This is a genomic window from Micromonospora sp. FIMYZ51 (assembly GCF_038246755.1).
Classification (GTDB): domain Bacteria; phylum Actinomycetota; class Actinomycetes; order Mycobacteriales; family Micromonosporaceae; genus Micromonospora.
Genome location: NZ_CP134706.1, coordinates 1,598,620 through 1,656,290 on the forward strand (window position 1 = coordinate 1,598,620; position 57,671 = coordinate 1,656,290).

At 71.0% G+C, this 57,671-nt stretch carries 42 protein-coding genes (1 of these 42 running past the window's edge); 24 read left to right on the forward strand and 18 right to left on the reverse strand.

Features of this window, described 5'->3' with window-relative positions:
- Positions 1-53 precede the first annotated feature (53 nt).
- Together QQG74_RS07545 and QQG74_RS07550 are read right to left on the reverse strand one after the other, a co-directional pair.
- The gene (locus QQG74_RS07545; RefSeq protein WP_341719568.1) at positions 54-539 is read right to left on the reverse strand and encodes an aromatic ring-opening dioxygenase LigA; all 486 of its coding nucleotides are present in this window, start codon (positions 537-539) and stop codon (positions 54-56) included.
- A 152-nt stretch (positions 540-691) separates the two neighbouring features.
- Positions 692-1,543 (reverse strand): YhjD/YihY/BrkB family envelope integrity protein, encoded by an 852-nt coding sequence (locus QQG74_RS07550; protein ID WP_341719569.1) that lies wholly within the window; start codon positions 1,541-1,543, stop codon positions 692-694.
- A 224-nt stretch (positions 1,544-1,767) separates the two neighbouring features.
- Here QQG74_RS07550 and QQG74_RS07555 point away from each other — a divergent pair, with 224 nt between their 5' ends.
- Positions 1,768-4,329: a M14 family metallopeptidase gene (locus tag QQG74_RS07555; RefSeq protein WP_341719570.1), complete on the forward strand. Its 2,562-nt coding sequence runs from the start codon at positions 1,768-1,770 to the stop codon at positions 4,327-4,329.
- 88 nt (positions 4,330-4,417) lie between these two features.
- Here QQG74_RS07555 and QQG74_RS07560 read toward each other — a convergent pair whose 3' ends face one another.
- Complete coding sequence (locus QQG74_RS07560; protein ID WP_341719571.1) at positions 4,418-7,579, reverse strand: DNRLRE domain-containing protein; 3,162 nt, start codon at positions 7,577-7,579, stop codon at positions 4,418-4,420.
- Between the two features lie 448 nt (positions 7,580-8,027).
- Here QQG74_RS07560 and QQG74_RS07565 point away from each other — a divergent pair, with 448 nt between their 5' ends.
- The 8 genes from QQG74_RS07565 (at position 8,028) to ispG (ending at position 21,949) form a co-directional block, all read left to right on the forward strand.
- Positions 8,028-15,794 carry a ricin-type beta-trefoil lectin domain protein gene (locus QQG74_RS07565; RefSeq protein WP_341719572.1) on the forward strand — a complete coding sequence of 2,589 codons (7,767 nt, stop codon included), beginning with the start codon at positions 8,028-8,030 and terminating at the stop codon, positions 15,792-15,794.
- A 90-nt stretch (positions 15,795-15,884) separates the two neighbouring features.
- Positions 15,885-16,313, forward strand: a complete 429-nt coding sequence (locus QQG74_RS07570; protein ID WP_341719573.1) for a hypothetical protein — start codon at positions 15,885-15,887, stop codon at positions 16,311-16,313.
- 2 nt (positions 16,314-16,315) lie between these two features.
- Positions 16,316-16,525, forward strand: a complete 210-nt coding sequence (locus QQG74_RS07575) for a hypothetical protein (RefSeq protein ID WP_341719574.1) — start codon at positions 16,316-16,318, stop codon at positions 16,523-16,525.
- 29 nt (positions 16,526-16,554) lie between these two features.
- Positions 16,555-17,133, forward strand: a complete 579-nt coding sequence (locus tag QQG74_RS07580) for a GNAT family N-acetyltransferase (protein WP_341719575.1) — start codon at positions 16,555-16,557, stop codon at positions 17,131-17,133.
- Between the two features lie 80 nt (positions 17,134-17,213).
- Complete coding sequence (locus QQG74_RS07585; RefSeq protein ID WP_341719576.1) at positions 17,214-18,179, forward strand: hypothetical protein; 966 nt, start codon at positions 17,214-17,216, stop codon at positions 18,177-18,179.
- Between the two features lie 126 nt (positions 18,180-18,305).
- A complete protein-coding gene (gene dxr / locus QQG74_RS07590; RefSeq protein WP_341719577.1) occupies positions 18,306-19,517 on the forward strand; it encodes a 1-deoxy-D-xylulose-5-phosphate reductoisomerase in 1,212 nt (403 codons plus the stop codon).
- Positions 19,517-20,767, forward strand: a complete 1,251-nt coding sequence (locus QQG74_RS07595) for a site-2 protease family protein (RefSeq protein WP_341719578.1) — start codon at positions 19,517-19,519, stop codon at positions 20,765-20,767. Before dxr ends, QQG74_RS07595 begins: the two co-directional genes overlap by 1 nt.
- 9 nt (positions 20,768-20,776) lie before the next feature.
- The gene (gene ispG / locus QQG74_RS07600) at positions 20,777-21,949 is read left to right on the forward strand and encodes a flavodoxin-dependent (E)-4-hydroxy-3-methylbut-2-enyl-diphosphate synthase (RefSeq protein ID WP_341719579.1); all 1,173 of its coding nucleotides are present in this window, start codon (positions 20,777-20,779) and stop codon (positions 21,947-21,949) included.
- Between the two features lie 61 nt (positions 21,950-22,010).
- Here ispG and QQG74_RS07605 read toward each other — a convergent pair whose 3' ends face one another.
- The gene (locus tag QQG74_RS07605; RefSeq protein WP_341719580.1) at positions 22,011-22,589 is read right to left on the reverse strand and encodes a PadR family transcriptional regulator; all 579 of its coding nucleotides are present in this window, start codon (positions 22,587-22,589) and stop codon (positions 22,011-22,013) included.
- A gap of 182 nt (positions 22,590-22,771) precedes the next feature.
- Between QQG74_RS07605 and QQG74_RS07610 the strand changes: the two genes are divergently transcribed.
- Complete coding sequence (locus QQG74_RS07610) at positions 22,772-23,611, forward strand: GNAT family N-acetyltransferase (protein ID WP_341719581.1); 840 nt, start codon at positions 22,772-22,774, stop codon at positions 23,609-23,611.
- A 208-nt stretch (positions 23,612-23,819) separates the two neighbouring features.
- Positions 23,820-27,737, forward strand: coding sequence for an ABC transporter ATP-binding protein (locus tag QQG74_RS07615; RefSeq protein ID WP_341719582.1), 3,918 nt, complete (start codon positions 23,820-23,822; stop codon positions 27,735-27,737).
- Positions 27,738-27,754: 17 nt separating this feature from the next.
- On the opposite strand, the gene QQG74_RS07620 is transcribed toward QQG74_RS07615, so the two are convergent.
- The 3 genes from QQG74_RS07620 to QQG74_RS07630 form a co-directional block, all read right to left on the reverse strand.
- Positions 27,755-28,822, reverse strand: coding sequence for an NADH:flavin oxidoreductase/NADH oxidase (locus QQG74_RS07620; RefSeq protein WP_341719583.1), 1,068 nt, complete (start codon positions 28,820-28,822; stop codon positions 27,755-27,757).
- Between the two features lie 114 nt (positions 28,823-28,936).
- Entirely contained in the window at positions 28,937-29,680 is a 744-nt protein-coding gene (locus tag QQG74_RS07625; RefSeq protein ID WP_341719584.1) for a DUF998 domain-containing protein, read from the reverse strand.
- Complete coding sequence (locus tag QQG74_RS07630) at positions 29,673-30,638, reverse strand: glutathione S-transferase C-terminal domain-containing protein (protein ID WP_341719585.1); 966 nt, start codon at positions 30,636-30,638, stop codon at positions 29,673-29,675. Before QQG74_RS07630 ends, QQG74_RS07625 begins: the two co-directional genes overlap by 8 nt.
- Positions 30,639-30,750: 112 nt before the next feature.
- Between QQG74_RS07630 and pcaF the strand changes: the two genes are divergently transcribed.
- From pcaF to QQG74_RS07650, 4 genes are all read left to right on the forward strand, one after another.
- Positions 30,751-31,953 (forward strand): 3-oxoadipyl-CoA thiolase, encoded by a 1,203-nt coding sequence (gene pcaF / locus QQG74_RS07635; RefSeq protein ID WP_341719586.1) that lies wholly within the window; start codon positions 30,751-30,753, stop codon positions 31,951-31,953.
- Between the two features lie 115 nt (positions 31,954-32,068).
- On the forward strand, positions 32,069-32,887 hold the full coding sequence (locus tag QQG74_RS07640; RefSeq protein WP_341719587.1) for an SAM-dependent methyltransferase: 819 nt from the start codon (positions 32,069-32,071) through the stop codon (positions 32,885-32,887).
- A gap of 3 nt (positions 32,888-32,890) precedes the next feature.
- On the forward strand, positions 32,891-35,125 hold the full coding sequence (locus QQG74_RS07645) for an EAL domain-containing protein (RefSeq protein WP_341719588.1): 2,235 nt from the start codon (positions 32,891-32,893) through the stop codon (positions 35,123-35,125).
- A 78-nt stretch (positions 35,126-35,203) separates the two neighbouring features.
- Positions 35,204-35,704 (forward strand): DUF456 domain-containing protein, encoded by a 501-nt coding sequence (locus QQG74_RS07650; RefSeq protein ID WP_341719589.1) that lies wholly within the window; start codon positions 35,204-35,206, stop codon positions 35,702-35,704.
- A 339-nt stretch (positions 35,705-36,043) separates the two neighbouring features.
- Here the strand turns inward: QQG74_RS07650 and QQG74_RS07655 are convergent, their stop codons facing one another.
- Complete coding sequence (locus QQG74_RS07655; RefSeq protein ID WP_341719590.1) at positions 36,044-36,952, reverse strand: oxidoreductase; 909 nt, start codon at positions 36,950-36,952, stop codon at positions 36,044-36,046.
- A gap of 63 nt (positions 36,953-37,015) precedes the next feature.
- Here QQG74_RS07655 and QQG74_RS07660 point away from each other — a divergent pair, with 63 nt between their 5' ends.
- Positions 37,016-37,600 carry a TetR/AcrR family transcriptional regulator gene (locus QQG74_RS07660; RefSeq protein ID WP_341719591.1) on the forward strand — a complete coding sequence of 195 codons (585 nt, stop codon included), beginning with the start codon at positions 37,016-37,018 and terminating at the stop codon, positions 37,598-37,600.
- On the opposite strand, the gene rox is transcribed toward QQG74_RS07660, so the two are convergent.
- The 3 genes from rox to QQG74_RS07675 all read right to left on the reverse strand — a co-directional run bounded on the left by rox (position 37,597) and on the right by QQG74_RS07675 (position 40,329).
- Positions 37,597-39,021: a rifampin monooxygenase gene (gene rox, locus QQG74_RS07665; protein WP_341719592.1), complete on the reverse strand. Its 1,425-nt coding sequence runs from the start codon at positions 39,019-39,021 to the stop codon at positions 37,597-37,599. The genes QQG74_RS07660 and rox overlap by 4 nt on opposite strands.
- 349 nt (positions 39,022-39,370) lie before the next feature.
- A complete protein-coding gene (locus QQG74_RS07670) occupies positions 39,371-39,571 on the reverse strand; it encodes a DUF397 domain-containing protein (protein ID WP_341719593.1) in 201 nt (66 codons plus the stop codon).
- Positions 39,562-40,329, reverse strand: a complete 768-nt coding sequence (locus tag QQG74_RS07675) for a DUF5753 domain-containing protein (RefSeq protein ID WP_341719594.1) — start codon at positions 40,327-40,329, stop codon at positions 39,562-39,564. Before QQG74_RS07675 ends, QQG74_RS07670 begins: the two co-directional genes overlap by 10 nt.
- A gap of 258 nt (positions 40,330-40,587) precedes the next feature.
- Between QQG74_RS07675 and QQG74_RS07680 the strand changes: the two genes are divergently transcribed.
- From QQG74_RS07680 to QQG74_RS07705, 6 genes are all read left to right on the forward strand, one after another.
- Positions 40,588-40,857 carry a flavin reductase gene (locus QQG74_RS07680; protein WP_341719595.1) on the forward strand — a complete coding sequence of 90 codons (270 nt, stop codon included), beginning with the start codon at positions 40,588-40,590 and terminating at the stop codon, positions 40,855-40,857.
- Between the two features lie 85 nt (positions 40,858-40,942).
- The gene (locus tag QQG74_RS07685) at positions 40,943-42,295 is read left to right on the forward strand and encodes a hypothetical protein (protein ID WP_341719596.1); all 1,353 of its coding nucleotides are present in this window, start codon (positions 40,943-40,945) and stop codon (positions 42,293-42,295) included.
- 171 nt (positions 42,296-42,466) lie between these two features.
- Positions 42,467-43,831: a glutamine synthetase family protein gene (locus QQG74_RS07690; RefSeq protein ID WP_341719598.1), complete on the forward strand. Its 1,365-nt coding sequence runs from the start codon at positions 42,467-42,469 to the stop codon at positions 43,829-43,831.
- A gap of 147 nt (positions 43,832-43,978) precedes the next feature.
- Positions 43,979-45,424, forward strand: coding sequence for an aldehyde dehydrogenase family protein (locus QQG74_RS07695; protein ID WP_341719599.1), 1,446 nt, complete (start codon positions 43,979-43,981; stop codon positions 45,422-45,424).
- 2 nt (positions 45,425-45,426) lie between these two features.
- Entirely contained in the window at positions 45,427-46,194 is a 768-nt protein-coding gene (locus tag QQG74_RS07700) for a 3-oxoacyl-ACP reductase (protein WP_341719600.1), read from the forward strand.
- Between the two features lie 209 nt (positions 46,195-46,403).
- Positions 46,404-50,030 (forward strand): SpoIIE family protein phosphatase, encoded by a 3,627-nt coding sequence (locus QQG74_RS07705; RefSeq protein WP_341719601.1) that lies wholly within the window; start codon positions 46,404-46,406, stop codon positions 50,028-50,030.
- 12 nt (positions 50,031-50,042) lie between these two features.
- On the opposite strand, the gene QQG74_RS07710 is transcribed toward QQG74_RS07705, so the two are convergent.
- Positions 50,043-50,357, reverse strand: coding sequence for an STAS domain-containing protein (locus tag QQG74_RS07710; RefSeq protein WP_341719602.1), 315 nt, complete (start codon positions 50,355-50,357; stop codon positions 50,043-50,045).
- 94 nt (positions 50,358-50,451) lie between these two features.
- On the opposite strand from QQG74_RS07710, the gene map reads away from it, so the two are divergent.
- Both map and QQG74_RS07720 read left to right on the forward strand, forming a co-directional pair.
- Entirely contained in the window at positions 50,452-51,309 is an 858-nt protein-coding gene (gene map / locus QQG74_RS07715) for a type I methionyl aminopeptidase (protein WP_341719603.1), read from the forward strand.
- Positions 51,306-52,019 carry a VIT1/CCC1 transporter family protein gene (locus QQG74_RS07720; protein WP_341719604.1) on the forward strand — a complete coding sequence of 238 codons (714 nt, stop codon included), beginning with the start codon at positions 51,306-51,308 and terminating at the stop codon, positions 52,017-52,019. Before map ends, QQG74_RS07720 begins: the two co-directional genes overlap by 4 nt.
- On the opposite strand, the gene QQG74_RS07725 is transcribed toward QQG74_RS07720, so the two are convergent.
- The 6 genes from QQG74_RS07725 to QQG74_RS07750 all read right to left on the reverse strand — a co-directional run.
- Positions 52,016-52,738, reverse strand: coding sequence for a nucleotidyltransferase domain-containing protein (locus QQG74_RS07725; protein WP_341719605.1), 723 nt, complete (start codon positions 52,736-52,738; stop codon positions 52,016-52,018). The genes QQG74_RS07720 and QQG74_RS07725 overlap by 4 nt on opposite strands.
- A 175-nt stretch (positions 52,739-52,913) precedes the next feature.
- Positions 52,914-53,405 carry a nitroreductase/quinone reductase family protein gene (locus QQG74_RS07730; RefSeq protein ID WP_341719606.1) on the reverse strand — a complete coding sequence of 164 codons (492 nt, stop codon included), beginning with the start codon at positions 53,403-53,405 and terminating at the stop codon, positions 52,914-52,916.
- A 42-nt stretch (positions 53,406-53,447) separates the two neighbouring features.
- The gene (locus tag QQG74_RS07735) at positions 53,448-56,171 is read right to left on the reverse strand and encodes an FtsX-like permease family protein (RefSeq protein ID WP_341719607.1); all 2,724 of its coding nucleotides are present in this window, start codon (positions 56,169-56,171) and stop codon (positions 53,448-53,450) included.
- Entirely contained in the window at positions 56,168-56,881 is a 714-nt protein-coding gene (locus tag QQG74_RS07740) for an ABC transporter ATP-binding protein (RefSeq protein WP_341721163.1), read from the reverse strand. The genes QQG74_RS07735 and QQG74_RS07740 overlap by 4 nt, the downstream gene beginning before the upstream one ends.
- Before the next feature lie 86 nt (positions 56,882-56,967).
- Positions 56,968-57,591, reverse strand: a complete 624-nt coding sequence (locus QQG74_RS07745) for a PadR family transcriptional regulator (protein ID WP_341719608.1) — start codon at positions 57,589-57,591, stop codon at positions 56,968-56,970.
- 57 nt (positions 57,592-57,648) lie between these two features.
- Positions 57,649-57,671, reverse strand: the 3' end of a protein-coding gene (locus QQG74_RS07750; protein WP_341719609.1) for a ferritin-like domain-containing protein. Its footprint extends 421 nt past the window's final position; only the last 23 of its 444 coding nucleotides appear in the window; its start codon lies beyond the right edge, outside the window — the gene reads right to left on this strand; the stop codon is at positions 57,649-57,651.

Genomic DNA, 57,671 nt, shown 5'->3' on the forward strand with positions numbered 1-57,671 from the left:
GTTCGAGGCGGCCGGCCACAAACGCCGGGGCGTCGTGGCCGGCCGCTTGTCGGTCAGGCGTTGCCCGAGGATGCCGGCGGGCCGGCGTCGAGCTGACGGGAGACGGCCAGCAGGGCGTAGCCGACCAACGCGAGGATCACCCCGAGGCCCATCGCCATGGCGGCGACGCCGAAGGACACCACCGAGGTGAACAGGGACGCGCGCAGGAACGAGCCGGTCATCACGACCTGCCGGGTGGGGTCCTCGCGGTCGAGTTCGGCGTAGGTCTTGCCGCCGCTGGCCTCCAGCGAGTGCTTCTCGATGACCTCTGCCTCCGCGTACGCGGTGAACGGGCCCTTGATCGGCTTGCCGGCGAACCGGTCGGCGTCTTCGGAGACGGTGATTCGTTCGTCGGCGAGCTGGCTCTGCACGACGAACCAGGTGGTCGCACCGGCGGCCAGCATGACCAGGCCAGCGACGATCACCAGGATCGACAGCAGTCGTACGGTGGAGCCGAGGGGCTTACGCGCAGGCACGGCGGGTGCGGAAGTGTCCGTCATCCAACTACTCCTCTTGGGGTGCGTCGTCGACATGTGTGCAGCCGCACGGAGGGGTTCCGTGCGCAAGGGACCAGTATCGACGGGCCGGGGCGGTGGCGCAGTACCGAGGCGGACGGCCGCGCGAGCGACCACACCGGCTCCGGCGGTGCCGGCTAGGCGGTGACCGGGTCGGTGCGGCGCGCACGACGGTCACGCCAACCGGCGAGCGCGAGGGTGGCCGAGTAGCCGGCCAACACGATCACGTGGAAGAGGTAGAGCCAGAGGAGGACGGCCACCGCACCACCCACCTCGGTCAGGCCACCGAAGGGCACCCCGAGGTCGAGCGGGAGCGAGGCGAACAGGACGAAGCCGTGCAGGAATCCGGAGAGGTTCGCCGCGGTGAACGAGCCGACGCCGAGTGCCGAGAGCCAGTCCGGCGAGGCCGGGCCCACCACCCGGAACACCCAGAGCAGCACCGGGGTGAGCACCAGCCACACCGCCAGGAAGGAGAGCACCACCCCGAGCACGCCCACCCAGCCGCCGCGGCTGACCAGCCCGGTGGTGGTCGGTAGGGCCAGCAGGATCGCCAGCAGCAGGGCCGGGGCGGGGGCGAGCAGCGGCAGCAGCAGCAACCGCCCCCGCCAGCCGACCAGGTGCTCGTCGCTGCGGGGTGCCGCAACCGACACGAACGCCCGACGCAGCCCTTCGCCGTACAGCGACGCCGGCAGCACGGCGGCCAGCGCCAGCCACGGCGTCAGGTCGACCCCGGCCTCGACCAGGGCGGCCACCGCCGCGGGCGCGCCGATCGCGTCCGGCAGGGCGGTGATGGCGTACCCGGCGAGCCGGTGGACCCGCTCCGCGCCGGCCACCAGGGTGGTCAGCCAGATCGCCAGCAGGGCCACCGGCACCACGGCGATCGCCCCGTAGAACGTGATCGCGGCGGCGTGCAGCGACAGATCCCGACCGCGTACCGGCCGAAAGGCGGCTCGGATGATCCGCCTCGTTCGTTGCCACGCACCACTCATCCAGCTTCTGTTCCCCGTCGTCCGCCCTGGCAACCGTGCCCCGGCTCACCGGGCCCGACCGGGCCACCGGGCGAGTGGCCGCCTGGTCGGCACAGTACGCAGGCTATCGACTTGCACTGTCCTGGCTGGTAGAACAGCCAATCATCGTCGCCTTGGCGATCAAGAGTCGCCACCTGGCGCCCTGTCCCTCGAAGCGAGGTACCTGCGTGACCCTACGACGATCAGTGTTAGCCCTACTTGCCGGCGTACTCCTGTTCGGACCGGCACCCGCCGCCGTCGCGGCGCCGGCCGACCCGGACAGCGCCGATTCGGCCGCCGCGTCGCCGCGAGGGCCATCCGACACCGACCTACCCTTCGGCGTCGGGCCCGGCCAGCGAGGCCGCTCCGCCGATGCCCCCGGCCGGCAGCCCAGCCAGCCGGTGCCGTCGGCGAAGCTGCCGGGCAAGCCACGGAACGATGTCATCGCCGACGCGCCGGTGGAGCTGACCGACGCGTCGATCGCGTACAACCTCATTCCGTACCACGACATCCCGCCCGCCCTGCGCGACCTTCAGCGCAGCGACCGGATCAGCGTCGAGGTCATCGGGCAATCCGTGCTCGGCCGCGACCTGCACCTGGTGGTGGCGACCGCGCCGATGAGCGACGCCAAGTGGAAGAGCTGGCAGCAGCTGTCGGACCTGCGGTTCAGCGATCCGCACGCGGCCCGGGCCACGCTCGCTGCCGGCGGGTACGCCGACTGGCGCACCCCGCTGTTCATCAACAACAACATCCACGGCAACGAGTGGGAAGGCACCGACGCCAGCCTCCAGGTGTTGCAGGAGCTGGCCTTCTCCACCGATCCGGCGGTCGTGGACATGCTCAACAAGCACGTGATCGCCTTCGTGATCACCAACAACCCGGACGGTCGGGTGGCGGCGACCCGGGCCAACGCCAACGGCTTCGACATGAACCGGGACTACATCACGGCGTCCCAGCCCGAGGTCCGTGCCGTGCGTGCGCAGCTGGTCCGCTACAGCCCACTTACCATGTTGGACATCCACGGGTACGTGTCCTGCACGCTTATCGAGCCGACCACCGGCCCGCACGGTGACAACTACGAGTACGACCTCTACATCAAGCACGCGCTGCGCAACGCGCTGGCCATGGAGCAGGCCGTTCTCGCCACCGGCGAGAACCGCGCCAGCTGCCAGAACCAGGACGGCACCCGGCGCAACGACATCCCGTTCCGGGACCGGACCCAGGGCTGGGACGACTGGCCGCCGATCTTCACGCCGATGTACTCGATGTACCACGGCACCATCGGTCACACCGTCGAGGTGCCGCTCAACCCGCGCGGCAACCTGACCGTGACGGAACGGCACGAGCGGACCCGGATCAACACCGCAGTCGCGGTGGCGTCGATCAAGGGGAACCTCGGCTACGCCACCGAGAACCGGGCGGAGTTGCTCGCCAACCAGCTCGAATGGTTCCGGCGGGGCGTCGACGGCGAGTCGACCCGACCGATCGGCGACCCGCTGGCGATCTCGCTGGCCCGTGGGGACAACGCCAAGACGCACCTTCAGGACTTCGCCCGGGCGTACGTCATCCCAGCCGGCACGGACCAGCGCAGCACCACCTCGGCGGCCCGGCTGGTGCAGTTCATGCTCGACAACGACCTGAAGGTCCACCGTGCCTGGCGGCCGGTCAAGCTGGGCGGCACGCATTACGAGGCCGGCACCTACGTCGTGGACATGCGGCAGCCCAAGCGGGGCCTGGCCAGCGCCCTGCTCGAAGTAGGGCGGGACGTGACAAACGACTTCGACGCGATGTACGACATCTCGGCCTGGAGCCACGGTCACCTCTGGGGCGCGACGGTGCAGCGGGTCAGCGCGGACGTCAGCCTGGACAGCCAGGCGCTGCGGCCGGTGACCGAGGCCCGGGCCACCGGTGTCGTGGCGCCGGGCAGGCAGGCGAACTACGGCCTGGTCGCCGACTCGGTGGCGGGCATCCAGGCCGTCAACCGGTTGCTCGCCGACGGGGTGCCGGTGTCCCGCACGGCCGACGGCATCTTCGTGGTGCCGGGCGACGTGCCCGTCGTGCGGCCCATCGCCGAGGCGTACGGGGTCGAGTTCACCAAGCTCACCCCGCCGCAGGTACGCACCGCCACGCCGGTGTCGAGGACCCGGCTCGGTGTCGCGGCCAACGCGGGTGAGATCTTCGCGCTGCGGCAGATGGGCTTCGACCCGATCTCCGTGACGCACACCGCGTTCAACAACCGCACCCTGTCCTTCGCCGATTTCGACGCCTTCTTCGTCTCGACGACGGCGTTCAACCCGCTGAGTCTGGACGCCACGCAGCGCGCCGCGTTCGACCGGTGGCTGGCGGACGGGGGCACCGTGGTGGGACGCGGTGCGAGCGGGAAGCAGTTCAACGACCGGGCCGGGCTGCTCGACGTGACGATCGCGGCGGGTCGTGCCGACGCGAACGGCATCGTCAAGGTGGTGAACACGCCAGGCTCGCCGATCACCGCTGACGCGCTGCCCACCGCGTTCGTCGACGCGCCGCAGTACTTCACCCGAGTCGGTGACGGCGTACGCGTCGACCAGCGCCTGGCCGGCGAGGACTTCTTCCTCGCGGGCCACTGGGGTGGCCAGGAGGCCGCCGCCGGACACGCGGTGGTGGTCAGCGGCGAGGCGAAGGGCGCGAAGGTGACCCTGTTCGGCACCGAGCCGCTCTTCCGCGCCCACCCCGAGGGCCTGTACCCGCAGGTCGCCGCCGCGCTGTGGTGGACCGGGTCGGGAGCCTGAGCGCCGGGTAGCACCTGGCGACGGGCCTGGGCAGGGAAGCACTGCTCAGGCCCGTCGCCGGGTCAGCCCGTCGTCGGGGCGGGGTGGTTCAGCCGAAGGCGTGGTAGAGCCGCCAGTTGGCGGAGAGGACGACCTTCTTCGACTGTCCGGTGTTGGTCTTGGTCGGGTGGTAGATGTGCATGTTCCCGTTCGACTCGTAACGGACCCACATGTCGGGGATCCCGTCGCGGTTGACGTCGGGGATGCTGACGACGACGCCGATACTCGCCTCGGTCCAGTTCGTGCCGTAGGAGACGTCGCCGTCGCGACTGTTGGCGGCGAGTTTCAGCGAGTTCAGGTCGACGCTGCCGGCGACCGCGCCCGGCCGGCCGTGCCGGATGTACATGGTGCCGGCGTCCAGGTTGCGCCAGAGCAGGTCGGGCGTGCCGTCCAGATCGATGTCGATGATGTTGATCACGTCGCGGCGGGCCCAGGCGTCGTGGTTCATCAGGGTCGCCTCCGTGAAGGCGGCCCCGGTGTAGCCGGACAGTACCCAGAACTCCGCGCCGGAGCGCAGCGCCAGGTCGGGCCGCTTGTCGCCGGTGATGTCGCCGAGCGCCTTGATCTGCGTCCAGGTCGACGGGTTCGGCGCGTTGGCCGGCAGCATGATGCGTAGCCGCTTGTCGACGTTGAAGCTGCCGTACCCGTCGCCGGGGTAGAGCCAGAATCCGCCGTCGGGCGTACGGGCGAACAGGTCGGTGATGCCGTCGCCCGGGTACGCGTCGGAGTGCTTGGTGATCAACGCGGCCTTGCCGGTGGTCGGGTTCCACCAGTGACCGGGCGGGTTCAGGGTGCCGGCGTTGTCGTACGAGGCGTACACCCAGCCGTACAGCTCACCGTTGTCGGGCCCGGTCCCTTCCGCCGGGCGGTCGCCCGCGTAGCTGCGCAGATTCCCGTTGTTGTCCACGAGGATCAGGTCCGGAACTCCGTCACCGGTGACGTCGCCGGGGCCGTCGCCGGAGGCGCGGGGCGGCACGTAGAACGAGTAGTCGGTCCGGGCGCTGCGGTTGCCGACCGCGTCGTAGGCGTACACCTGAAGGGTGGTGGGGCCGGCGTGCCGCGGCCTCAGGTTGGGCACCGTGGCCACGCCGTTGGTGGCATTCACGGACTCGGTGGCGATGCTCTCGAAGGAGTAGGTGAACCGGACCGCCCCGGTGGCGCTGAACCGGATGGCCCCGGTCCCGCCGAAGTCCACGGTCGCCCAGGTGGCGCCATCCTCGGTGGCCTCCAGCCAGACATCGCTGCTCACGTCCGGAGCCGGTGGCGCCGTGGCGTCGATCTTGACCCGGCACGGTTCGCTACCCGGCGGGAAGTAGCTCGACACGGCGCCGACCTCGTCCTCGGCCCGTACGTCCCACGAGTAGGTGGCCTGGTCCTCCAGCTCCGCGGCGGGGATGGTCAGGCTGGCCAGGCCGGTGCTGTCGGGGGTGCGCAGGGTGCCCGACGGCACGGTGGCACCGGTCTTCCAGAAGCGGAACCGCAGCGACTTCAGGTTGCCGTCCTTGTCGACCGCCTTGGCGGAGATGACCAGGTTGGTCCGGGCCACCGTGACGCTGCCGGGTGCGGCCACGCAGTTCCCACCGGGGGAGGTCTTGCCGTTCGTCGGCTCCCCCGGCGGCTGGTTGTAGGTGACCGACAGCTCTGACTTGCTGATCTGGAACTTGCGCCAGGTGAGGGTGTCGGATTCGCTTGTGGCCCGCATGCCCAGGGTGACGTTCGAGGCACCGGCGTTGGCGGCGGCCTGGGCTGCCTTCTGGACGTTGAAGGAGGCGTAGTCCTCGTTGCAGTTGGTGTTGTAGCCGTACGCGAAGGACTTCTTGTCCTGCGAGACCTGCCACGTCGGCTGCTTGTTCCAGGTGGTGCCGGAGGAGATGGCGGCGGTCTGCCACAGCTCCATCTGGCGGGCCGTGCAGTTCCAGGAGTGGTTGTTGTACACCTTGAAACTGGCCGAGCTGACGTCGGCGCCCTTCATGGTGGTGCTGAACCCCATCCGCCAGAAGGAGCGGGCGGTCAGCGGCGTCTGCTGCTCGTAGCCCACCCGGGCGTCGGTGGTGCCCGAGTTGAAGTTGGTGCCGTTCCAGGTGTTCGTGTTCGGGTGCTGCTTGTAGACGGTGGCCCAGGCCTGGCGGCCACTCTTCAGCGTCGGATCGAGGAAGACCGGGAAGAGGGTCTCGTCGTCGGTGAGCAGGCCGGTCGCGGCGGCGTCCAGGTGCAGCCGCGCGTTGCCGGTGCCCGTGCCGTCGAGCCGGGTCGGGATCTGCGCGTGCCGCGCGCCCGGTTCGCTGCCGGCGAGGCCGGAGAGCCGCAGCACGTCGGCGGGGGTGTCCACGGCGGTACGCGGCCCGGCCTCGGGAGCCTCCGGGTCGCGGCCGGCGGAGTCCCAGGCGAACGGGGTGGGAATCGTGCCGACCTCGGTGCCGCTGGCCGGGTCCAGCGCCTGTACGCCACCGGTGGTCGCGTCGCGACGGAAGTGCAGCGTCTCGGAGCGCAGCCCGTACTCCAGGGCCTGGACGGCCGGCGCGGCGGCGGCGGCCCGGTTCTTGACGATCAGGAGCTGGGCGACGGCGCCGTCGTCACGGACCACCACCAGCAGGTCCACGCCGGCCAGCACCTCGGGGTAGAGCGCGCGGGGGCCGTCCAGCACCGGCTGCGGCAGCGGACCGGGCCAGGTGTACGCGATGGTGTGGCCGTCGAGTTCCAGCTCGGCGAGCACGGTCTCGCCGGCACCCCCGCTACCGCCGGTGCCGCCGCTGCCGCCGCTGCCGCCGCTGTCTCCGGTATCGCCGGGGGTGCCGCCGAAGAGGCGCACCGGTGCCGGCGGATTGACCGGGCGGATGTGGAGTCCGTCGTGGCCGTCGGTGACGTGGGTAAGCGTGTTGTCGACAGGTACCCAGCGGCCCGCGTCGTCCCGTACCCGCTGTGGGGTGGCGTGGATCGTGGTGCGCAGCTGGCCGGTGGGCAGGGCCCAGGTCATCGTGGTGGCCGTGGTGGCGGTCTCCACGAGCACCTCGTTGCCGGTGCGGCGGGCTTCGTCGCGGGCCATGATCTCGTCGCGTGGGGCAGGCGGCGGGGCGGCGACGACCGCCTGCCGTGGTTCGGCTCCGGGCCACCCTGGCAGCAGGGCGGCGGTGAGTGCGGCCAACAGGACGCCGGTGAGGGTCAGCCTGGTGCGAGTACGCACAAGCGGGCTGATCAGGCGAGGCACGGTCACGGCGGGCTACTCCCGTGGGGCCGGGCGGACAGGGATAGGCGCGGAAACAGCCCCTCCGGCGGGCCGCGGGGCAGAAACGCGGGCACACGATCGCATGCCGACAGGGCGCCCCGTCCATCCCGTCAATGTGATGAATTCGTGACCTTCACTCGGCGAACAACGCGCAGAATGCCGAGATTGCAGCTCATGTATGACGATTTGTCGATGTAACTTGTCCGGCCGTGGCCTGAACGCGCGTTTTGGTGATCTTCGTGTTGATCGATGATCCACTGTGGCGAAAGTTGAGTGACGAGGATCACTTGAACTTTGTTGAGATCACTTTCGGTGACCTTGAGTTGTGGTCGGCGCTGCCGGACAGTGCTCACGCACGTGCCGAACCGGCGCGTGCTACTCGCGGTTTTCCGCACCTTCCTCTTTCGTCTTCGCGCCTGGGTGGGAGTCGACGCGCATGCGTGGTACCGGTTTGCTGGCCCGGCGGTGGGTGCGCCCCACCCGTACGGCGTTCGTTCTGACGCTGTCCACGGTCATGGCGGTGACGAGCCTGCCCGCCGCCGCGTTCGCGATCCCCGCGCCCGGCATGAGCCGGGTGGACATCGACCTGCCGGATATCCCGGAGGTCGACCAGGTCGACCCGAACGAGCAGGCGGTCACGGACCTGCTCACCGACGAGCCGGAGCCGGTCGAGCCCTACGAGCCGGCGGCCGTCGACGCATGGCAGCAGGGCACCGGGAGCGTGGACCTGACCGGGCTGGCGCCCGGCGAGGCCCTCCCGGTCGACGACCTGCCGGTCGCCCTCGGCGTGCCGGAGGGCGGCGACGCGGCGGCCCTCGCCGGCACCTGGACCGTCGACCTGGCCGCCCCCGAGGCGTCCCAGGACGCCGGTGTGTCCGGGTTGATCATGAAGGTCACCCCGCCGGCCACCGCCGACCCGGCCGCCGAGGTCGCGCTGAACGTGGACTACACGGACTTCGCCGACCTGTACGGCCCGCAGGCCGCCGACCGGTTCGGCGTCATGCTCCTGCCGGACTGTGTCTTCGACGACCCGGACGGCGGAGACTGCGCCGTCATCGAAGACGACCCGGAGCCCCAGACGCTCGGCGCTCAGGCGGTGCCGAGTGAGGTGGAGTTGGTCCCGGTCACCGGTGCCGGTGCCCGCTCCGCCCGCGTCGCCGGAGTGGACGAGGACGCCCCGGCCCGCCGGGTGGTCACCAGCACCGTGCCGGTCGGCCCGCTGTTCGGCGTCGAGCCCGGCACCGCCGGTCGGTCCGGGGTGGACGCCCAGGCGACCAGCGCGGGCGGCAACGTGGTCGGCGTGCTGGACACCGGCGCGTCGGCGTCCGGCGACTTCACCGCCACTCCGCTGCTCTTCTCGGGCTCCTGGGCGGCGGGCTCCTCGTCCGGCGCGTTCACCTACTCGTACCAGGTGCAGGTGCCCGAGACCGCCGGTGGCCTGATGCCGAAGGTGGCGCTGGGCTACTCGTCGCAGTCGGTGGACGGGCGCACCTCGGCCACGAACAACCAGGCCTCCTGGATCGGCGACGGCTGGGACTACGCGGCCGGCGCGATCACCCGCACCTACGCCAACTGCCGCCAGGACTCCAAGAAGGCGGGTTCGAACAACAAGGAGCACCGCACCGCAGATCTGTGCTGGGGCTCCGAGAACGCCACCCTCTCGCTCGGCGGAATGACCACCGAGCTGGTCCGCGACGACATCACCGGCACCTGGACCACCGCCAACGGTGACGGGTCAAAGGTCGAGCTGCGCAAGGACGCGACGCTCGCCAACGGTGACAAGGACGGCGAGTACTGGGTCGTCACCACGAAGGACGGCACCCGGTACCACTTCGGCCGGCACCGCCTGCCCGGCTGGTCCAGCGGCGACCCGGTCACCAACTCGGTCCTCACGGTGCCGGTGTACGGCAACCACGACGGCGAGGACTGCTACAAGGCGAACAACTGGGCCGGCTCGGTCTGCACCCAGGCGTGGCGGTGGTCGCTCGACTACGTCGAGGACATCCACGGCAACGCGATGAGCCTGTGGTGGGCCAAGGAGAAGAACCGCTACGCCCAGAACTTCAACTTCCAGAAGTCGGTCGAGTACGACCGCGGCGGCTACCTGCTCCGCATCGACTACGGACAGCGCAGCAACAACATCTACTCCACCCCGCCGCTGGCCCAGGTGACGTTCGACGTCAAGGAACGCTGCTTCGCGGAGGGCTCGCTCACCTGCTCCGAGTCGAACTTCAACAGCAAGATCCCGGACGACTACCGGATCTGGTACGACACCCCGGCGGACCTCGGGTGCATCGCGGGCCGCAAGTGCTGGAACGCCGGGCCCTCCTTCTTCACCCGCAAGCGGCTGGAGACCATCACCACGTACGCGCAGCGGCGCAGCGGCTCCACCGCGCTCCAGAAGGTCGACGAGTACCAGCTCGAACAGTCCTTCCCGGTGCTGCGGACCGGTCCCAACACCGCGCTCTGGCTGGAGTCCATCAGCCGGACCGGTTACGGCGTCGGTGGCGACGCGGCCAAGCTCAACGCGGTGCGGTTCGAGCACAACGCCGAGGACATGCCCAACCGGGTCAAGAACGACAACCGGCCCGGCTTCTCCCGGCTGCGCATCGCCCGGGTCGTCAACGAGTACGGCGGCGAGACCGTCGTCACCTACAAGAAGCCCGAGGGTGAGTGCAAGACGGGTAGCGGCCTGCCCACCACGACCGCCGGGCTGAAGGGGAACCAACGGCTCTGTTACCCCAGCTACTGGCACCCGGACGCGACAAACGACGACACGATCGACTGGTTCCACAAGTACGTCGTCGAGTCGGTCGAGGAACTGCCGGCCATCGACGGTGCCATCTCCACGGTGACCAAGTACGCGTACGCCGGTGCCGGCTGGAAGCTCGCCGAGCAGGAGTTCACCAAGAAGTCCCGGCGTACCTACTCGCAGTTCGCCGGCTTCGCCAAGGTCACCGTCCTCACCGGGCCGGAAGAGCCGGAGCTGGGCAGCCAGCGGACCAAGTCCGTCACCCGCTACTTCCAGGGCCTGGACGACTCCGCATCGGTGCGGGACGCCGCCGGCACCGAGATCGCCAAGGACCGGGAGGCGTTCGCCGGCCGCGTCGCCGAGGAACTCAGCTACGCCAGCGCCAGCGACGCCGACAGCAAGTGGCTCACCCGTAACGTCACCTATCCGGCGGTCAAGGAACTTGCCTCAAGGGCCCGTGACGACGGCCTCAGCCCGCTGAAGGCGTGGCGGGTAACCGACACGCGGTCGAAGGCGTGGGCGCGGACCTCGGCCAGCGACGCCGACGCTCGCGTGGTCGAGACGAGGACCACGTACGACGAGGACCACGGCCTGCCGACGAGGATCGAATCGCTCGGCGACGTGGACAAGAACGGCGACGAGTCCTGCACCGACGTCGAGTACCTCCACCGCACCGACAAGAACATCATCGGCCTGACCAAGCAGATCCTGACCAGTCCGACGACCTGCCTGGCCGCCAACTTCACCAATCTGAGCACGCTCTCCTCCGCCGGTCGGGTCGCCTACGACGGCGCCGCGTACGGCACGGCTCTGGCCTCGACCACCCGCGGCCTGGCCACCCAGACCTGGTCGCTGAAGGCGGACGGCTCCGGCTACCAGAGCGACGGCACCACCAGCTTCGACGCCATCGGTCGGGTGCTGAACCGTACCGACCCCGACGGCAAGGTCTCCCGGATCACCTACACGCCCGCCACCGGGCAGGCGTACTCGGTGACGGAGGAGAACTCGCTGCAACACAAGCAGACCCGGGAACTGGACCCCGGCCGCGCGGTCACCCTGAAGACCACCGATCCGAACAACCGGGTCAGCCATGCCGAGTACGACGCGCTCGGCCGTCTGGTCAAGGCGTGGGCCGCCGGCCGCACCCCATCGCCCACGGCCGTGCCGGACTTCCGCGCTGAGTACGCCCTGCCGGCAGTGGTCGACGATCCGGAGAACCCCGGCGAGAAGATCCGCAAGCCGCCGTACATCACCACCTTCACCCGTGGGCACGAGGGGCGTATCCAGACCTCGGTCACCATCTACGACGGGTTGGGCCGGGAGCGGCAGACCCAGGTGGAGGCCACCAACGGCGGTCGCCTGATCACCGACACGCTCTACAACTCCGCCGGTGAGATCTGGCAGACCAACAACGCCTACCTCGCCAACGGTTCGCCGATCGGCCGGCTCTTCGTGCCGTACGAGGATCCGGAGAACCCGGGCAACGTCCCGAACGCCACGCTCTACACCTACGACGGCCTCGGCCGGGTGGTCAAGGAACTGCCCGTGCTCAACGGTGCCGAACGGCCGGAGCGGGCCACCCGCTACGAGTACGGCTTCGAGCACTCGACGGTGATCAACCCGCAGGGCGCGGCCTCGTACCGCATCTGGACCGACGCCCTGGGCCGCACCACGAAGGTCGACACCTTCACCGACGCCGCCCGGACCCAGTTCACCACCATGCACTACGAGTACGACTCGCGTGGCCAACTGGTGCAGGCCAACCACTCGGCGAACCCGGTCCCGTGGACCTGGGCGTACGACCAGCGTGGCCGGCTGACCCGGAGCACCGACCCGGACACCGGCGCCACCACCATGACGTACGACCACCGTGACCGGCCGTTGACCACCACCAACGCCCGTGGCGTGACGGTGTGGAACGGGTACGACGAACTGTCCCGCCCGACCCAGCAGCGGCTCGGCGGCAGCGGCGGCACCCTGCTGGCCGAGTACACCTACGACACGGTGCCCGGCGGCAAGGGCCTGCCGGCCACGTCGACCCGGTACACCGACGGCCTGCCGTACACCCAGTCGGTCGGCGGCTACACCCAGGACTACCAGCCCACCTCGACCACGCTGACGCTGCCGGAGTCGATCGCCACCACGTGGGGGCTGAACCGGGAGTACCGCTACGACTACACCTACACCGACACCGGCCTGCCCGAGTCGACCACGCTGCCGGCGGTCGGTTCGCTGCCCAGCGAGAAGCTGCTGGTCCGCTACAGCTCCGACGGCCTGCCACTCTCGGTTTCCGGCAAGGACTGGTACGGCTCCGAGACGGTCTACTCGCCGTACGGCCAGGTGCTGCGCTCCACCCTGGGCGCGCACCCGTACCGGGTGTGGACCATGGCCGACTACGACGACGCCAGCGGCGAACTCAAGCGCCAGCAGGTGTTCCGCGAGGTCAAGGATTCTCACCTCGTCTCCAACCGCTCCTACTCGTACGACAACGCCGGCAACGTCACCGCGATCCGGGAGCACGCCAGCGCCATCGCGGAGCGGCAGTGCTTCACCTACGACCCGCTGGGCCAGCTCCGCAATGCCTGGACGGCAACGAGTCAGACGTCCTGCGACGCCGGTCCGGGCACCGCGGCCTCGCCCAACGCGATTGCCGGCCCCGACGGCACCGGCTACTGGCAGGAGTACGAGTACGACCTGCTCGGCAACCGCACCAAGCTGGTCGAGCGCGACCTGACCGGCCGGACCTCCACCGGCCCGATCGAGACCACCTACGGCTACGGCTACGGCATGGAGGGCGGCGGGGCGCAGCCGCGCATCCTGGACGCCGTCACCAAGACCTACACCACCCCGCAGGGCGCGGCGATCGTCGCCGAGGCGAAGCGACTGTACGAGCTGACCGGCGAGGCCAAGTCGGTCACCTCGACCAGCAACGGTGACCAGCAGGAACTCTCCTGGACCTACGACGGCCAGGTCGAGCGGATCACCGGAGCCGGCAGCAAGGGCCGCACCGCGTACGTGGGTCTGGCCAGCAAGTGTCTGGACCTGAGTTCCAGCCTGGCGGAGCCGAACCGGCCGATCCAGCTCTACACCTGCAACGCCACGATCGCGCAGAAGTGGGCGTTCGTCCCGACGCCGGGCCAGAACAACGGCAACCTCGGCACCCTGTCGATCTTCGACTCCTGGTGTGCCCAGCCGGCCGCAAACACCGCCGGGTCGGCGCTGCGCCTCCAGCGTTGCGACAACTCGCCCGCTCAGCAGGTGGAGCGGCTCTCGACGGGGCAGTTGAAGCACGCCGCCTCCGGGCTCTGTCTGGCCGTGCAGAACGGCGCCATCGCCAACTCCACGCCGATCGTGCTCGCCGCCTGCGCCGGTGGTGTACCGGCCCAGGTGTGGGAGGCGGAGGACGAGACCCGGCACATCTACGGGCCGGGTGGTACGCGGCTGCTGAAGGTGCAGGGCCAGCAGGCCACGCTCGACCTCGGCGAGGCCCAGGTCTCGGTGCAGCGCGGCGGGATGCTGCTCAACACGCAGCGCACCTACGCCGCGCCGGGTGGTGCGGTGATGCGGTACGCGTACGGCAGCGGCACCTCGTCAAACCTGGTCGCCCTCGCCGGTGACCACCAGGGCAGCCCGTACGCGGAGGTGGCACTCTCCGGCGAGATGCTCATGCGGATCCGCAAGCAGGACCCGTTCGGCAACCAGCGGATCGCCAACTCGCCCGCCAACCTTCAGACCAACCTCGGTTTCCTGGGTGCGGTACGCGACGACGCCTCGGGCTTCGTGCCGCTGGGTGCCCGGCTGTACGACCCGGAGGTGGGTCGGTTCCTCTCCGCGGACCCGGTCCTGGATCTCACGGACCCGGTGCAGAACAACGGCTACACGTACGCGCACAACAACCCGGTGACGCACTCGGACCCGACCGGTCTGTCGGTGTCGCTGACCCCGTCCGAGATGGCGGCGGCGCTGGCCGGTGCCGGTCTGTCGGCGGCGATGGTCGCCCAGGCGCAGGCCAACATGAACCGCTCCCTGGTGTCGGTGATCCTCGAATCGGCGTGGTACGTGCTGAAGGAGTTCATCGGGATCAACGATGCGATCAACTGCTTCGGCGGTGACATGTGGGCGTGCGGCAGCCTGATCATCGGTGCGATCCCGTGGGGCAAGATCGCCAAGATCCCGTCGGTGATCAAGGCGGTCAACCGGACCATCAGCGCGATCCAGGCGTGGCATGCCGCGAAGCGTGCCGCCGAGGCGGTGCTGGCGGCGGCGCGGGCGGCCGAGGCTGCGGCACTCAACGCCAAGAAGTTGGCGATCGAGCGGGCGAAGAAGGCTGCTCAGGCGGCCAAGAAGAAAGCCGCCGACAAGGCCAATACGACGAGCAATCGCGCGGCGAACACGTCGAAGAAGACGGGTAACCCGGAGCAGAAGCAGGCCCAGGCGAAGTCCAACCCGAAGGCGTCGACCGCCGCATCCAGCGGCGCCGGCGGCAAGGGCGGCGGCGGTGGCAAGGGCGGCGGCGGGGGTGACGCGAAGCCGGGCGGCAAGTCGGGTGCTTCGGAACGTAGCAGCGGCGGCACCAGTGGTGGCTCCTGCAAAACCTCGGGCAACAGCTTCGTCCCGGGTACCCGGGTGCTGATGGCCGACGGATCGACCAAGCCGATCGAGGATGTCGAGCCGGGTGACGAGGTGGTGGTCACCGATCCGGAGACCGGTCGTACCGAGGTAGACACGGTTACCGCGACGGTCACCGGTGACGGCGTCAAGCAGCTGGTGAAGGTCACCATCGACACAGACGGTGCGGATGGTTCCGAGACTGCCGAGGTCATCGCGACCGACGGTCACCCGTTCTGGGTGCCTGAGCTGGGCGAGTGGGTCGACGCTACCGACCTCGAGGCCGGGCAGTGGCTGCGGACCAGCGCTGGCACGTACGTCCAGATCAGCGCTGTCGACCGCTGGAGCGTCCCCCGCGCCACCGTCCACAACCTCACCGTCGCCAACACCCACACGTACTACATTGTCGCGGATGACTCATCGCTTCTCGTCCACAATTGCGGGGCGAGGGTCGTCGATATGCAGGGTAACGAAATTTCGAATCCGGACCCGCTCGCGGCGCGCCTCCTGGAACACACCAACCAGGCGCTCAGTGAATGGGATGCGGGAGTTATTGGCTTCTCCGCGAGAGACCACCTGAGGATCACCCGCCGTCCGAGTAGGGCCAACACCATCAAGGGCAACATCCTTGATGCGCGGGTGAAGGAGCTCGCGGCAAATGATCCAAAACTTGGCGACCTCTTCTCTACGCCGAGCGGTATGCCCGGACCCGACTGGGTGAACACCGGTAAGCAGGTGGCGGGGGTCGGTTGGTACGATCTGACAACCCAACGCATGTGGGGCCAACATGTCTTCGATTACAGTCCGAATTACGGGCCGGGAGTGGGTATTCTCTGGAACTAGTGGTCGATAGTCTGTCGTCCTGAAGGTTCCCTCATGGTCGCCCAACTGGTGACCATGAGGGAACTTGCATAGTTTTGGGAGGCTTCGTCGGTGAGCGTGATTGTCAAGTTTTTCGTGGCGATGCAGGAAGATGCGCAAGCGGCACTTGAGCGGGGGCCAATGGGCTCGCTTCCTGTGGTTGAATTTGGAAACTTTGATGCCGAGGAAGCGCTTCTGGATTGGGAGTCCCGTCTTACTGGGTATTCCTTTGAAGAGCTTATTGCTAGGGGTCATCCGGAAGTTGTGGGGGAGAATGATAGCGGTTCGCTGGTCCTGCGCCTTTCTGAAGATCTCGTTATGTCGCTTTCTGTAATGGATCGTCTGCAAGTTCGTGAGCTATCGGATTGGTGGGCCGAAGAAAAAGTTTCGAATGGAACGGCTATCGATCCAGCGGTTGCTGAGGAGATAGTCCGCCAATTGGTGATGCTTGTGCAGCTGAATTCAAAAGACGACGCTTCCGTCTACTGCTGGATAAGCTGACGGTGAAAGCCCTCGACAGGGCAGACGAAACTGTTTGGACGTTTCCGGACACCGGGGTTCCCTGGTCGATGAGTAGCCGTTTCGAACAATTTTCTTCGAGTCTTGAAGATTTCTTTCTTGAGGGCGTGGCTGGGCGTTCGTATCTGACTCTGAATGGGGCATTTGAAGGCGATCAGTGGTGGCGGCTGCTCAACCGGATCGGTCGGATCTGAAGGACGTCGCTTTGTTACGATCGCGGGTCATGGCGATCGTGATCACTGAGCGGCTGCTGGTGCGGGATTGGACCGATGGGCCGGGCGATCTGGCTCGGCTGTTCGAGATCTACTCTCGGCCGGAGATCGCCCGGTGGCTCGGCGCGCGGTCGGGGTTGCCGTTGACGGATCCGGCGCAGGCGGCCGAGCGGTTGGCCAGGTGGCATCGGCGGCACGCGGCGTACGGCGATCGGTACGGCATCTGGGCGATCGAGGTGCGCGAGACCGGCGTCGTGGTGGGCTCGGTGATGGTGAAACCGTTGCCGGGGCGCGACGAGCAGGTGCTCACCGAGGACATCGAGGTGGGCTGGCACCTGCATCCCGAAGTCTGGGGCAACGGGTACGCCACCGAAGCCGCTCGCGCCGTGCTGGAACGGGAGTTCGCCACCGGGACGCCGCTGATCCATGCCGTGGTGGATCCGGGGAACACCGCGTCGATGGCGGTGGCCCGCCGGCTCGGCATGACGCCCATCGGCCGCCGCAGCGACTGGTACGGCGGTGAGGAACTGGAAACCTTCGTCCTGGCCCGCCCGTCCCCCGTTGATCATGAGGTTGGCGGCAGTAGTTGATCTTCAAACTGCCGCCAACCTCATGATCAACGCGGGAGGGTGGGGGTGGGGTGGGGTTGGGGGTGGGGGTGGGGTGGGGGATGAGTCGGGAGGGGCTGGAGCGGTATCAGGTTTGGTGGTATCTCAGTGCGGTCGTGTTGGGTTTGGTCGTGGGGGCGGTCTGGCCGTGGGGCGGGCATGCCGGTGAGGCGCTGGTCTGGCCGGTGCTCGCGATGCTGCTGTACGCCACGTTCACCCAGGTGCCGTTGACCTCGATCCCGGCCGCGTTCCGGGACGGGCGCTTCCTCGCCGTCGCGCTGATCGGCAACTTCGTGCTCGTCCCCGGCGTCGTGTGGGGCCTGCTCCAGCTCACTCCCGCCGATGACGCGCTGCGGCTGGGCCTGCTGCTGGTGCTGCTGGTGCCGTGCACCGACTGGTTCATCACCTTCGCCCAACTGGGCCGGGGCGACGCGACTCGGGCGACCGCGTTGACTCCGATCAGCCTGCTGCTGCAACTGGCGCTGCTGCCCGCGTACCTCTGGTTGATGTCCGGCACCGACTTCGCTGTCGTTTTCGCGCCCGGTGATGTCTGGCCGGCGCTCCTGGTGTTGCTCCTGCCGCTGGGCCTGGCCGCGCTCAGCGAGGTGTGGTTCGCCCGGCGGCCCGAGCGGGACCGGATCCGCCAGCGGCTGGGCTGGTGGCCGGTGCCCCTGCTCTCCGTGGTGATCTTCCTGGTCGCCGCCGCGCACGTCGGGCCGGCCCGCGACGCGCTCGACGTGCTGCCCGTCGTCATCGCGGTCGCCGCCGCCTTCCTCGCCAGCAGCCTCGCCCTGGCCAGGCTGCTTGCCACTGCCGGGAGGCTGCCCACCGTGCAGGGCCGTACGCTTGCCTTCTCGCTGGGTACCCGGAACTCGTTCATCGTGCTGCCGTTCGCGCTCTCGCTGCCCGCCGGGTGGGAGATCGCTGCCGTGGTCGTCGTGATGCAGTCCCTGGTCGAACTCTTCGGCATGATCTTCTATCTGTGGTTCGTCCCCCGACACCTCTTTCCGCAGCCCGAGTCGGGTTGAGATGGGTCCCGCCCAGCAACGGCTGAGTCGATCTCGGGCCGTGTTAATAAGGGGCCCTTCCTCTACCCGAGGCGTTAATAAGGTGCCCTTCCTTCTCGCCCGCAGGGCGTGCGGAAGAATGGCGGGGTGACCTCCCCCCGCGATCTTGTGCTGTTGGGCTGTACCGGCTCGGTCGGTACCCAGGCCATCGACATCGTGCGGCGCAACCCGGACCGGTTCCGGGTGGTGGCGCTCGGTGCCGGTGGCGGAAACGTGGAACTGCTCGCCGCCCAGGCGTTGGAGCTTGGCGTCGAGGCGGTCGGGGTGGCGAAGGCCTCCGCCGCGCAGGACCTTCAGCTCGCCTTCTACGCCGAGGCGAGCCGCCGGGGCTGGGCCTCGGGCGAGTTCAAGCTGCCCAAGATCGTGGCCGGGCCGGACGCGATGAGCGAGCTGGCGCAGTGGCCGTGTGACGTCGTACTCAACGGGGTGGTCGGGTCGCTCGGGCTGGCGCCGACCCTCGCCGCGCTGCGGGCCGGGCGTACCCTCGCGCTTGCCAACAAGGAGTCGCTGGTGGCCGGCGGCTCGCTGGTCAAGGCCGCGGTGACCCGGCCCGGGCAGATCGTGCCGGTCGACTCGGAGCACTCGGCGCTCGCGCAGTGCCTGCGCGGCGGTACCCGAGGCGAGGTACGCCGGCTGATCGTCACCGCCAGCGGCGGCCCGTTCCGGGGCAAGCGGCGCGACGAGCTGACCTCCGTCACGCCCGAGCAGGCCCTCGCTCACCCGACCTGGAACATGGGGCCGGTCGTCACGATCAACTCGGCGACGATGGTCAACAAGGCGCTGGAGGTGATCGAGGCGCACGAGTTGTTCGACGTGCCGTACGCCGACATCACCGTGATGGTGCACCCGCAGTCGGTGATCCACTCGATGGTCGAGTTCGTGGACGGGTCCACCCTGGCCCAGGCCAGCCCGCCGGACATGCGGCTGCCGATCGCCCTGGGGCTGGGCTGGCCGGACCGGGTCGCCGACGCCGCGTCCGCCGTCTCCTGGACGAGCGCCCACACCTGGGAGTTCGCGCCGCTTGACGACGAGGCGTTTCCGGCGGTGGCGCTGGCCAAGGCGGCCGGCGAGACGGGCCGCTGCCGGCCGGCCATCTACAACGCGGCAAACGAGGAGTGCGTGGCCGCCTTCGTCGCCGGCCGGCTGCCGTTTCTCGGCATCGTCGACACGCTACAGCGCGTACTGGACGAGGCCCCCGATTTCGGTGAACCGGGTACCGTCGAGGACGTACTCGAAGCCGAGTCGTGGGCCCGCGCGCACGCGCAGGCGATCATCGCTGCTGCGGTGGAAGGAGCTTGATGTCGTTCGCGTTCGGGGTGACGCTGTTCGCCCTCGGCATCCTCATCTCGGTGAGCCTGCACGAGGCAGGCCACATGCTCACCGCCAAGTTCTTCGGCATGAAGGTCACCCGCTACTTCGTCGGCTTCGGCCCCACCCTCTGGTCGTTCAAGCGGGGCGAGACCGAGTACGGCATCAAGGGCATCCCGCTCGGCGGCTTCTGCAAGATCGTCGGGATGACGCCACAGGACGACGACGTCGAGCCCGGCGACGAGAAGCGGGCCATGTGGCGCTACCCGGTGTGGAAGCGCACCATCGTGATGTCCGCCGGATCGGTCACCCACTTCGGGCTGGCGATCTTCGCGACCTGGCTGGCCGCGATGACCTTCGGCCTGCCCAACCCGGACTTCCCCCGCAACGAGGAGCAGATCCGCGCCGAGCCGGCGGTGATCGCCATCCAGGACTGCGTCCTGCCGGACACCACCTGGCGGGAGTGCGCCGCCGGGGACGCGCCCAGCCCGGCCGCGGCGGGCCAGTTGCGCGACGGTGACCGGATCACCTCGATCAACGGGACCCCGATCAACAACTACGGCGAGCTGCTCACCACCCTGCGGGCCACCACCCCGGGCAGCACCGCCACCATCGGCTACGAGCGCGACGGCCAGCCGGGCCGCACCGAGACGGTGCTCGCCACCACCAAGCGCCCGCCGATAAACGACCCGAGCGGCCCGGTCACCGAGGTCTCCGCGCTCGGCGTCGGGCTGGTCGTCTCCACCCCGGGCCTGGTCTCCCACGGCCCGGTGGCGGCGGTCGGTGCGACAAGCACCTTCCTCGGCGACATGGCGGTGGCCACCGCGCAGGCGATGCAGCGCCTGCCGGAGAAGGTACCGGCGCTCTGGCGCGCCATCACCGGCGGCGAGCGGGACATCGACACCCCGATCAGCGTGGTCGGCGCCAGCGTCCTCGGCGGCGAGGCGGTCGCCAACGACGCCTGGGAGATGTTCGTGATGCTGTTCATCTCGCTGAACTTCTTCATCGGGGTGTTCAACCTGCTGCCGCTGCTGCCACTGGACGGTGGGCACATCGCCATCGCCTGGTTCGAACGGGCCCGCTCCTGGGTGTACGCGCGGCTGCGCCGTCCCGACCCGGGCCGGGTCGACTACTTCAAGCTGATGCCCTTCACGTACGTGGTGATTCTGATCGGTGGCATGTTCACCCTGCTCACGATCACTGCGGACGTCGTCAACCCGATCACCCTCTTCCCAAGGTGAGTGCCTGAAGTGACTGCTGTCAGCCTCGGTATGCCCGCTGTGCCGCCGCCACCGCTCGCCCCGCGCCGGGCCAGCCGCCAGATCATGGTCGGTTCGGTGCCGGTCGGTGGTGGAGCGCCGGTGTCGGTGCAGTCGATGACCACCACGTTGACCGCCGACGTCAACGCCACCTTGCAGCAGATCGCGGAGCTGACGGCCTCCGGCTGCCAGATCGTGCGGGTGGCGGTGCCCAGCCAGGACGACGTGGAGGCGCTGCCGGCGATCGCCCGCAAGTCGCAGATCCCGGTGATCGCCGACATCCACTTCCAGCCGAAGTACGTCTTCGCGGCGATCGAAGCCGGCTGCGCGGCGGTGCGGGTGAACCCGGGCAACATCCGGCAGTTCGACGACAAGGTCAAGGAGATCGCGGCGGCGGCGTCGGCCGCCGGTACGCCGATCCGGATCGGGGTCAACGCGGGTTCGCTGGACAAGCGGCTGCTGGCCAAGTACGGCAAGGCCACCGCGGAGGCGCTTGTCGAGTCGGCGTTGTGGGAGTGCTCGCTCTTCGAGGAGCACGGCTTCCGGGACATCAAGATCTCGGTGAAGCACAACGACCCGGTGGTGATGATCCGGGCCTACCGGCAACTCGCCGAGCAGTGCGACTACCCGCTGCACCTGGGCGTCACCGAGGCCGGTCCGGCGTTCCAGGGCACCATCAAGTCGGCGGTCGCCTTCGGGGCGCTGCTGGCCGAGGGGATCGGTGACACCATCCGGGTGTCGCTCTCCGCGCCGCCGGTCGAGGAGATCAAGGTCGGCGCCCAGATCCTGGAGTCGCTGGGGTTGCGGGAGCGGGGTCTGGAGATCGTGTCCTGCCCGTCCTGTGGGCGGGCGCAGGTGGACGTCTACAAGCTGGCCGAGGAGGTCACCGCCGGCCTGGAGGGGCTGCCGGTGCCGCTGCGGGTCGCGGTGATGGGCTGTGTGGTGAACGGTCCCGGCGAGGCCCGCGAGGCGGATCTCGGCGTCGCCTCCGGCAACGGCAAGGGGCAGATCTTCGTCAAGGGTCAGGTCATCAAGACCGTGCCCGAGGGGCAGATCGTGGAGACCCTGATCGAGGAGGCGCTGCGCCTCGCCGACGAGATGGGCGCCGAACTGCCCGAGGAGTTGCGCGGCCTGCTGCCCGGCGCCACGGTCAGCGTGCACTGACCCCTGGAACCAGCACGAGGGCGGCCACCGCACCGGGTGGCCGCCCTCGGCGCGTACCGGGTCACTCGGATTCGGCGAGGATCGCGTACAGCTTGCGGCGCGTCTCGTCGAGCACCTGGGCGGCGCGTTCCCGCTGGTCGTCGGTGCCGGTCAGCATCACCTGCCGCAGCGCGTTCATCGCCTGGGCGCCAGCGTGCCGGATGTCGTGCCAGCTGTTGATCGTGTCCTCGGCGACCTCCGCCCACGGTGGCGCCTGTGCCGCCTGGTCGGCCTCGGCGCGGCCCTGCTCGGTGAGGGTGAACCGCTTCCGGCCACCGCCGGATTCCTCGGTGGCCGCGATGACGCCCTCGTCCTCCAGCAGTTGCAGGGTGGGGTAGATCGAGCCGGGGCTGGGTCGCCAGGAGCCCCCGGTGCGGGAGTCGATCTCCTGGATCATCTCGTAGCCGTGCATCGGCCGCTCGGTGAGCAGCGCCAGCACGGCGTTGCGCACGTTCGGACGGCGTCCCCGGCCGCGCCCGCGCCGGCCGTGACCATGCCCGGACGCGCCGGGCGGGAACGGGGGACCGGGCGGGAACGGCGGGAAGCCGAAGCCGCGTAGCCGGCCTTCGTGGGGAAGGTGTCCCCGTCGATGGAATTTCATTCCGTCTCCTCCGTAGGACTATCACTGATGCATCAACGATATATCGGCAATACAACGGCGACAAGGTGCTGAAGGGTCGGCTGGGGCGTTAGGGCCAGCTCGTCCCCCTCCGGGCGACCGGCGTGTCGGAGCGCGGTCACCGTCCGCCACCACGTTCCGGACCGATCTGGCAGGCTGTAACCGTGCTGACGGCGCCGGTGCGGCAACTGGGGGAATCGGAACGGCGCGCGGTCGAGCGGCTGCTCGACCTCGACCCGTACGCGAGCGCGCAGGTCGCGGAGCGGATCGCCGCGCGCGGCCTGGCCTGGTGGCGGGCCGAGGGCCGGGTGCTCGGATACGGCTCGCGCCGCCAACTCGAAGCGGTCTGCTGGCTGGGCGGCAACCTGACGCCGGTGCTGGCCGGTCCGCAGGCGGTGGCCGCCTTCGCCGATCTGCTCGCCGGTGAGGAACGGCTCTGCTCCTCGATCGTCGGCCGGGCCGATGCGGTGCTGGAGCTCTGGGACCGCCTCGCCGACACCTGGGGACCGGCCCGCGACGTACGCCCGAACCAGCCGCTGCTGGTCACCGACGCGCTGCCCGACGTCGCCGTCGACCCGCAGGTGCGCCGGGTCCGCACCGGCGAACTCGACAGGCTCTTTCCGGCCGCGGTGGCGATGTACACCGAGGAGGTGGGCGTCTCGCCGCTGGCCGAGGACGGCGGGCGCGGGTACCGGCGCCGGGTCACCGACATGATCCGCTCCGGCCGGGCGTACGCCCGGTTCGTCGACGGCCGGGTGGTGTTCAAGGCCGAGCTGGCGGTCGTCACCCGGCGCACCGCCCAGGTGCAGGGGGTCTGGGTGGCGCCCGAGTGGCGGGGCCGAGGCATCGCCACCGGAGCCATGGCGGCGGTGGTCCGGGACGCACTGACCCGGGTCGCCCCGACCGTCAGCCTCTACGTCAACGACTTCAACCGGCCCGCCCGGCGGGTCTACGAGCGCTGCGGCTTCCGCCCGGTGGGCACCCTGGCCACCGTCCTCTTCTGACCTCTTCTGACGCCGCACGGCCCGGTGGCCGTGACCGATCCGCCCGGGGAGCCGATCCGCCCGGGCCGGGTGGGCCGATCTGCCGGACCGACCCGGCGGTCTGCCGGTCGGTCCGCCGGGTCGGTCTGCCGGTGGCGAAAATCCGTTGAGCCGTCGGGTGGGGCCGAGCAGGCTGGAACCTCCGCCACGAAACCGGAGGAACCGACCCATGCGCCTACTCCGTGATCTGTGGGTCACCTCCCCGCGCCGGATGACCCTGGTGACCGTCCTGGTTGTGGTCGGTGGCATCGGTCAGGCGGCCACCGCCGCGCTGGCCGGGCCGGTGCTGGTGCACCGTTCCGTCGGGTTCTTCGTGCTGCTCTCGGTGGCCCTCGTCGCCGCCGTCGTCAGTGACCTGGTGATCAGCCTGGTGATGGCGGGGGTGACCGCCGACTGGTCGGCTGACCTGCGTCGCCGGCTGTGCCGGGTGGCCATGGGGCAACCGGTCCCCGCCCTGGAGACCACGCCGGTCGGGGAGATGCTCGACCGGATCGACGGCGACGTCTACGACGTGGCCTCGGGGTTGCGCGGTCCCGGCGTACGACTGGCCCAGGCGCTGGCCGTCGGCGTGGTGTCCACGCTTGTCGCGATCACCGTCTGGTGGCCGGCGGGGGTCGGCCTGCTGCTGCTCACCGTCCTGCTCGTGATCACCTTGCGGCGGCCCGCCGGGCGGATCGCGCCGGCCCGGATGCACGAGGAGGCGGCCTGGTCCGACCTGGCGGCGGTGATGGAGGAGGCCATCCACGGCCAGGACGACGTACGCACCAGCCTGGCCCGCCCGTACGTGCTACGCCTGTACGCGGCGCGGGCCGCCGAGGTGCTCCGCCGTGGCCTGGTCGTCTGGCGGATGTCGGCGCAGGTGAACACCATCGCGGCCAGCGTGACCCGGGCCGGCGTGGCGCTTGTGGTGCTCGGCGGGGTATGGGCGTTGACCACCGGCCGGGTGGACGCCGCCCGGCTGACCGCGATCTGGCTGCTCGCGCTCTCCCTGGGCATGACCGTCGAACACGTCAGCCGGATGGTGCCGGAGGTGCAGTACGCACTCGGCGCGTGGGGCCGGGTGCAACTGCTCGCCAAATCCCCGCAGGAGCCCACCGGCGGTGCCCTGCCGACCGACGGGGACCTGGTCATCCGCGACCTGACCTACCACTACCCGGCGACCGGCCCGGACGCCGACCGGGGGCCCGCGCTGCGCGGGGTCGACCTCACCTTCGTCCGGGGCCGCTCGTACGCCCTGGTCGGGCGGACCGGCTCCGGCAAGTCGACCCTGGCCAAGGTGCTCACCCGAGCCGTCGACGTGCCGGCTGGCACGGTGCTGCTCGGCGGGCGTGACGTGCTCGACCTGGATGTGGAGCAGTTGCGCAGGTGGATCGCCGTGGTGCCGCAGCGGACCGAGATCCTTGCCGGCACGCTCGCCGAGAACGTGGCGCTCTTCGATCCCGAGCTGCTCGACGCCGCCGCCCGGGCCCTGCACGAGCTGGGCCTGGCCGACTGGATCGCCGAACTTCCGGCCGGCCTGGACACCCGCCTCGGCGAGGGTGGGCACGTGCTCTCGGCCGGGCAGGAGCAGCTCGTCGCCTTCGCCCGCATCCTGGTCCGGGACCCGCACGTGGTGATCCTCGACGAGGCCACCGCCCGGCTCGACCCGGTGACCGAGGTACGGGTGCAGCAGGCCACCGAGCGGCTGCTGGGTGGCCGGATCGGCATCGTCATCGCACACCGGCTCTCCTCGGTGAGCCGGTGCGACGAGGTGGTGGTGCTGGCCGACGGCGCGGTGGTCGAGGCGGCTCCGCTGGCCGAGTCGCGTCGCTTCGCCGAACTCCTCGCCGCCGGTCAGGCCGGTGGGTACGGCGACGACGCCGAGCTGCTCGCGGCTGGTCGGGCCGGTGGGTACGGCGACGACGCCGAGCTGCTCGCGGCTGGTCAGGCCGGTGGGTACGGCGACGACGCCGAGCTGCTCGCGGCTGGTCGGGCCGGTGGGTACGGCGGCGACGCCGAGCTGCTCGCGGCTGGTCGGGCCGGTGGGTACGGCGGCGACGCCGAGCTGCTCGCGGCTGGTCGGGCCGGCGCGTACGACGGCGACACCGGGATCGAGCTGGCGGAGACCGGCCGGGCGCACGCCGAGCCGGCACTGGTCGGCGCCAACCCGGCGGTGAGCGTCGCGGCCGATGCCGGCCCGTCCGGCAACACGACCGGCGTGGGCCTGCCGGCCGGTGGGGCGGTCGTTCCGACCGGTGGGGCGGGTGTGGAGGGCGCGCTCGCCCCTGCCGGTGACCCGGCGCCGATGGTCGGGCCCGAGCCGGTCGAGCCGGCGGAGGGGCGGGAGGTCAGCAGCCGGGAGCGGAGCGGCCCGACCGCTGCGGCTGTGCCGGCCGCTGCGGCTGCCCCGGACCACGACCGGCGGCCGGCGTCGCGGGCGCGGACCCTGCGGGAGATCTGCCGGCTCTGCCTCAACAACCCCCGCTATGGCCTGGCCTCGGTGGTGATGTTCGCCGTGCTGGTCATCCTCGGCCTGGACGGGCCGCTGCTGGCCTGGCTCTGGGCGGACGTGGTGGACGGTACGGACGACCTGTGGCTGCCCGCCCTGGGCATCGCCGCCGGACTGGTCCTCGCCATCCCGGCGTACTACTGGACCCATCTGTGGTATCCGGGCTGGTGGGTACGGCAGATGCTGCGGATCAGCCTGCGGCTGGTACACGGCCAGACCGGTCCACGTCGGGTCAGCCGGCACACCCCGGCGGAGGTGGTGGCCCAGGGCGGCGACACCGAGCGGGTGGTGAATCTCGCCGACAACGTGGTGGACCAGGGGGTCGGCCTGATCATGCTGGTCAGCATGACCCTGGTCACCGGCAGCCTGGTGCCGGGGCTGTTCTTCCTCGGCACGATGGTGCTCTCCGGGTTGGCGGCGACGGCGTTCGGGCCCCGGTTGGAGACGGCCGCGCGGGACACCGTGGCGGCGCGGGCGGCCTTCGCCACCGCCCTGGTCTCCAGCCTGTCGGCGGCCCGGACGGTGAAGCTCGCCGGCGCCACCCGGCCGGTGCTGGCCCATCTCGCCGCGCTCGACGTGGTACGCAGCGAGCGGCAGCGCCGGGAGATCGCCGTGCAGGTGTGGGCCCGCTCCACCCCGTCGCTGACCAGCGGCCTGCTGCCGATCGCGGTATGGGGTCTGTTCCTGACCGGCGGACTCTCCGCCGGGGCGGCACTGGTCGCGGTCTCCACCCTGGGTGCGGCACGCTGGTTCGCCTGGACCACCGCATCGCTCATCTCGCAGGTCCCGTCGGCCCGGGTGTGGACCCGGCGGACGGCGGAGATGACCGGGATCGAGGCGTACTCGGCGGCGGTGCCGGGGGTGGACCTGGCGGCCGGGACGGCGCCCGCGCCGCCGGTGGCCCCGCGTACCCCGCTGCACCGGTTGGAGCTGGCCGGATTCGGGGTGCGGCACACCGACGGCACCGTCGCCGTACGCGACGTCGACCTGACCGTCGACCGTGGCCAGTTGGTGCTGGTCGTCGGGCCGGTCGGCGCCGGCAAGTCCTCGCTGCTGCGGGCGCTGGCCGGGATCGCCCCGCACACCGGCCGGCTGACCTGGAACGGTACGCCGGTCACCGAACCGGAGCTGTTCCTGCGCCCGAACCAGGTCGGCTACGTGGGGCAACTGCCCCGGGTGCTCTCCGGGACGGTGGCCGACAACATCACCCTCGGCCATCCGGTGGACGCCGGGCACGCCGTGACCACCGCCCAGCTGGAGCACGACCTGGCCACCACCGGCAGTGGGCTGGGGCTGCTCATCGGGCACAAGGGCACCCGGCTCTCCGGCGGGCAGCTACAGCGGCTGGCGCTGGCTCGGGCGTTGGCGCCGCGTACCGAACTGCTGGTCGCCGACGACGTCTCCTCCGCGCTTGACGTCACCACCGAACTGGCGCTCTGGCAGGCGCTGCGCGAGCGCGGCGTGACGGTGGTCGGCTCGACCTCCAAGCGGGCCGCGTTGGTGCGGGCCGACCACGTCGTGGTGCTCATCGGCGGCGCGGTGGCGGCCCAGGGGCCGTGGCGGGAGTTGGCGCAGCGCTGGGGACACCTGGCCGGCTGAGCGGGCGGCCAGGTACCTCAGGCCGCCCGCAGGTACTGGTCGGGCCAGCTGGCGTCGGCGCCGAGCTTCGCCGCGGCCTGCCGTGGCCAGTACGGGTTGCGCAGCAGTTCCCGGCCGAGCAGCACCAGGTCGGCCTCGCCCTCGGCGATGATCGCCTCGGCCTGCTCCGGCTCGACGATCAGCCCGACCGCGCCGGTGGCGACCCGCGCCTCGCGGCGTACCCGGGCGGCCAGCGGCACCTGGTAGCCACGACCCACCGGGACGCTGGCGTTCGGGCTCGCCCCGCCCGAGGAGCAGTCGACCAGGTCCACCCCGGCGGTGGCGAGTTCGGTGGCGAGCGCGACGCTGTCGTCGACCGTCCAGCCGCCCGCCACCCAGTCGGTGGCGGAGATCCGGGCCAGTACCGGCACGTCGGCACCGACGGCGGCGCGTACCGCGCGGGCGACCTCCAGGGTGAGTCGCATCCGTCCGGCCCGGTCCCCGCCCCAGCCGTCCGTACGGTGGTTGGTCAGCGGTGACAGGAACTCGTGCAGCAGGTAACCGTGCGCGGCGTGCACCTCCACGGCGGCGAACCCGGCGTCCAGCGCCCGGCTGGCCGCCGCGCCGAACGCCTCGACGACGGCGGCGATCCCCGCCTCGTCCAGGGCGGTCGGCACCCGGTACTCCGGCACGAACGGCTCGTCGGTGGGGCCGACCGGCACCCAGCCGCCCTCGGTATCGGGCACGCCGCCCCGGCGCGGGTCCCACGGCCGGTACGTCGAGGCCTTGAAGCCGGCGTGCGCGAGCTGCACGGTCGGCACCGCGCCGTGCGCGGCCAGGAACCGGGTCACCGGCCGCCAGGCGTCGACGTGTCGGCCGGACCACAGTCCGGTGTCCTGCGGGCTGATCCGGCCCTCCGGCAGTACGGCGGTGGCCTCGGTCATCACCAGCCCGGCGCCGCCGACGGCGCGGGTGCCGAGGTGCACCAGGTGCCAGTCGGTGGGCAGGCCGTCGGGACCGGCACTGTACTGGCACATCGGCGCCAGGGCGATCCGGTTGGGCAGGGTCACCGTGCGCAGCGCCAGCGGCGTGAACAACGAACTCATTGCCACATCCTCTCCCGAGCAGCACGCCAGATACGACGTCCGTAATGAGTGATATCGATGACAGTCCTTACGGATCGGCCGGGTCGCCGGCTGCGGGCGCCGACGACCACCGGATCAGTCGCCGCGTCGTCGGCGGCGGGCCAGGGCGGCGGCGGTGACCAGACCCCAGCCGGCCGCCACCGCCAGTAGCAGCCGCTCCAGCACGCCGACAAGCGAGCCTCGGCCGACGAACAGCATGGTGAGCCCGACCGCGCCCGCCAGCGGCAGGGCCACCACCGTCGCGGTCGCGGCGATCCGGCGCAGGGCGCGTCCGGCCGCAGGTGCCAGGGCGATCGCGATCATGGCGAAGACCACGGCGGCCGTCGCGGCGACGCTCGCCGCACCGTGCACCAGATCCGCCACGGTGGCCTGCTCGAACGGCGGCAGCGGGCAGCCGGCACTGCACGTGACCGCTCCGGACAGGCCGGTGGCGAGAGCACCCGCGACGAGCAACGCCGCCGCGACCCGCAACCCCCGGTCACCGCGCCACCCGCCGCTGCCGCGCCACGCCGCACTGCCGCACCATCCCGCACCGCCGTGCCGGAATGCCACGCCGCACCATCCCGCACTGCCGCGCCGGCCGCCGTCGGGGTGCAGCGCGGCGGAGAGCAGCAGCAATGCCAGGGCCAGGGCGAAGACCCCGATCCGGTACGTCCAGGCGTATCCGCTGTCGGCGACACCGGCCTCGCTGACGTACCCGGTCAGGCCCGGCCCCGGACCGGCGACCACGGCGAGCGTCACCAGGCTCGCGCCGACGAGCACACCCAACGCCGCGCCCGCGGCGGCGACCCGCGACCCGACGGCGCTGCGGTCAGCCACGCCCGTGTGGGGTTGTCCAGCCGTCCAGGTCCGGGCCGAGCGGCACGATGCCGGTCGGGTTGATCTCGCCGTGGGTGGCGTAGTAGTGCCGCTTGATGTGGTCGAAGTCGACCGTCTCGCCGAAACCGGGGGTCTGGAACAGGTCCCGCGCGTACGCCCAGAGCACCGGCATCTCGGTGAGCTTGCTCCGGTTGCACTTGAAGTGGCCGTGGTACGCCACGTCGAAGCGGACAAGTGTGGTGAAGAGCCGCACGTCCGCCTCGGTGATGGTGTCGCCCATCAGGTAACGCCGCTCGGTCAGCCGCTGCGACAGGGCGTCCAGCCGGGCGAAGAGCGCCAGGTACGCCTCGTCGTACGCCCGCTGCGAGGTGGCGAACCCGCACCGGTAGACGCCGTTGTTGACGTCGCGATGGATCTCGGCCATCAGCGCGTCCAGCTCCGGACGCAGCTCGACCGGGTAGAGATCCGGTGCGCCCGGGGCGTGCAGCCGCCGCCACTCGGTGGACAGGTCCAGGGTCAGCTGCGGATAGTCGTTCGTCACCACCCGCCCGGTGACCGTGTCCACCAGGGCGGGCACGGTGACCCGGCCGACGTAGTCGGCATCGGTGGCCAGGTACGCCGCGGAGAGAAAGCCGATGCCCAGCACCGGGTCGAAGCCGTCCGCATCGAGGGTGAACCGCCAGCCGCGCTCGTCGCGGATCGGGTCGACGGTGCCCAACGAGATGGCGTCGGACAACCCGAGCAGGTTGCGGACGATAAGCGCCCGGTGCGCCCACGGGCAGGCCCGACACCAGATCAGCCGGTAGCGTCCCGACTCCAGCGGCCAGCGGTCCTGCTCGTCCGGCCCACCGCCGGGTGGCGAGGTGGAGTGCGGGGTGACCCGCCCGGTGAACCGGTTGGATTGCCGGACGAAGGCTCCGCCGTCGTTTGTCTCCGCACTGAACTGGGCTCGTGCCATGCCGACAACCTATCTCCGATCTTGCGGCGATATCCTGGCTGCTGGCCGTCCCTGTCGACCTGGTGGGTGACGCGCCGTCGCCCCTGACCTGCCCACCCCCGAAGGACTCGCGATGACCGTGGCATACCTGGTGGCCGGTGTCCGCACCCCGATCGGCCGGTATGCCGGCGCGCTTGCCGGCGTACGCCCCGACGACCTGGCCGCGCACGTGATCCGCGAGTTGGTCGCCCGCCATCCGGCCGTGGACTGGTCGCGGACCGACGACGTGATTCTCGGCTGCGCCAACCAGGCCGGCGAGGACAACCGCAACGTGGCCCGGATGGCGGCGCTGCTCGGCGGGCTGCCCGAGGAGGTCTCGGGCAGCACGGTCAACCGGCTCTGCGGCTCCGGCCTCGACGCGTTGGCCACCGCCGCGCGGGCGATCGTCGCCGGTGCGGCGGATCTGATCGTCGCGGGCGGCGTGGAGAGCATGAGCCGTGCGCCGTTCGTCCTGCCGAAGGCGACAAGCGCGTTTTCCCGGGCCGCCGAGATGTACGACACCACGATCGGTTGGCGGCTGGTCAACCCGCTGATGGAGCGGGGCTGGGGCATCGACTCGATGCCGGAGACGGCGGAGAACGTCGCCGCGGAGTACGGCGTCGACCGGGTCGCCCAGGACGAGTTCGCGTACCGCTCGCAGCTGCGGGCCGCCAAGGCCCAGGCCGACGGCCGGCTGGCCGAGGAGATCGTGCCGGTGACCGTGCCGGCGGGCCGGCGCGAGACGAGGTTGGTCGAGGTCGACGAACACCCGCGGCAGACCTCCCTGGAGAAGCTCGCCGCGCTGCCGACGCCGTTCCGGGACGGTGGCACGGTGACCGCCGGCAACTCCTCCGGCGTCAACGACGGCGCGGTGGCGCTGCTTGTCGCCTCGGAGGCGGCGGTCGCGGCGTACGGGCTCAACCCGCTGGCCCGGGTCAGCGGGGCGGCCAGCGCCGGCGTACCGCCCCGGATCATGGGCATCGGCCCGGTACCGGCGACCCGGCGGCTGCTCGACCGGCAGGGGCTGGCGCTTACCGACCTCGACGTGATCGAGCTGAACGAGGCGTTCGCCGCCCAGTCCATCGCGGTGCTGCGGGAGCTGGGCCTGCCCGCCGACGCCGAGCACGTCAACCCGAACGGCGGTGCCATCGCCCTGGGACATCCGCTCGGGGCCAGCGGTGCCCGGCTCGCGCTCACCGCCGCCCTGGAACTGCGTCGCCGGGGTGGCCGGCGGGCGCTGGCGACCATGTGTGTCGGGGTCGGGCAGGGCATCTCGCTGCTGCTGGAAGCCGCCTGACCGGCCGGGCCGTCCGGACGAGCGGCCCGCTGTCCCCTGGATCTCCCGTCGCGTGACGCACCGGCCTAGAGTGGGCACCGTCACACGATCCGCGGCGACGACTTGGGGTGTACCAGTGCAGATGCCGGACGGGCTGCCCGCCAAGATCGACCTCTCCCGGCCCAGCGCGGCCCGGGTGTACGACTACTTCCTCGGCGGTGCCCACAACTTCGAGATCGACCGGCAGTTGGCCGAGCAGATCGCGGCCATGACGCCAAACCTGCCGGCCACCATGCGGGCCGGCCGGGAGTTCCTGCGTCGGGCCGTACGGGCGCTGCTCGATGCCGGCGTCGACCAGTTCCTGGACATCGGCTCCGGCATCCCCACCGTCGGCAACGTGCACGAGGTCGCCCAGGCCGCGAACCCGAAGGCCCGGGTCGTCTACGTCGACATCGACCCGGTGGCGGTGGCGCACAGCCGGGACCTGCTGGCCGGCAACGACCTGACCGGGGTCGTCCACGCTGACCTGCGCGACCCGGACCTGATCCTGGCCGAGGCGCGCCGGCTGGAACTGCTCGACTTCGACCGGCCGGTGGGCATCCTGCTGGCCGGCGTGGTCCACTTCGTCCCGGACGCCGACCGTCCCGGCGAGATCCTGGCGACCCTGCGGGCCGCCACCGCGCCCGGCAGCCATCTGGTCGTCTCCCACTCCACCTTCGAAGACCAGCCGCAGGAGATGCTGGACGCGCAGCGGCTGTCGGCGCGTACCGCCACCGAGATCACCCTGCGCTCCCGCGCCGAGATCACCGGCTTCTTCGGCGACTGGACGATCCTCGAACCGGGGGTGGTGCACATGGAGCTGTGGCGGCCGGACTCACCGTCCGAGGTGGCCGCCGACGCGCAGCGGTTCGGCGCCTTCGGTGGCGTGGCCCGGAACGACCGGCCTGCGGGCTGACCGATGGCCGGGGTCGACGCCGTCGGCGGAAACGCCGTCGACCGCACCGGCGCTCAGCGTTACGCGGCCGAGTGGGCCAAGGCCGTACGCCGGCTCGGCTTCGTGCCGCTGAGCGCGGCCGAGACCGAACGGTTGCTGCTGGCGCACACCCTGCGCCTGGCCGACGTCCTGCGCACCGGGGAGGCGGTCGCCGCGGTGGCGGCGGAGGTCGGCCGGGCTCTGGTGGCGGCGAACCTGACCGAGCCGGAGATGATCGAGTGGTCGGTGCAGGCCCTTGCCGACCGGTTCCCGGCCCAGGTGCTCAGGGTGCGATCCGCCCCCGGTGCGGGGAGCGGTTCCGGCGGGCTCGGCGATCCCGGCGAGTCCGGCGACGCGGGCGGGTCCGGCGATGCCGGCGGGCTTGACGATGCGGGCGGGCTGGGGGAGCGGATCGCCGCCGCGCAGGGTGGCCTGGCCGCTGGCTTCGCCCGCGCCCTGCGCGACCGTACCTTCGCCCACCAGGAGCGGATCGCCCGTTCCGCCTGGCAGGCCCGGGACGCCGTGGAGCAGGCGTTGCGGGACAGCGAGGCCCGGTTCCGGGCGGTGTTCCGGGGAGCGGCGATCGGCATCGGCATCGCCGACATCGACGGCACCATCATCGACGTCAACCAGCCCTTCGCCGACATGCTCGGCTACCCGGTCGAGGAACTGCGGCAGCTGAATGTCGCGGCGCTGTTCCACCCCGACGACGCCCCCGGGATGGCCGAGCTGTACCGGGGACTGATCGAGGGCAAACACGACAGCGTACGGGTCGAGAAGCGTTACTACCGCAAGGACGGCAGCGCCGTCTGGACGGACCTGGCGGCCTCGCTGATCCGGCACGACGACGGTCGGCCCCGGTTCACCGTCGCCATGGTGGAGGACATCACCGAGCGGTACGAGCTGCAACGCCGGCTACGCTTCCAGGCGCTGCACGACCCGCTCACCGACCTGCCCAACCGGACGCTGTTCTTCGAGACGTTGGACGGGTTGCTGAGCTCGGGAGGCCGGGTCGGGCTCTGCTTCCTCGATCTCGACGGATTCAAGGCGATCAACGACAGCCTCGGCCACGACCTCGGCGACCGGCTGCTCGTGACGATCGCCCGCCGGCTCGCCGGCTGCGTGGCGGAACAGGGCTACCTGGTCGCCCGGATGGGCGGCGACGAGTTCGTCATCCTGGTCGACGGTGCCCCCGGAGTCGACGCCGTGATCGCGGTGGCCGAGGCGGCCCTGGCCGCGGTCTCCGCCCCGGTGTTCGTCGACGACCAGCAGCTGATGGTGTCGGCAAGCATCGGCATCGTCGACTCCGAGCACGTCGGCACCAGCGCCGCCGAGCTGATGAAGGCCGCCGACACCACGCTGTACTGGGCCAAGGCCGAGGGGCGGGGCCGGTGGGCGGCCTACGACCCGGAACGCACCGCCCGGGACATCGCCCGGTCGGCCCTGGTCGCCGGGCTGCCGGTGGCGCTGGAGCGGGGCGAGTTCGTGCTGCACTACCAGCCGATCGTGTCGCTGCTGGACGGACGGATGCTGGCCGTCGAGGCACTGGTCCGCTGGCAGCACCCCGAACTGGGGCTGATCGGCCCGGACCGGTTCATCGGGCTGGCCGAGGAGACCGGCCTGATCGTCCGGCTCGGTGCGTTGGTGCTGCGGCAGGCGTGCCTGGACGCCAAGCGCTGGCACGCCGAGTTCCCCGACGCCCGGCTGGTGGTGAGCGTGAACCTGGCCGCCCGCCAGGCCGACGCCCCGGCGATCGTGGACACCGTGGCCGACGCCCTGGCCAGCAGCGGGCTACCGGCGGAGCTGCTGCAACTGGAGCTGACCGAGAGCGCGGTGATGGGCTCGGCGGGTGAGCCGCTGCGTACGCTGTACCGGCTCGCCGCCCTCGGCGTACGGCTGGCGATCGACGACTTCGGCACCGGCTATTCGAACCTCGCGTACCTGCGCCGGCTGCCGATCACCTGCCTCAAACTGGCCGCGCCCTTCGTCGAGGGCATCCGGGCCGACGAGCCGGACGCCGCCGACCACCGGGACGAGCGGATCGTGGACGCCCTGGTGCGGCTGGCGCACGCCCTGGAACTCTGGGTCACCGCCGAGGGGGTGGAGACCGAGGCGCAGGCCGAGCGGCTACGCGCGCTACGCTGCGACACCGCACAGGGCCGCCTGTTCGGCCCACCCGCACCCGCCGACACCATCTCCACCCGCCTGGATGGCGGGTAAGGAAGGGCCCCCTATTAACGCCTGCGGTAGAGGAAGGGCCCCTTTTTAACAGTTGAAGCGATCGGATGGGGAGCCGACGTGAGCCTGACAGAAACCGGTGCCCTGGTGTCGGTGATCACCGCGTTGGCCATCCTCGCCGGACTGGCCGGGGTGGTGGTGCCCGGCCTGCCGGCGTTGCCGCTGTGCTGGGGCGGGGTACTCGTGTGGGCGTTGTTCGGCGACGCCGGTGCCGGGCGCTGGCTGGTGCTCGCGGCGGCCACCGTGGTCGCCCTGGGCGGCACCGTGGTCAAGTACGCCTGGCCGGGCCGCAACCTCAAGCGGGCCGGCGTGCCCACCTCCACGCTGCTCGTCGGCGCGCTGCTCGGCCTGGTGGGCTTCTTCGTCATCCCGGTCGTCGGGCTGGTCATCGGTTTCGTCGGCGGCATCTTCCTGATGGAACGGTTGCGGCTGGGCGACACCCGGCTGGCCTGGCCGGCGACCAAACAGGCGGTCGGCGCGGCCGGGCTGGCGATGCTTATCGAGTTCCTCGCCGGGGTGGTGATCGGCGTGCTCTGGGTGGCCGGCCTGGTGCTGACCTGAGCCGTGCTGCCGGGCGGCGCGGGGCGAAGCCAGGGTAGGGCGCAGCGCCGTACCCGAGAGAGAGGTGACGTGCCCCGCGCCGCCGCGGCTGCCGGGCCGTTCCGAGGGCCCGGGTCGGCCCGTCGCGATCGGGCCTGGTCACAAGCCCAAGCATGGGGTACGCCCGACCGCCCGGCAAGGCAATTGTGGGTCCGCCGGTCGACGTCACCTGCGCCGAGCCGGCGCGACGGCAGGGTCGGCCGGTCGACGTCAGCTGCGCCGAGCCGGTGCAGCGGCCGGGTCCGCCGGTCGACGTCAGCTGCGCCGAGCCGGCGCGACGGCAGGGGCGGCCGGTCGACGTCAGCTGCGCCGAGCCGGCGCGACGGTCAGTGGGAACGGCACGCCGGTCAGTTCTTCGGACACCCGCCACAGGCGGCGGGCGACGGCGTCGTCCTGGGCGGCCTTGGACCGGCCGACGAGCTTGGGTGCGCCGCGTCCTTGCAGAAAGCCGCCGGGGCCGGCGTAGCTGCCGCCCGGGATGTCGGCCACCGCCGCGTAGAGCGTGGGAAGCGCGCCGTCCTCTTCACTCTGGGCGAACCAGTTGACGGCGGTGGTGTGCAGCAGACGCCTCGGCAGCGGTGCGCCGTCGAGATGCCCGAGCAGGTTGGTGGTCGCCAGACCGGGGTGCGCGGCGGTCGCGAGCACCGGTGCAGCGGCCTCGGTGAGCCGGCGCTGTAGTTCGGCGGTGAACAGCAGGTTCGCCAGCTTCGACTGCGCGTACGCGCGAAACGCCTGGTAGGGCTTGCGCTCCCAGTTGAGGTCGTCGAAGTCGATCGTGCCGGCTCGGTGTGCGTTTGAGGAGACCGTGACCACTCGGCCCCGGATCCGTGGCAGTAGCAGGTTGGTGAGCGCGAAGTGCCCGAGGTGGTTGGTGCCGAACTGAAGTTCGAAGCCGTCGGCGGTGCGGCCGAGCGGCGGGATCATCAGGCCGGCGTTGTTGATCAGCACGTCGATCGGCTCGGTGTACGTCTCGGCGAACGTACGCACCGAACTGAGGTCGGCGAGGTCGAGTCGGCGTACGGCGACATCGCCGGCCATTGTCGCGGCGGCGGCCTTCCCCTTGGCCAGGTCACGGACGGCGAGCACGACGCGGGCGCCCTTGGCGGCGAGCGCGCGGGCGGCGGTGCGGCCGATGCCGCTGTTTCCGCCGGTGACGATGACGGTCCGGCCGGTCATGGCGGGGAGCTGGCCGATCGTGAATGTTGTCATGAGAAACAATGTATGCGGTGTCAACAATGATGTCAACGACTACATTTGGCTAGAGTGGAGCCCATGTCCGGGTACCACCACGGGAACCTCCGCGCGACACTGCTTGCCGCGGCCGAGCGCAGCCTGCGCCAACACGGCGCGGAGCAGCTCTCCCTGCGCGAGCTGGCTCGCGAGGCCGGGGTCAGCCACGCCGCGCCGCGCCGGCACTTCGCCGACCGCCAGGCGCTGCTGGACGCGCTCGCGGAGGCCGGATTCGCCCGACTGGACGCCGAACTGCGCGCGGCGCTGGCTGCCGCCGGGCCGGAGTTCGAACCTCGCCTGCACGGCGTGGCAACGGCCTACCTGCGGTTCGCCACCGAGGACGCCGCGCTGCTGGACCTGATGTTCGCCGGTAAGCACCGCGACGGCGCCGACCGGCTCGTCGCCGCCGCCGCTGCGGCGTTCGGGCTGCTCAACGATCTGATCATGCAGGGGCAGGAGCAGGGCGTACTCGCCCCCGGCGACCCGCAGCAGGTGGGCATCGTGCTGTTCGCCACCCTGCACGGCATCGCCACGCTGACCAACGGGAACCTGGTCCCACCGGAACTGCTCGACAACCTCCTGCCGACGGCCGTCGACCAGTTCATCCGGGGATCGGGACGCGCCTAGGCGGCGGTGCCGAACCAGCGGGGCAGGTGCCTGACCAGCTCACCCTGGTCGTCGCCGACCCAGGCCACGTGGCCGTCCGGCCGCAACAGCACGGCAGGCACGTCCAGCTCCTCGCTGACGTCGACCACGTGGTCGACGCGGTCCGCCCAGCCGGCGACCGAGAGCCGACCGGTCTGGTCGAGCAACAGGCCCCGGCCGGCGCGCGTCAGCTCGTAGAGACGGCCCTGCTTGAGGCGTACGTCCCGGATCCGCCGGCCGAGCAGGTCATGCCCGGCACCGAAGTCATAGCGCACCCCGATCGCGGTGATCTTCTCGGTGAGGTACCGGTTCACCTCGTCGAAGTCCATCAGCTCCGTCACCAGCCGGCGCATCGCCAGCGCACCCGGCTCGGTGGAGAGCAGCTCCATCTGCGCGCGGGTGTTGTTCAGTACGTCGTCGGCGACCGGGTGCCGTTCATTGTGGTAGCTGTCCAGCAGCCCTTCCGGAGCCCAGCCGGCCACCTCGGCGGCCAGCTTCCAGCCGAGGTTGAACGCATCCTGGATACCGAGGTTGAGGCCCTGTCCGCCGGTCGGCGGGTGGATGTGCGCCGCATCGCCGGCCAGCAGCACCCGGCCGAGGCGGTAACGCTCGGCCAGCCGGGTCGCGTCGCCGAAGCGGGACAGCCAGCGCGGTGCGTGCACGCCGAAGTCGGTGCCCGCGTACGCCTGAAGTTGCTGTTTGAATTCCGCCAGGGTGGGCGGTGCCGAACGGTCGGCGGCCACCCCCTCGGCGGGCACCACGACCCGATACACCCCGGCGCCGATCGGCCCGAGTCCGAACCGCTTCTGGGTCTTGCGGACCTCGCTGACCACGGCGGCCACCGTCTCCGGTGGCGCGGTCACCGCCATCTCGCCCAGCAGCGTGTCGACCCGGCTCGGCTCACCGGGAAAACCGATCCCGAGCAGCCGGCGTACGGTGCTGCGCCCGCCGTCGCAGCCGACCAGGTAGCGCGATCGCTGCTGCGTGCCGTCGGCCAGTTCGACGCTCACCCCGTGCTCGTCCTGGCTCAGCCCGACCAACTCGCCGCCGCGCCGGATCTCCGCACCCACCTCGGCGGCGCGCTCGGCCAGCAGCCGGTCGGTGACCGGCTGCGGAATGCCCAGGACGTAGGGGTGCGCGGTGTCCAGCCGGTCGGGCGCGGGCTTGTCGATGGCGGCGAAGAAACCGCCGACCGGGTACCGCTGGCCGAGCGCGAGAAACCGATCCAACAGGCCGCGCTGGTCCAGCACCTCGATGCTGCGTACGTGCAGACCGAGCGCGCGGACGAACGGCGGCGGCTCGTGCTCCTTCTCCAACACCAGCGTGCGTACGCCGTGCAGCCGCAACTCGCCGGCCAACATCAGACCGGTCGGCCCCCCACCGGCAATGATCACGTCATACATGCGTACCCCCATGTGGTTCTCGGCTGTTTCCGGGCAGCGCGTACCGTCGCGGATTTCGGGTTTCCGCAGTTCCCGGCTTCGGTCGCAGATTCTGCGCCACCACCCGGGTATTGCGGCAAGACCCGGGGTGCGATATACGTTGAGAGTGGCAGGAAGACGGACATCTTCCTGCCTTTCGCGTTTGCGCCATTCCCGCTGCACGCCGTTGGTCAAGCGGTCGACGGCAGCTTGCGGCGCCCCACCGCCCGTCCGCCTTCGCGGCTTCCACTGCGGTGCGGGTTGAAGCAGAGCAAAGCGGGCGAGGGAAGGGCTGCCTGGGTGGCGGACCTTTTCGGGCTGCCGGGCAGGGTCAGCTCATGGGGCCGATCTGCTTGGCGAGGTCGACGAAGGACTGCCACGACGACGGGGTGAGGTGGAGGGTGCCGCCGTCGCGGTCCTTGGTGTCGCGGACCAGCACGACGCCGGGCAGGTTGTCGGCAACCTCGACACAGGACCCACCGTTGTTGCCGCTCTTGGTGCTCTTGCGCCACTGCGCCCTGGTCACGTCCATGATTCCGCCGCTTTCCTGATCAAATCCAGGGATTGGGCTCGGGAGAGGCACTCACCCCTGATGCGTTCCCACCTTCGGCTGAGCGTAGCAACTTCCTCGGCTCCCGTAACGATCTCTGCCCGCGCTTGACTGTCCGCGTGGGCGACGTACTCACCGCCGGGCAGTTCAGCGATGATGAAGCCGCCACCGAGACCTGGGTACATCCCGACATCCTTCGGTACGACAAGCACCTGCAACGCAGGTAGCGCCGCGCACGCCGCGAGGTGTGTGACCTGCTCGCGCATCAGCTCGCGGTTTCCATAGGCCGACTGGTAGAGCACCCCCTCGAAGACTGCGGCGACGAACATCGGGGGACGGTCGCGGCGCAGGATGGCTTGCCGGTCCAGCCGCGACGCGACGAGTTCATCGACATCACTAGAGGCCAGCATCTCGCCGGCGAGCGTGGCCCGCGCGTACGCCTCGGTTTGCAGGAGGCCAGGAATCCAGGTGTGTTCGAACCAGCGCAGGGCCACTGCCTCGCGTTCCCAGTCGACCCACTCGCGCAGCCATTGCGGCTCGCGCCGCCTGAGGACATCGGGCCACAGATCACCAACGTCCCGGCCGAGGAGTGCGGCCACCTTCGCGCGTCGCCGAGGCTGAGGAATGCGTCCCGGCGAGATCCAACGCGCCGCTGTCTTGGGATCCACCCCGGTCTGAGCTGCCAAGCTCTCGGCCGTTTCGCCGGCCTCGGCCATGGCTGCTTGAAGTGCAAGGTTCATCCTGCCTCCGCAATGGATGTCCTGGACGTCCCTGAGAATAGATGAACGTCGTGTACTGATCCCATCACTGTCGGCAAGTGTTGCTCATGCGGGCTTGCTCTGTCGGGATCGGCGGTGGGGTGGGCTTCTGCGCGGGGTCGCCCTGCTTCGGCCGGGTGGGGCGACCCCCTCCACGGTCGAGGAGGTCGACATGTCTGTCCGTTCGCACCCGCTTGCCGTACCGTGCCTCGTGGCCTGGGACCACGCCGCAGGCCGCAGATGGCGCGTGCGCTGATGGGGCGTCGGGTGGTCCCGCACGTGGCGATGCGTCCGCTCTGGCGGTGCCGCAACTGTGCTGCCGAGTGGCCGTGCCAGCCGGCCCGGCTGGCCCTGTTGGTGGAGTACCGGCAGGACCGGATCGGATTGTTGCTCTACCTGAGCGGGTTGATGGCGGAGGCCCGGGATCAGCTTGCCCAGCTCAACCCGGAGCACGTCCCGGACCTGTACGACCGCTTTCTCGGCTGGGCCCGGCGTCGGGATCGGCAGTGACTCAGGCGGAGACCGGGCCGCAGGTCGATAGTGTCGGGTATCGGACTGCGCGAACAATTGTCCGTCAGCGCGAGACACACCAGGTATGACGACACAACTCGCGACACCCGCCACCACGCATCGCAGGACCGTACGGTCTCGCCGTCAGCTCGGCATCGCCGCTGTCGGCGTCGCCGTGCTCGGCGGCCTCGCCGTCGTGCCTGCCGCCGCTTCCGCCGTACCGCCAGCTACCACCCGGATCAGTGTGGACAGCACGGGCGGCCAGGCCGTCGAGTACCGCAGCGAGCCCTTCGGGGTGAGCGCGGACGGCCAGTACGTCGCCTTCACCTCTGCCGCGCCGAACCTGACGCCGGGCGACACAAACGAGACCTGGGACGTGCTGATCCGCGACCGTCGAACCGGCACCACGAGTCGCGTCAGCCAGTCGACTGCGGGAGTTGCGGGCGACAGCTCCAGCTACGGCCACTCGCTGAGCCCAGATGGCCGCTACGTCTCCTTCACCTCCGAAGCCGCCAATCTGGTGCCCGGCGACACCAACGGGGCCTCCGACGGCTTCATCCACGACCGCCGCACGGGCCGCACCAGCCGGGTCACGCTTACCGACGGCGACGCCCAGGCCGATGCCCGCAGCTACGCACCGGCGATCAGCGCCGACGGCCGGTTCGTGGCGTTCGTCTCCGACGCCACGAACCTGGTGTCGGGTGACACCAACGGCGTGGCCGACATTTTCCTGCGGGACCGACAGGCCGGTACCACCGTCCGGGTCAGCGGCACGAACGCCGATGCGGCGTCCGACGCACCGGCGATCAGCGCCGACGGCCGGTTCGTGGCGTTCACCTCCGAAGCCACGAATCTGGTGCCCGGCGACACCAACGGCACAGCCGACGTCTTCCTCCGTGACCTGCGTACCGGCAGCCTCCGGCGGGCCAACGTCGCCACCTCCGGCGGACAGGCGAACGGTCTCACCGTCTCCCCGACGGTGAGCGCGGACGGCCGGTTCGTGGCGTTCAGCTCCGAGGCCACGAATCTGGTGTCGGGCGACACCAATGGTGTGGCCGACGTGTTCGTCCGGGACCTGCGCGCCGGCACGACCGCCCGGGTCAGCGTGCCGGCCGCCGGTGGGCAGGCCGGCGGGGGCAGCAGTTACGGCCCGATGATGAGCGCGGACGGCCGGTTCGTGGCGTTCAGCTCCGAGGCCACGAATCTGGTGTCGGGCGACACCAATGGTGTGGCCGACGTGTTCGTCCGGGACCTGCGCGCCGGCACGACCGTCCGGGCCAGCCTGGCAGCCGACGGCGGAGAGGGCAACGACGCCAGCTACAACGGGGTGGTCACCCGGGACGGCCGGCACGTCGCCTTCGCCTCGGCGGCCACGAATCTGGTGCCCGGCGACACCAACGGCGTGATCGACGTGTTCCTGCGCCGCATGCCCGGCTGATCCCCGCTCCAGCCATCCGGCGATGAGACGGGTCGGGTCCAGCACGGTGATGGTGCTGGGCTCGACCCGCGGCCCCTGCGGTTTGCGGGGGGAGGGCGAGGGGGTACGAGCGGAGCGTCTTGTTGACGGTGATCGGCTCGGCCGGTAGACCATTGTGATGGAGGCTGGCGGATGAGGAAACCACCGCTCACGCTCGAACAGTTGCGGGTCGCCGTCGCCGAGGGCGAGATCGACACGGTGGCGCTGGCCCTTGTCGACATGCAGGGTCGGTTGCAGGGCAAACGGTTCCACGCGCCGTACTTCCTCGACCAGGTGGTCGCGCACGGCAGCGAGGGGTGCAACTACCTGCTCGCCGTGGACGTGGACATGAACACCGTCGACGGGTACGCGATGTCGAGCTGGGAACGCGGCTACGGCGACTTCGCGATGCGGCCCGACTTCGACACGCTGCGTCGGGTGCCGTGGCAGCCCGGCACCGCGCTGCTCCTGGCCGACCTGGAGTGGCTGGACGGCAGCGGCGCGGTGACCGCCTCGCCCCGGCAGATCCTGCGCCGGCAGCTCGACCGGCTGGCCGGGCACGGGCTGACCGCGTACGCCGGGACCGAGCTGGAGTTCGTGCTGTTCCGTGACTCGTACGAGCAGGCGTTCTCCCGCGGTTACCGCGACCTGACGCCGGCCAACCAGTACAACGTGGATTATTCGCTGCTCGGCACGGCCCGGGTGGAGCCGCTGCTGCGCCGCATCCGCACCGAGATGGCCGGCGCCGGGTTGACGCCGGAGAGCGCCAAGGGCGAGTGCAACCTCGGCCAGCACGAGATCGCCTTCCGGTACGACGCGGCGGTGGCCTGCGCCGACCATCACGTGATCTACAAGAACGGGGCGAAGGAGATCGCCGCCCAGGAGGGCATGTCGATCACCTTCATGGCCAAGCCGAACGACCGGGAGGGCAACTCCTGCCACATCCACTTCTCGCTGCGGGACGCCGCCGGCCGCTCGGCCATGCTCGGCGACGGGCCGGCCCACCTCAGCGTTACCGGTCAGCGGGTGCTCGCCGGGCTGCTGGCCACGATGCGGGAGATGAGCCTCCTCTTCGCCCCGAACATCAACTCCTACAAGCGTTACCAGCCGGGCTCGTTCGCCCCGACCGCGCTGCGCTGGGGCACCGACAACCGCACCTGCGCGTTGCGGCTGGTGGGGCACGGCCAGGGGATGCGGGTGGAGAACCGGGTGCCGGGCGCGGACGTGAACCCGTACCTGGCGATCGCGGCGCTGGTGGCGGGTGCCGTGCACGGCATCGAGCACGAGCTTGAGTTGGGCGAGGAGTGCACCGGCAACGCGTACGACGATCCGACGGCCGAGCGGGTTCCCGGCACCCTCCGGGACGCCCTCACCCTCTGGCAGTCCTCCGAGGTGGCCCGCGCCGCCTTCGGCGAGGAGGTGGTCGAGCACTACGCCAACATGGCCCGCGTCGAGTTGTCCGCCTTCGACGCCGCCGTCACCGACTGGGAACTAACCCGTGGCTTCGAACGCCTCTGACCCCCCACCCCACCCGGCCCCCGCCCCACCCGCCCCCGCGATCTTGCACTTTCGGTCTGTGATTTGTGGTGATAGATGGCTTTTGTCCCGACTAAAAGTGCAAGATCGACGGGTCTAGGGGAGACGGGTCTAGGGGGAGGGGTGCGGGTGGGAGTGGTTAGGGATCCGGCTACCGGGGTCGGGGTGGGGGAGGTTGTCGAGACGTCGCTGCGGGAGGTTGATGAGGGGGTGGCGCGGGCGGCCCTGGCCTATGCACGGTGGCGGGGGGTTTCGGCGGGGGATCGGGCGCGGATGTTGCGGCGGTTCGCCGCGGTGGTGGACGCGCACGTGGCGGAGTTGGCGCGGCTAGAGGTCCGCAACGCGGGGCACACCATCGGGAACGCGCGGTGGGAGGCGGGCAATGTCCGGGACGTACTCGACTACTACGCGGGAGCGCCGGAGCGGCTGACCGGGCGGCAGATCCCGGTGCCGGGCGGGCTGGACGTCACCTTCCACGAGCCACTCGGCGTGGTCGGGGTGATCGTGCCGTGGAACTTTCCGATGCCGATCGCCGCCTGGGGATTCGCCCCCGCGCTGGCCGCCGGCAACACGGTGGTGCTCAAGCCCGCCGAACTGACCCCGTTGACCGCGCTGCGCCTGGCCGAACTGGCACTGGAGGCGGGGCTGCCCGAGGGCGTGTTCACCGTACTGCCCGGCCGGGGCGACGTGGTGGGCGAGCGGTTCGTCACCCACCCGGCCGTACGCAAGATCGTCTTTACCGGCTCCACCGAGGTCGGTACGCGGATCATGGCCGGGTGCGCGGCCCAGGTGAAGCGGCTCACCCTGGAACTGGGCGGCAAGTCGGCGAACCTGGTCTTCGCCGACGCCGACCTGGAGCGGGCGGCGGCCAGCGCACCCTACGGGGTCTTCGACAACGCCGGCCAGGACTGCTGCGCCCGGTCCCGGCTGCTGGTTCAACGCCCGGTCTACGACCGCTTCCTCGAACTGCTCGAACCGGCGGTGCGTGCCTTCCGGGTGGGTGACCCGGCCGACGAGCGCACCGAGATGGGCCCGTTGATCTCGGCCGGGCACCGGGACCGCGTCGCCGGCTACGTCGACGGCGCGCACGTCGCGTTCACCGGCTCCTGCCCCGACGGCCCCGGCTACTGGTACGCCCCGACGGTGCTGCTCGCCGACTCGCCAGCCGACCGACACTGGCGGGAGGAGATCTTCGGCCCGGTCGTCTCGGTGCTCCCCTTCGACGACGAGGCCGACGCGATCCGGCTGGCAAACGACACCGAGTACGGCCTCTCCGGGTCGATCTGGACCCGTGACGTGGGCCGGGCGCTACGGGTGGCCCAGGCGGTGGAGGCGGGCAACCTGAGCGTCAACTCGCACTCCTCGGTGCGTTACTGGACCCCGTTCGGCGGGATGAAGCGCTCCGGGCTGGGCCGGGAGTTGGGCCCGGACGCCCTGCACGCGTTCACCGACGTCAAGAACGTGTTCATCAGCACGGAGCAAGCCAGCACGGAGCAAGCCAGCACGGAGCAAGCCAGCACGGAGCAAGCCAGCACGGAGCAAGCCAGCACGGAGCAAGCCAGCACGGAGGAGTGAGCATGCCGGGACGGTTGCAGGATCGAGTCGCCGTGGTAACCGGGGCGGGCAGCGGGATCGGGCTGGCCACGGTGCGCCGGTTCGCCGCCGAGGGCGCCCGGGTGGTCTGCGTGGACATCGACGTCGAGGCCGGTCAGCGGGCCGCCGAGGAGGTGGCGGGCAGCTTCGTCGCGGCCGACGTGGCCGACGAGCCGGCGGTGCGGGACCTCTTCGACGGGGTGGCCGCGCAGTACGGGCGGGTGGACATCGCGTTCAACAACGCCGGTATCTCGCCGCCGGACGACGACTCCATCCTGGAAACCGGGCTGGACGCCTGGGAGCGGGTGCTGCGGGTCAACACCACGAGCGTCTACCTCTGCTGCAAGTACGTCATCCCGCACATGCGCCGGCAGGGCCGTGGGTCGATCATCAACACCGCCTCCTTCGTCGCGCTGATGGGCGCGGCCACTTCGCAGATCGCGTACACCGCGAGCAAGGGCGGGGTGCTGGCGTTGACCCGGGAGTTGGGCGTGCAGTTCGCCCGGGACGGGATCCGGGTCAACGCCCTCTGTCCCGGGCCGGTGGCCACGCCGCTGCTGCGCGAGTTGTTCGCGGCCGACCCGGAACGGGCCGCGCGCCGGCTGGTGCACGTACCGATGGGACGCTTCGGCGAACCGGCCGAGATCGCCGCCGCCGTCGCCTTCCTGGCCAGCGACGACGCCTCCTTCATGACCGCTGCGCAGTTCGTCGTCGACGGCGGGATCACCGGGGCGTACGTCACCCCCCTGTGATTTCGCCGACACCCACGGTGACCGGCCGATACGTTGATCCACTAGTGGTGGCGCTAAACAGCGTCTGGGGGTGCCGAGGCGTTACGTTGCTGGTCCGCCGGGGTAGAAGGCGGAACACGGCAATTGATGATCGGACGCGTCGTGGACACGGCCGGGGAGGCTGCATGAACTCGGCCCAGGCGAGTGCGGGCGGGGGCTATCCGTCCGGAATGAGTGACGGGATTCCGCCGATGATCGCGGCGGCGTTCGCCAGCGGCGGCGAGATGGGCGCACTGCTGCGCGACCACGACTGGTCGGCCAGCCCGCTCGGTGCCCCGGACCGCTGGCCAGCGGCCCTGGGTAACGCGATCAGCACGATGCTCGCCTCGAAGGCGCAGATCGCGATGTTCTGGGGGGAGGACCTGCGGGCCTTCTACAACGACGCGTACCGGCCGACGATCGGCGACAAGCATCCCGCCGTGCTCGGGCAGCCGGCGCGCGAGCACTGGGCGGAGACCTGGGACGTGCTCGAACCGCTGCTTACCGGCGTGCTTCGCGACGGCGAGTCGTATCAGGCGCGGGACCACCACTTCCTGCTCAACCGGCACGGGTTCGTCGAGGACGTCTTCTTCGACGTCTCGTACGACCCGATTCGGGGCGCGGACGGCTCGATCAACGGGGTGCTCTGCATCTGTAGCGAGACCACCGACCGGGTGCTGGGTCAGCGCCGGCTACAGGCCCTGGCCGAACTTGGTGCCGAGTTGGCCGATCCGAGCAGCACCGAGGAACTCGGCCGGGCCGCCGCAGCCGTGCTCGACCGGCACCGGCCGGATCTGCCGTTCACCCTGCTCTACCTGCTCGACGCCGACGGGTACCTGCGCCCGGCCGGGGCCAGCGGGGAGGCGGTGGTCAGCGTCGAAGCACCCTCCCGCCTGGTCGAGCTCGCCGCCGCCGGCACCGCCGACACGGTGCGCACCGTCGACCTGCTCGGGCACGTACCGGCCGACGCCGCCGAGGAGGCGGTGGTGCTGCCGATCAGCGCGACCAACGAGCCGGCCGGAGTGCTGGTGCTGGGGTTGGCCGGCCGGCTGCCGGTCACCCGCGACTACCGCACCTTCGTCGAGTTGGTCGCCGCGCAGATCTCCCGCGCCGTCGGCAAGCAACGGGCGTACGAGCAGGAACAGGCCCGGGTCGCGGCGCTGGCCGCCCTGGACCTGGCCAAGACCAACTTCTTCGCCAACGTCAGTCACGAGTTCCGGACCCCACTGACGCTGGTGCTGGGCCCGCTTGAGGACATGCTCGCCGACCCGGTGCTGCCAGAGCCGTACACCGAGCGGTTGACAAGCATGCACCGCAACGCGATGCGGCTGCTGAAGCTGGTCAACACCGTGCTCGACTTCTCCCGGCTGGAGTCGAAACGGCTGGTCGCGTACTACGAGCCGATCGATCTGGCCAGTTACACCACCCGGCTGGCCAGCACGTTCCGCTCCGCCGCCGAGCGCGCCGGGCTGCGGCTGGTGGTCGACTGCCCGGCCCTGCCCGAACCGGTCCACGTCGACCAGGACATGTGGGAGAAGATCGTCCTCAACCTCCTCTCCAACGCCCTGAAGTTCACCTTCGAGGGCGAGATCACGGTGCGGCTGCGGACCATCGACGGAGCCGCCCGCCTGGAGGTCGTCGACACCGGCGTGGGCATCCCGCCGGAGGAACTGCCGCACGTCTTCGAGCGTTTCCATCGGGCACCGGGGACCCGGTCGCGGAGCCATGAGGGCACCGGGATCGGGCTGGCGCTGGTCCGCGAACTGGTCGAGATGCACGGCGGTCGGATCAGCGCGACCAGCCAGGTCGACCGGGGCAGCAGCTTCGTCATCACGCTCCCGTTCGGCACCGCCCACCTGCCGGCCGACCGGGTGGCCGCCGCCAGCGGACCCGAGCGGGAGCCGTTGCAGGCTGCGCTCTTCGTCGCCGAGACCGCGCGTTGGAGCGGCGGCCCCGCACCGGCCTCCCGGAGCGTGCTGCCCGCCGATCGTCCGGCGGCGGGTCCGCCCACCGTTGCGGCGGGCCGGATCCTGGTCGTGGACGACAACCCAGACCTGCGGGAACACGTCGTCCGGCTGCTCGAACCGACCTGGCACGTGGTGACGGCCGGCGACGGGGTCGAGGCCCTGCGCCTGGCCACCGAAAGCACCTTCGACCTGGTGCTGACCGACGTGATGATGCCCCGGCTGGACGGCTTCGGTCTGGTCGCCGCGCTGCGCGCGGAACCGCGTACCCGGTCCGTGCCGATCGTGCTGCTCACCGCCCGCGCCGGTGTCGGCGAGGAGGTGGCCGGCCTGTCGGTCGGTGCCGACGACTACCTGACCAAGCCCTTCTCCGGACAGGAGCTGGTCGCCCGGGTCCGGGCCAACGTGGAACTGGGCCAGCTGCGCGGTCAGATAGTCCGACGGTTGTACGCCCTGGCCGACGTCGCGGTCGCGGTGAACACCGCCCGCTCCACCGCCGACGTGCTCCAGGTCACGGCCCGGCACGCGCTAAGTCTCGCCGAGGCCGTCCGGGTGGAGGTTTCCGCAGGTGACGCCCGCTATGTGGCCGGTGACGGGGCGGCCAGCGCCGAGCCGACGTACCTGCTGCCGTTGACCGGCGTCGCCGGCCAACGCCTCGGCGAGCTGCGGGTCTGGCGCGCGGGGGCCGAAGGCACCGACACCAACGAGGCCGCGCTCACCCAACTGGCCCGGCTGGTCGGCGTACGCCTGGAGAACGCCCAGCTCTACGAGGCCGAGCACCGCATCGCCACCACCCTGCAACACAGCCTGCTGCCGCAGCGCCTGCCCCAGCTGCCCGGTGCCCTGGTGGCCAGCCGATACCTGCCCGGCAGCGCTGAGGTCGAGATCGGCGGCGACTGGTACGACGTGATCGCCCGCGACGACGACGAACTCGTACTGGTCATCGGGGACGTGGTCGGCAAGGGCGTAGCAGCCGCCGCCAGTATGGGTCAGTTGCGCAACGCGCTGCGCGCGTACGTGCTTGAGGGCTTCGGTCCGGGCGAGTCGCTGACCCGGCTCAACCGGCTGGTGGACTCCACCGAGTCGCGCTCGTTCGCCACCGTCTTCTCGGTCTGGTTCAGCCCGCGTACCAATCAACTGCGGTACGCCAGCGCCGGCCACCCGTCCCCGCTGCTGATCCGCGGCGACGACGCGGCGTTCCTGTACGACCGGGCTCTCGGCCCGCCGGTCGGGGCCATCCCCGGTACGGAGTACGGGACGGTCACCGGCGAGCTGCGGGCCGGCGACCGTCTCCTGCTCTACACCGACGGCCTGATCGAGGACCGGCAGGTCGGCATCGACGTCTCCCTGGCCCAGCTGCGCGCCGACGCGACCCGATCCGTGGCGGACGTGACCAGCCTGATCGACACGGTCGTCGAGCGGGTCGTCGACCGGCCCCGCCGCGACGACGTGGCGGTGCTCGCGCTGGAGGCCGCCGAACTCAACCGGTTGACCCTGCGGCTGCCGGCCGACCCCACCCGGCTGAGCGTGCTGCGCAAGCGGCTGGAGGAATTCCTGGTCGCGCACGGGGTGAGCGAGACCGATCTGTTCGACCTCACCGTGGCGGTCTCCGAGGCGGCGGCGAACGCCATCGAACACCCGGTCGACCCGGCGGAACCGACGATCGACATCGAGGTGGGCGTGGAGGACCGCACGGTCGTGGCGACCGTGCGGGACACCGGCCGGTGGCGGGAGTCGACGGGGTCAGGGTTCCGGGGGCGGGGCCTGTCCCTGATCCAGGCACTCGGGGAGCTGTCGGTCAGTCGTACGCCGGAGGGGACCGAGGTCACCCTGCGTCGGCGGCTCAACTCCTGAACGCAGCGCAGCTCACTTGCCGCTCAGCCAGCGCTGTTCGGCCAGACCGGCGATCTCCAGCACCCGGCTGACCTGCCGCGACGGCAACACCGTGAGCGAATCCGGATAGCGGCCGGCGAGCCGGACCAGGGCGTGGATGGCCGCCGAGTCGAAGAAGGTCACCGCGCGCAGGTCGAGCGTGACGCGGGTGGCCGGCTCGCGCAGCGCGGTCTGGAACATGGTGTCCGCGGTCGCCATGTCGACCTCACCGGTCACCACCACCCGGAGGTGGTCGTCGTCGATCTCCGCGCTGACGGAGAAGACGTGAGCTGCACCCCCTTGATCCACGCTGACACCTTGACACAGCGCAAGGGGTGGGGCAACAACCTCCCGCGCCGGACGGTGGTGGGAGTCACCCGACGCTCGGCGATAGGCTTGCGCCATGACCGTCCGTGCGCCGCTGACCCCCGGCACGCTCTCTCCCTGGCGGCCGGTGCCCGCCCACATTCCGCGACCGGAGTACGTGGGCAAGAAGGCACCCCGTCCCTGGCAGGGGTCGCACGTGCAGACTCCGGAGATCATCGAGCGGATGCGTGTGGCGAGCCGGATCGCCGCCCAGGCGGTGCAGCTCGCCGGGGAGCACTGCAAGCCCGGCGTGACCACGGACGAGATCGACCGGGTGGTCCACGAATTCCTCGTCGACCACGACGCCTACCCCTCGACGCTGGGTTACAAGGGCTTCCCGAAGTCCTGCTGCACCAGCCTGAACGAGGTGATCTGCCACGGCATCCCCGACTCCACCGTGCTGGCCGACGGCGACATCATCAACGTCGATGTCACAGCCTTCGTCGGCGGCGTGCACGGCGACACCGACGCGACCTTCTGCGTCGGTGAGGTGAGCGAGGAGGCCCGGCTGCTGGTCGAGCGGACCCACGAGGCCATGATGCGGGGCATCCGGGCGGTCGCCCCGGGCCGGCAGATCAACGTCATCGGTCGGGTCATCGAGTCGTACGCGAAACGCTTCGGTTACGGCGTGGTCCGCGACTTCACCGGCCACGGCATCGGTGAGTCCTTTCACAGCGGGCTGTACGTTCCGCACTACGACAGCCCTCGGCCCACCGACGTGATGGAGCCGGGTATGACGTTCACCATCGAGCCCATGATCACCCTCGGCACCCACCAGTACGACCTGTGGGAGGACGGCTGGACGGTGGTCACCAAGGACCGGAAGTGGACGGCCCAGTTCGAGCACACCATCCTGGTGACCGAGGATGGCCACGAGATCCTGACCCTGCCGTGACCGAGACCCCGGCGGCGCTTCGGGAGTCGCACCACGCGGACGTCAGCGGCGGCTGGCTACGGCCGGCCGTCTTCGGCGCGATGGACGGACTGGTCACCAACATCGCCCTCATCGCGGGGGTCGGCGGCGGCGGTGTCTCGCCGCGCAACATCGTGCTGACCGGCACTGCCGGCCTCGTCGCCGGTGCCATCTCGATGGCGCTCGGCGAGTACACAAGCGTCCGCTCGGCCAACGAGCAGATCGCCGCCGAGGTAGCCAAGGAACGGCGCGAACTGGAGCGGCACCCGGAGGCCGAGGCCCGGGAACTGGCCGAGATCTGGATCGCCCGGGGCCTGCCGCCGGATCTCGCCACCCAGGTCGCCGAGGCGATCCGCGAGAACCCGGAGCAGGCGCTCCGGGTGCACGTCCAGGAGGAACTTGGCGTCAACCCGGACGAGCAACCCAACCCGTGGACGGCCGCGATCTCCTCGTTCCTCTGCTTCTCCGTCGGTGCGTTGGTGCCGCTGCTGCCGTACCTGTTCGGCGCGACCAGCCTGGCGCTGGCCCTGCTGGTGGGCGGGCTCGGGCTGTTCATCGCCGGTGCGGTCGTCGCCCGGTTCACCAACCGCCCCTGGTGGCGCGCCGGCCTGCGTCAGCTGCTCATGGGTGCCGCCGCCGCGGCGGCCACCTACGTGATCGGCGCACTGATCGGCGTCCAGGGCGCTTTCTAACGGGCAGTGAGCAGATCCTGGATGCTGCCGTCCACCGGGTGGCCCCGGGCGGCCAGCTCGGTTGACTGGCTGGTCAGGACCCGGCCCACCTCGGTCATGTCGGCACCGGCCAGGCCGGTGCGGCGGACGGCGTCCCCCGGGTCGCGGAAGTAGGTGCGGCTGAGCAGGCCGTTGACCGTCGCAGCGGCCAGCCGGGCCTCGCCGAGCATCAACAGTGCCTGATCCGTCTCGTACCACTCGGCGAGCCGGGCGGCCCGCGCGTGCGCGGCGCTGCCCCGGTACCACGCGGTCCGGGCCGCCGCCGTGAACTCCGCCGGGCGGGCCCGGGCCAACCGGCCGAGGTGCTCGTCGCGCAGGGTCCGCAGCCAGTCGGTCGGGTCGTGCAACGCCCGGGTGGTCAGGTAGCGGTCGGCGACCAGCGGCCACCGCGAGGTCAGCTGCCGGGCCTGGCGCAGCCGCTCCTCGGCGGCGACCACGGTCAGGCTGACCAGGACGTTTTCCACCCGGCGGGTGGTCGAGGACGGTCCCGTGCCGGGCCGGTACGTGACGAGCAGCAGCCCGACCTCGCCGTCGCCGCCCCCGTCGTCGTCGCCGTGGGCCAGCGGCCCGTGCACGGCCACCGCGAGCACGTCGGCCGGAAAGCGTCGCCGGGCCGCCTCGGTGATCCGTTCGGCCACCTTCCAGCGCGGATCGTCCCGGTGTTCCTGGACATCGTCCACGCCGACCACCCCGCGATCGCGTCACCATCGCCGTCAGCGACGGCCCGGTCACCGCAACCCTAGTGCCGTGCTGCCGGGGGAGGCGGCCGGCCGGTGTCGCCGGGCGTGCCGGGCCCCGTCCGGTGTCTGGCCGGGCGTGCCGGTGCCTGGCCGGGCGGACCGGGCGTGCCGGTGCCTAGCCGGGCGGACCGGGCGTGCCTGGTGCCGCCGGCACCAGGCGGAAGATCCGGATCTCGCGCCCGCCGGCCCGTTCGACGTACGCCTCGTAGGCCGGCCACTCGGCGACCAACACCCGCCACAGCCGCTCGCGTTCGGGGCCGGTCGCCATCTCGGCGCGTACCGGTAACCGGCGTCCCGCCACGTCGACCTCGGCGTTCGGCTGGGCGAGCAGGTTGAGTGCCCAGGCGGGCTGGTGCTGCTGGCCCCAGTTCGAGCCGACCACCACGTACGCGTCGCCGTCCGGCACGTACAGCAGCGGGTTGCTGCGGGGCTGACCGGACCGCCGGCCGGTGGTGGTGATCACCAGGGACGGCACGAGGCCGAGCGCCACCACCCGTCCCCGGGTGAGCCGCCCGACCACCCGGTCGAGCGGCACCAACAGGCGCATGGTGGCGGCGAACCAGCGCTGATGACCAACCCGGCGGGTGAGGCTTCCCAGAACGGACACCCGGACAGTCTGCCTCGCCGGCGCGCGATGCGGTACGCCCGATCAGTCCAGGCGGCGCTCGACCGGCAGCCGGGAGCGGGTGAACAGCGCCGCTCCGAGCATCGCGATCAGCGGCACGACGACCAGCACGCCGAGGGTGACCCACGGGATCACCAGGGGATACGACGGCTCGATCGGCCAACTCTCGGCGTACCGGCGATTGGTGAAGACAAGAATGGTCATCGCCGCGGCGAAACCGGCGACGATGCCCAGCACCGAGCCGAGACCGGCGATCACCCCGGCCTGGCAGAGCGACAGCAGGCGGCGTACGCCGGGACTGGCGCCGACCGCGGCGAGGGTGGACAGGTCGGCGCGGCCCTCCGCTGCGGCGAGGCCGGTGGCGATGCCGGCGGCTCCCACGGTGACCACTGCGGACACCCCGGCGAGCAACAGCAGCAGTGGCATGGTCTCGCCGCTGCCCCGGGCGGTGTGGAACTCCAGCGAGAGCGAGGCGAACGAGCGGGTCGCGGCGGCAAACTGCTGCTGGCGCTGCTCGTCCGGTGCCTCATCGACGTCGAGTGCCCACCCGGTCTGCTCGGCCAGCAGGCCGAGGCGCTCGGCCGCGGCTGGCGAGAGCACGAGCCAGGTGGTACCCATCCCGGTCTCCATGGTGAAACCGGGCACGAGCGTGGTGTTCGCGGGGCGTACCGGCTCCTCGATACTGCTGCGGACGCTGAGCCGCAGCTGGCCGTCGAGCAGGTATCGATTGTCGGTGAGCACCGCGCCGCCGGCTCGCAGGGTGGCGGTGGCGGCGGCGACGTCCTCGGGCCCGGCGCCGGTCAGGATCGGCAGGGCCGTCCCGTCGTCCACCACCGTGCGGGGATACTGCTCGTAGTAGTCGTCGGCCGGTCCCTGGCAGCGGGGGTGGGCCCGGGCCTGCCGCTGCTGCGCCTCGCTGAGCGGCTCGTGCCCCTGCCACGGGCAGGCCCGTTCGGCCGGCAGCACCGGAGTGACCAGGCAGCCCTCGGCCATCCCCGGGCAACCGATCGAGATCAGCGGGGCGATCGTCCGGGCACCGAGGTGTTGCCGGGCCGGGCCGGCGATCTCGTTGCCGGTGGGCAGCTGCGCGTCGGGCGTCCCGGCGTCCGAGACGAGCACCGTGTGCTGCGGCAGGTCAGGCGGGTAGCGAAGGTCGGAGCGCTGCTGGTCGCTGGCGAGCATCAGCCCGAGGGCGACGCTGCCGGCCACCGCGGCCATCACCGCGGAGATGGCCGGTGCCGCCGAGGAACGGTTGCGGCTGGCGTCGCGTAGCGCGATCCGGGGCGCCAGCGGGAGGATCCGACCGAGTCGGGCCAGCAGCCCCACCAGGGTCGGGGTGGCGCAGACCAGACCGAGCTCACCGATGACCAACCCGGTGAGGATGACCGCCTGCGAGGTAAGCACCGCGCCGACCCCGGCCACCCCGACCCCGCCGACGGCCAGCAGCAGGCCGGTGACCAGCCAGCGGCGGGAGTGTCTCGGCGGGGTCCGGCGACCGGCGAGCCCGGCCACCACGTCCTGCCGGGCCGCCGTCCACGCCGGCGCCAGCGCGGCCAGCACGCCGGCGAGCACCGCGACCAGCGCGATCACGATCAGGGCTGCCGGCCAGACGCGGTATCCGCCGAATCGTTGCCCGAAGATGAACTGCTCGACAAGTGGCCGGCCGGCGAATGCCGCGGCTATCCCGAGCGCGATGCCGACCGCGGCACCGAGGCAGCCCAGCACCACGCCGTCGGCGAGCACCACCCGGCGCAGCTGGGCGGCGTCGCCGCCGGCCACCGCGACCAGTGCGAGGTCTCGCCGCCGTCGCCGTACGCCGACCGCGAAGGCCGGGCCGACCAGCAGCACCACCTCAAGCAGACCGAGGCCGCCCGCCAGCACGCCGGTGCTCACCTCCTCCACACTCCACGGCTGGGACCGGGCGGGGGACGGCACCGCCGAGCTGTCCGGCGCGGGCACCCGGGCGGTGACCACGACACCGCGCTGGTTGAACTGCCGGAACAGGTCGTCGGTGAACTGGCCGGGCAGGTCGACCAGGTAGCTGGTGTCCGACCTCTCGGCGGTGACCGGCATCCCGGTCGGGTGCAGCATCACCATCGGGGTCAGCTGCTCGGGAAGTTCGACCACGCCGACGACGCTTCGATCCGTGCCGTCGGCGGCGATGATCCGGTCGCCGATGTCAACCGTCAACCAGCGCTGAGCGGCCGGGTTCACCACGATCTCGTGGGGGGTTGCCGGCACCCGGCCGGCGTGCACCCGGACCAGCCCACGTCCGAGTGGATCGGAGAGGTCGACCAGGGTGGCGGGGATGTCGCTGCGGAGCCGGTCACCGTCCCAGATGGACAGGTAACCCCACCGGTGCATCGGCAGAATCCGGCTGCCCTCGGGCAACAGCTCCCGGATCCCGGGCAGGTCGAGCTGTCCCGGACCGTCGTGGTCGCCGTGCACGATCCAGTCGCCACCGTCGGCGGTCTGGTCGATCGGGTTGCTGCTCACCACCCGAAGTTCCGCGTCGGCGACGCCGAGTCGGCGGTCCACCCGTTCGGCCGGAGTCAGCCGGGACATCTCCATGCTCACCGCGAAGAAACTGAGCGCCAGCACCGGCAGGATGATCATTGCCAGCACCAGCGCGGTACGCCCCCGGGCCCGCCTCGCCTCCCGTCGGGCGATCCGCAGCGCCACCCGCCACGATCCGACGGCCTCGACCAGCCGTGCCCGCTGTGGTCTGCGGTGCGGCACCCCGCTCACCGGTCGCTGCCGGCGAGCAGCGCCTCGACGCCGGCCAGCGGGGCGGTCGAGTCGACGGCCCTGCCGTCGCGCAGGAACACCACCCGGTCCGCCCAGCCGGCGTGGCGCGCCTCATGGGTGACCAGCACCCCGGCGGCTCCCGCGTCGACCCGACGGCGCAGCAGGCGCAGCACCGCCTCGCCGGTCTGCGAGTCCAACGCACCGGTCGGCTCGTCGGCCAGCACCAGGCGCCGCTCGCCGACAAGCGCTCGGGCGATCGCGACCCGCTGCTGTTGGCCGCCGGAGAGCTGGTCCGGGAAGCGGTCACCCAGCTCCGCCAGGCCCACCTCGGTCAGGGCGTCCCGGGCGAGCCGGCGGGCCCGGCGTACCCCCGCGCCGTCGAGTTCGAGCGGAAGCGCGACGTTCTCCTCGGCGGTGAGCCCGCCGATGAGGTTGAGCTGCTGGAAGATGTAGCCGATCCGGCGGCGGCGCAACCGGGCCAGCTCGTTGCGGTCCAGCGAGTGCAGCGGCTGCCCCTCGACGTACACCTCACCGGCGGTCGGGCTGTCCAGCCCGCCGGCCAGGGTGAGCAGGGTCGACTTGCCGGAGCCGGAGGGCCCCATCACGGCGACCAGTTCGCCGGGGCGCACGGCCAGGCTGACCCCGCGCAGGGCGTGCACTGCGGCCGGACCGCTGCCATGGGTGCGATGCACGTCACGCAGGTCGAGCACGGCGTCGACCGGCGGGCCGGCGGGGTCACCGGCACCGGTGACGGCGGCCGGATCGGGCGCGGCCGGTGCAGTTCCATTGACCGCACTCACCGTCGGGCCTCCTCACCTGCCGTTCCGTTGACCGCATTTTTCCGCCGGTCCTCCTCGCCACCATGGCCCACCGTCTCAGAGCTGAGCGACGGGCCGGGGGCCGGGGGGCGGTGGCGTACCAGGCTGGTCTCGCAGTGGTCGAGCCAGCGCACCTCGGCCTCCGCCTGGAACATCATCGCGTCCAGTACCAACCGCCAGGGCAGATCCTCGGGACGGTCGCTGGCGTACTTCAACCGGGTCAACTCCTGCAACGCCCGCATGGTGGCGGTGCGTTGATTCTGCACCACCGCACGGACGTCGACGCCGGGTGTGGTCAGCGCCAACGCCAGCTTGATCGCCAACTCGTCGCGGGGCCGGTCGGTCCGGCTGATCGGGGTGGCGAACCAGAGCGCCAGGTCCGCACGCCCGGCGTCGGTGATCTCGTACGGCCGCTGTCCGGCCTCGCTCTCCGGCAGCGAGCGCACCAACCCGTCCCGCTCCAGCCGGGACAGCGTGGTGTAGACCTGCCCGATGTTCAGCGGCCAGGTCGAGCCGGTCGACTCCTCGAACGCGGCTCGCAACTGGTAGCCGTACATCTGCCCGCGTTCGAGCAGGGCGAGCAGGCCGTAACGGATGGACATGGAACCGGAGTATGCATACCTGGTATGGCATCCGCAACCGCAACGGTGCGCCGACGGCTACCCCGGACGGCCGGGAAAGG

What these genes read in the sequence shown, in the direction of transcription:
- QQG74_RS07545 (WP_341719568.1), bottom strand. Translation starts at nt 539, where the DNA reads ATGACGGACACTTCCGCACCCGCCGTGCCTGCGCGTAAGCCCCTCGGC.
- QQG74_RS07550 (WP_341719569.1), bottom strand. Translation starts at nt 1,543, where the DNA reads ATGAGTGGTGCGTGGCAACGAACGAGGCGGATCATCCGAGCCGCCTTT.
- QQG74_RS07565 (WP_341719572.1), top strand. Translation starts at nt 8,028, where the DNA reads ATGCGTGGTACCGGTTTGCTGGCCCGGCGGTGGGTGCGCCCCACCCGT.
- QQG74_RS07580 (WP_341719575.1), top strand. Translation starts at nt 16,555, where the DNA reads ATGGCGATCGTGATCACTGAGCGGCTGCTGGTGCGGGATTGGACCGAT.
- QQG74_RS07585 (WP_341719576.1), top strand. Translation starts at nt 17,214, where the DNA reads ATGAGTCGGGAGGGGCTGGAGCGGTATCAGGTTTGGTGGTATCTCAGT.
- QQG74_RS07595 (WP_341719578.1), top strand. Translation starts at nt 19,517, where the DNA reads ATGTCGTTCGCGTTCGGGGTGACGCTGTTCGCCCTCGGCATCCTCATC.
- QQG74_RS07605 (WP_341719580.1), bottom strand. Translation starts at nt 22,589, where the DNA reads ATGAAATTCCATCGACGGGGACACCTTCCCCACGAAGGCCGGCTACGC.
- QQG74_RS07615 (WP_341719582.1), top strand. Translation starts at nt 23,820, where the DNA reads ATGCGCCTACTCCGTGATCTGTGGGTCACCTCCCCGCGCCGGATGACC.
- QQG74_RS07620 (WP_341719583.1), bottom strand. Translation starts at nt 28,822, where the DNA reads ATGAGTTCGTTGTTCACGCCGCTGGCGCTGCGCACGGTGACCCTGCCC.
- QQG74_RS07630 (WP_341719585.1), bottom strand. Translation starts at nt 30,638, where the DNA reads ATGGCACGAGCCCAGTTCAGTGCGGAGACAAACGACGGCGGAGCCTTC.
- pcaF (WP_341719586.1), top strand. Translation starts at nt 30,751, where the DNA reads ATGACCGTGGCATACCTGGTGGCCGGTGTCCGCACCCCGATCGGCCGG.
- QQG74_RS07645 (WP_341719588.1), top strand. Translation starts at nt 32,891, where the DNA reads ATGGCCGGGGTCGACGCCGTCGGCGGAAACGCCGTCGACCGCACCGGC.
- QQG74_RS07655 (WP_341719590.1), bottom strand. Translation starts at nt 36,952, where the DNA reads ATGACAACATTCACGATCGGCCAGCTCCCCGCCATGACCGGCCGGACC.
- QQG74_RS07660 (WP_341719591.1), top strand. Translation starts at nt 37,016, where the DNA reads ATGTCCGGGTACCACCACGGGAACCTCCGCGCGACACTGCTTGCCGCG.
- rox (WP_341719592.1), bottom strand. Translation starts at nt 39,021, where the DNA reads ATGTATGACGTGATCATTGCCGGTGGGGGGCCGACCGGTCTGATGTTG.
- QQG74_RS07670 (WP_341719593.1), bottom strand. Translation starts at nt 39,571, where the DNA reads ATGGACGTGACCAGGGCGCAGTGGCGCAAGAGCACCAAGAGCGGCAAC.
- QQG74_RS07675 (WP_341719594.1), bottom strand. Translation starts at nt 40,329, where the DNA reads ATGAACCTTGCACTTCAAGCAGCCATGGCCGAGGCCGGCGAAACGGCC.
- QQG74_RS07680 (WP_341719595.1), top strand. Translation starts at nt 40,588, where the DNA reads ATGGCGCGTGCGCTGATGGGGCGTCGGGTGGTCCCGCACGTGGCGATG.
- QQG74_RS07685 (WP_341719596.1), top strand. Translation starts at nt 40,943, where the DNA reads ATGACGACACAACTCGCGACACCCGCCACCACGCATCGCAGGACCGTA.
- QQG74_RS07690 (WP_341719598.1), top strand. Translation starts at nt 42,467, where the DNA reads ATGAGGAAACCACCGCTCACGCTCGAACAGTTGCGGGTCGCCGTCGCC.
- QQG74_RS07700 (WP_341719600.1), top strand. Translation starts at nt 45,427, where the DNA reads ATGCCGGGACGGTTGCAGGATCGAGTCGCCGTGGTAACCGGGGCGGGC.
- QQG74_RS07705 (WP_341719601.1), top strand. Translation starts at nt 46,404, where the DNA reads ATGAGTGACGGGATTCCGCCGATGATCGCGGCGGCGTTCGCCAGCGGC.
- map (WP_341719603.1), top strand. Translation starts at nt 50,452, where the DNA reads ATGACCGTCCGTGCGCCGCTGACCCCCGGCACGCTCTCTCCCTGGCGG.
- QQG74_RS07745 (WP_341719608.1), bottom strand. Translation starts at nt 57,591, where the DNA reads ATGTCCATCCGTTACGGCCTGCTCGCCCTGCTCGAACGCGGGCAGATG.